The organism is Luteolibacter arcticus (genome assembly GCF_025950235.1).
Lineage (GTDB): Bacteria > Verrucomicrobiota > Verrucomicrobiia > Verrucomicrobiales > Akkermansiaceae > Haloferula > Haloferula arctica.
The window spans coordinates 345,747-394,109 of the sequence record NZ_JAPDDT010000006.1 but is presented as its reverse complement, the minus strand read 5'-3'; the positions used below and the strand labels follow the sequence as shown (position 1 = coordinate 394,109).

The window sequence follows — 48,363 nt, the reverse complement described above, 5'->3', positions numbered from 1 at the left end:
CCGGCGAAGTCGCCGAGCGGGCTCATGACATGGAAAACCTTGCTCATCAACCACTGCCAGCCCGAGAGCTTGGGCAAACCGCCGCCGCGCGGCCCGTGGGTGAGGAAGATCTCCCCGGCGACCTGCGGTGGCAGGAGAGCTTCGAAAAGGTCGGGGAAATCACTCGAAAACGAAGGCGGAGCGGGAATCGGTGCGGACTGCATCCGCCCAATGAAAACATCTCTTAGGAAAGTACCAGTGCAACCTGCATCATCCGCCCATCTCGATCTAACAGGTCCTTAAAGGCATTGGCATGAATTCCGTGCTCCCCAGTCGGCCATCCGATGGCGCGGGCCGGTTTACTTCGAATCAGCCGATGACACCGCGAGCAACAGCTTGTCGCGCAGGGTCCAGAAATTCAGCTCCGGATTCACGCCATTGGCCATCAAGCAGAAGGTCAATTCGCGGCCATCCGCCATCGTGATGAAGCCGACATCCGTCTTCACGCCGGACATCGCACCGAGCTTCGAACGAACGCGGCCATCAAGGTAAGCAGTCAGGCTTTGCCGAAACCGCTCGCCCTGCGGCCCCCGCCGCGCAAGATGGTTCACCTTCGCGAGATCAAGCGGCCGGATCATATTCGCGCGGGCGAGACCGCTGCCATCAATCAGGCGCAAGCCCTTGAATTCCACGCCACGGCTTTCCCAGTGTCGGCGGATGGCATAGGCGGCGGCAGGGTCAGCATCTTTCTGGCGACCGATTGTTAGAAAAAGGCATTGGGCTTCGAGATTGTCGCTAACCTTGTGGAGGTGGTCGATGATCTCCGGCAGGGGCTTGGAGTCATGAAAGGCCAGCGGCGCGATGCCGGATCGCATCGGGATCTTCCGCCCGAGGAACTTCACTCCCGCGGCAGCAAGCTTCGCTTGAAAAAGCTCTTCCACCTTTGCCGGAGGATCGGGCAGCGCACCATTCACCGCGAAATTGCTTTCCCCCAGCGGTACAGAGCCACGCAACGTAATCGCCCGGCCAAATGGGCTGGAGTAGATGACTACCCGGTCGCCGGTGCCATCCGGGCCGGTAACGACCTCGTTGTTCCAACGCGTGTCCTTCGTGGTGATCTCCGGGTTCAGCAAAGTCGCCGCCTGCCCTTCGGCGGCGGCTGGTTGAAAACGAAGCGTGATGCGATTGTGATCGAGATTGATGCCATACGCTCCCGCACCATAGGCATTCCCAATGTCCCCCCAATTCCAGTGGTCGTTGACGGGCGGTTCGTGAAAATCCGCACCATCGATCTCAAGCTTGCCGTTCACTTGCTTCAAGCCGGCCTTGATCACGGCATCCGCAAGGGCTTCGAGGTTAGCTGAAGAGAACGTAGGGTCACCGGTGCTGCTGAGCCTCAGATCACCATCGAGCACCCCTGCCGGAGTGATTTCGACATCCGATACCACCATCGTGGTGAAGCGGAAGTCGGGACCTAACAGCTCCAGCGCGGCTGCGGTGGTCACCGTCTTCAGCGCCGAAGCCGGGCACAGGGCGTTCGACGCGAGCGGCGAGGCGAATTCGGTGCCGCCGTCCTCATCCAGCAGGCAGAAGCCGATGGATGCTCCTGCCAGCGAAGGATCGGCAGCCCAATCGCGATAGATCTCCTCAAGGAGGGAACGGACGCCATCGCCCGGCTGCGTCACTCCCGGCGAAGCCGCGACCGAAGTCGGGGACGGCCCGGCCGAGCCTCGAAGCTCGACCTCCAGCGGAACCAGCCGGCCCGCATTGTCCAACAGGAGCCACGCCGCAACGGCCCAACCAGTTACCGCGAAGATTCCGCCGATGACAGCGGCCGCTTTCACGCCCCCAGATTCTTGATCGTCTGGAAGATGGCCGTGATCATCAGGTAGGCCATCGTGCCGATCAGGCTGGCCATGATGATGAGGATGGTCGGCATGATCAGCGCCATGATCCGGGAAAGACTCTTGTCGAGTTCCTTGTCGTAGCGCTCGGCGGCACGGCGCAACGCCATGTCGAGTTTGCCGGTCTGTTCACCGACCGAGACCATGTCGATCAGCAGCGGCGGGAAAGCACCAGTGCGAATGAGCGCCTTCGAAAACGCCCGGCCGTCGCCGACCTGGTCGATGACCGTATTCAGCTCATTGCGCAGGGAGAGGTTCTGGGTAGCGTCGCGCGACAACTCCAAGGCGCGCAGGAGTGGCAGGCCGTTGCCGGCGAGGTTGGCCATCGTTTCCAGGAACTGGACGTAGAAGCGGCTCGTGACCACTGGCCCCATCAGCGGAGCGCGCAGCTTGAAGCGGTGCCAAGCCATCGTGTTGGCCGGATTATCCTTCCACGCCTTGAAGAACAGCCCCCCGGCGGCGAGCACGATGAGGATGATGTACCAGTAAGACTTGAGGAAATCCGAGCCGGTCACCATGAACTTGATCGGACCCGGCAGCTTGCCGCCCGGCGTGCTCTCGATCAGCGTGGTGAGCTGGGGAATGAGAGTGGTGACGAAAACGATCGACACCCCGATGCCCGCGAGGATCAGGAAGGCCGGATAGATCATCGCGAGGATGAGCCGGCTCTGCAGTTCGGCGAGGGTCTTCAGGTAATGGGCCTGGCGCCGGAGAATTTCGTCCAGCGCGCCGGAAGCCTCACCGGCCGCAGCCAGCGAGCAATAGAGCGGGCCGAAGCTCGGGCTCACCCGCTTGATCGCGGTGGAGAAATTCATGCCATCGCGCACGAGTTGCCGCACGCGGCTGGCGACGTCCTTCAAGCCGCCGAGTTCCTGGCGGCCCTCCATTGACTTGAGCGCCGGCTCGAGCTGCAGGCCCGCGGCGAGCATGTCGGAGAGCTCTTCGGTGAACATGATCACCTCGGCCCGCTTGAGCTTGAGCGGTCCTTCCGGAGCCTTTTCCTCGGTACTCTTCGCCGGGGCCTTCAGGGTCGGCTTGGCAGAGGGCGAGGACTTGGGAGCCGGTGCCGCTTTCGCGGCGGGCGCGGCTTCCTTGGCCTTCTTCTTGGCCGTGGCCGCGGCAGAGGCGCTTTCCTTCAGGCTCACCGGCTGGAGGCCGCGCTTGTCGAGCACGCGCAAGGCTTCCGGGCGATCCGCAGCATCCACCTCCCCGGTCTGGACACCGCCGGAGGAACTGAGGGCTTTATAGGCGAAAAGGGGCACGCTGGGATCGGGATTTGAAATTTGAAAATCGAATTTGAAATCGGGATTTCAGATCACTCGGTGGCGATGTCGGTGGAGGTAACGGAGATGACCTCCTCGATGGTCGTGAGGCCCTGCATCACCTTGATCCAGCCGTAGCCGCGCATCGGGACGAAGCCTTCCTTGATCGATTGCGCGCGGATGTCCGGCGCACTGGCCCCGTGGGCCACCATGTCCTGCATGGCTTGGCTGAGCACCACCACTTCGTAGATCGCGAGACGGCCTTGGAAACCGGTATTGCGGCAGCGGTCGCAGCCCTTGGCCACGTAGGGCTGACCATCGAGGTTCATCGGGATGCCGAGGTCGCGGCGATCGTCCAGGCTCAGCTCGCGCGGCACCTTGCAGTGCGGGCAGAGGCGGCGGACGAGGCGCTGGGCGAGGAAGGCGCGGACGGCGGCGGAAACCAGGAATGGCTCCACGCCCATGTCGATCAGACGGCTGATGCCGCCGAGCGCGTCATTGGTGTGAAGCGTGGAGAACACCAAGTGACCGGTCAACGAGGCGCGGATGGCGATTTCCGCGGTCTCAAGGTCACGAATTTCCCCGATCATCACCACGTTCGGGTCGGCACGCAGGATCGAGCGGAGACCGGCGGCGAAGGTCAGGCCGATGTCCGACTTCACCGCGATCTGCATCACCCCGGAGAGCTTGTTTTCCACCGGGTCCTCGATCGTAACGATGCGGCGGTCCGGGTGGTTGATCTCGCTGAGGAAGGAGTAAAGGCTGGTCGACTTACCCGAACCGGTCGGGCCGGTGATCAGGATGATGCCGTTGGAAATGTTCAGCAGGTTCTCGATCTTCGAGCGGACATGGTGCTCCATGCCCAGCTTCTCCAAGTTGAACTTCTCCTGGTTGAGGAGACGGAGTGCGACGCTCTCGCCCTCGACCGTCGGCACGGTGGCGACGCGGACGTCGATGGTGCGGCCTTCGAACTGGAGGTTGATACGTCCGTCCTGCGGCAGGCGGCGCTCGGCGATGTCGAGGCGCGACATGATCTTCAGACGGGCGATCACCGAGCTTTGCAGCGCCTTGATGTTTTCCGGCACCGTCACCGCCAGCAGCTTGCCGTCGATGCGGTAGCGGATGCGCAGGTTGTCGGCCAGTGGCTCGACGTGAATGTCAGTCGCGCGCTGCTCCAGCGCTTCACGGATGATCTGGTTGACAAATTTGACGACGCTAGCCTCCTCGTCCTCATCGGCGTCGATGACGTTTGCCTCGTCGTGGCTTTCGAGATTGTCGTAGTCGAGGTCGCGACCTTCCAGGATCTGCTCGAAGGTATCGGCACCCACCCCGTAAAGGCGGCGGAGGGACTCGTGGATGCGACGGCGGGAAGCCATGCACCACTCGACCGGCATCTCGATTTCCTGGGCGACGGCCTGCCGGGCGACCAGATTGAAAGGATCGAAGGTGGCCAGCTTCAGGCGCCTGTCCTCCCCTTCCCCGAGCATTTCGACGGGCAAAAGCCGGTGGCGAAGGGCAACCCGGGGGCCGCAGGCTTCGCGGAGCGGCAGCGGGGTTTCCGGATACTGGATGTTTTCCAGCCACTCCATGCCCAGCTCGGCGGCCAATTCCCGCATGTACGGCTCTTCATCGACCACGCCTGCATCCAGCACGTCATCAATGGGCGAGCGCTGGCGGACGCTCGCGCCCTCCAACACTTCCTCAAGCTTTCCCAAATCCGGGCATCCGCTACGGCGGGCGGGGTCGATCAACAATTCGGTCATGCGGCTAGCGGTCTTGTCCCGTAAAACCGCCGGAGGTGCAACTTTGTCTCTGGAAAATACATCCGGTTGCGTCAGCAGGCCCGGACGGTGCCTCCCGAGCTTGCCGCCACGGACCCCTCTCCTTAGAACCGCGCCGTGCCGACAATCCACCCGACCGCCCAGATTTCGCCCGATGCGGAGCTCGCTGGCGACGTCAGTGTGGGCCCCTTCACCGTGATCGAAGGGCCCGTGAAACTGGCTGCCGGGGTGAAAATCGGCGGCCACGCCTGGATTTCCGGCCGCACTAGCATCGGCGAAGGGACCAGCGTCGGCTGGGGAGCCGTGGTTGGGGCGGATCCGCAGGACCTCTCCTTCGACCCCGAGACGGATTCGGGGGTGGAGATCGGGCCGCGCAACACGCTGCGCGAGTATGTGACGATCCACCGCGGCTCGAAGTCCGGCGCCCGCACCGTCATTGGCGAGGGCAACCTCCTGATGACCGGTGCCCACCTGGCCCACGATGTCCGGCTGGGCGACGGCAACATCCTCGCGAACAGCGTCCTGCTGGCGGGGCATGTCCATGTCGGAAACCGCGCCTTCCTCGGCGGTGGCGCGGGTTTTCATCAATTCATCCGGGTCGGCGATCTCGCCATGGTCCAAGGTCTGACCGCGGTCAGCCAAGATGTACCACCGTTTTGCACGGCCTACGGAATCAATCAGCTCGCAGGCCTGAATACCGTGGGCCTGCGCCGGGCCGGCTTCAGCGCCGATGAAAGAGCAGCGGTAAAACGCGCATACAAACTTTTGTTTCAATCGGGACTGAGCCGCGAAATCGCCTTGAAGGAAGCATTTGCGCTGGAATGGCCCGAGCCCGCCGCTCGCTTCTTGGCCGCCATCGCAACTCCCTCGAAAAAGGGCGTGATGAGTCCCTAGAACTGAATCGCTTCGAGATCAATCCAACGATCAATTGGATGGAATGCACCGTAGAAGCACCTTCAAGACTTCCGTAGAAAATGGATTATCCTCTTCTCATTCAACGGATGTTTATCCTCACCCACCAGCGCCCTCTGGGTGCTTGAAGCGTAGGGAAACCCTTTCGGCCTGGTAGTCTTTCACATCAACGAACGATCGATTCAATCGACTGATTGATCAACAGAAGCTGCCACTCAGCCGGAGCTGCCGTTCTGATCTTCATCGTCTTCCCCCTCGCCGTCGCCGCCATCGCTAATGGTCTCCGCCTCGATCTCCCGCTGGACCTTGGGCGGCAAGAACGGCCGCACCACCAAGCCATAGAGCAAGTAGGCGCTGAACAGGACCGCCGGCATCACGTAGTGAAAACGGACGGTGATGATCAGCACCAGCGCCGCCCCCACGATCACCAATGGCGTGCCGCGGGTTCGCCAGCCGACTTTCTTGAAGCTGGGGTAGCGCACGTTGCTGACCATCAGAACCGACAGCCCCAACATCGCGCCCGCCAGGACGTATTTCCAAGCACCCAGATTCCGGTCGGTATCGTTGAAATAGATGACCAGGTAGGTCAGCGAGGAAATGAAGCCGGCAGCCATCGGGATGGGCAGGCCACGGAAATCCGTGCTCGTGCTCTTCCGCTGCGGTAGCGCTGCCAGGCAATTGAAACGCGCCAGCCGGATCGCTCCGCATAGCACGTAAATGCAGGCCAAGCCCCAGCCGACCCCTTCTAGATTGAGGTGCTTGAGGTCCTCATCGAGCGGGAACAAGACCGCCTTGGCCATCAGGATGGACGGGGCCATGCCGAAGGAAATGACGTCGGCCAGCGAATCGAATTCCCGCCCGAACGGCGACTCCTGGCCTCCGAAGCGGGCCAGACGACCGTCGAGCAGGTCGAAAATGCACGAGGCGAAGATCAGCAGGATCGCACGCTCGTAGTAGGGGCGCGCGGACTCGAAAACGTAGCCCTCGGGCGTGGTGGCGAGGAAGATCCCTTTGAAAATTGTGAGCACCGCAAAGAAGCCACAGGCGAGATTGCCGGCGGTCATCAGGTTCGGCAGCAGGTAGATGCGCGGCTCGTCGGGCTCGATAGGACGGAACATGAGGCCGCAAGGTGGCCCAAAACCATGCTTCGAAACAGTGGAAAATCCCCGGGTGCCAGTTAGGGTCCGCGGCGTGGACCCCGCGACGATCACCGCCGACACCCCGATGGGGGAAATCATGAGCGCCCTGCCCGGTGCTCGCCGCGCCTTGTTTTCACGCTATCACCTCGGCGGCTGCCAAAGCTGCGGCTTCGCCGACACGGAGACGCTGGCCGAACTCTGCGCCCGTGCCGGGGAGCTGGACGTCACGGAAGTGCGGGAGCACCTGTTGGAGAGCCACGCCCACGACGAGTCGATGATGATTTCCCCGGCGGAACTCAAAGCCGAATTGGACTCCCCCTCCCCGCCGCTGCTCCTCGACTGCCGGACCCGCGAGGAACACGAGGCCGTCGCCATCCCCGGCGCGGTCTTTCTCACCCAAGAACTCCAGCAGCAGCTCTTCGGCGGCGACCCACAGCGGCGGATCATCCTCCACGATCACGCTGGCAAGCACGTGCTCGACACCTGTTCCTGGTTCCTCGGCCACGGCATGAAGAACACCTTCGCCCTCCGCGGCGGCATCGATGCCTGGAGCCAAGAGATCGATCCGAAGCTGCCGAGATACCGGCTGGAGGTGGATTAGGCAGACCCGCCATTTTCTCGCATGAGCAGCATCAAGAACCCCCTTGAGAAGAAGCGGATCGCCTATCTGCACGATCACTGCTACCGCGGCTGCCCGAGCAACAAAGGCTGGCGCAAATCGAAGCCGCTGAAAAAAGCAAAGGCGCGACGCGCGTTTCGAAAGAAGGCCAACGATCTGGCGCGGGTCTGTTTGTCGGAAGACGCTGCACCCAGTGCATCCATCCGAAAGCAAAACGGAACCCGGCAAGCGAAGGTCTTCGACTGGGGCCCGGTCGCGCTCGCCAAGTTCGTGGCGTGGAAGAAATCGAAGCGCGAGGAAATGATCGGAGCTCGGAAGAAGCGGATGGCGAAGCGCTTGGCAGGTCGTGTAACCTGATCTCCATTCTGGAGATGGATAGCGTCAGAGGCCAATGGGAGCGCGGAATTTATTCCGCCCGACCCGTCCTGCGAACCAACCTTCGAAGAGGAGTAAAATCCGCGCTCCCAGTGGGGCTCTCGGTGACGCTGGCTGCGACGCTCGCAAACAAAACGGGCCCGGCATTGCCGGGCCCGCTCGTTTGAGTGAATCGCGTTTCAGCCGTCAGGCAAACACTTCCGCCACCGGCACGCCCTTGTCGGCGAACTTGAACGGTCGGCCCGAGGGCGACATGACGGTGAGGTCGTGCGGCAGACCGAGGGCGCTGGCGATGGTCGCGTTGAAGTCCTGGACGGCCACCGGCTTGTCCTTGACCCGCTCGCCCTTGGCATCGCTCTCGCCATACTTGAAGCCACCTTTCACACCGCCACCGGCCAGCAGGCAGGTGAATGCGGCCGGGTGGTGATCGCGGCCGTTCTGGTGCTCGGTCTTGATGGTCGGCGTGCGGCCGAACTCGGTGGCCACAACGACCAGCGTGTCCTTGAGCAGGCCCTTCTTTTCGAGGTCGTTGAGCAGGCCGGCGTAGGCTTGGTCGAACTCCTTGCAGCGGCCTTCCACGGCGGCGAAATTATCGAAGTGAGTGTCCCAGCCACCGAGTTGGACTTCCACGAAGCGAACGCCGTGCTCGACCAGGCGACGGGCCAGCATGCAGCCCTGCGCGAAGCGACCTTCGCCATACATCGAGCGAACGGAAGCGGACTCGTCGTTGATGTTGAAGGCCTTCAAATCCTTGCTGTTCATCAGCTTGATCGCTTCCAGATAGAGTTCCTCGTAAGCCTTCACGTCGGCGTTCTGATACTTGCCGTGGAACTGCTTGTTGAGGCGGTCGGCGAGTGACAAGCGGCTTTCAAAGTCCTTCTTGGAAACGTCGCCCGGCTTTTTGGAATCCTGCAGGCCCTCATTCGGGCTGCCGATCGGGGCGGCGGCGTATTTCGCGCCGAAGAAGCCGCCGCCGGAATACTCCTGCGACGAGTCGATCGCCACGTAGCCCGGGATCTCCGGATTGTGGCGGCCGCCCAGTTTCATGACCCAAGCACCGAGCGACGGGTGCTTCACCGTGCCACGCATGTCGTAGCTGGTGTGCATGATGTAGGTGCCCTGCTCGTGCGCTCCCTGGCGGGAGGTCATCGAGTTGATCACGCAGACCTTGTCCATGACCTCGGCGGTCTTGGGCAGATTCTTGCCGACGAAAATGTCGGTGGCCTTGGTCGGGATCGCTTCAGTCGGCCCCATCACTTCCTTCTTCTTCGGCTTGGGGTCGAAGGTATCCAGGTGGCTCATGCCCCCGGACATGTAGAGGTAGATCACACTCTTGGCCTTCGCCTTCACGGCTTCCTTCGCGGCGGCAGGAGCTGCGGTGGCAGCGCCGTTGAAGAAGGGCATCAGCTGCACCCCGAGGTACATCTTCGCGGCGTTCGTGATGAACCGACGGCGGGTCGGCTCGTCAAAGCGGTTGAAATCACTGGCGTTCATGGTTTTTCCAAGGGTGGGGTTTTATTGCAAGAAGAGGAACTCGGAGGACATCACGAGTGCGGAAACGATGTTGCGGAAGCCGTTTTGGCCGGAGTTCTTCACCTCCTCGAGCATCCAGCCCATTTCCTCGCCGCTCGGCGGCCGGTTGAGAATGGTGATGTAAAGGCGGCGGATCTTCTCCTCGTCGCTGCCCGCTCCTTCGAGGCTCTTGTAGAGGTGGGCACCGGAGTTGTTGACCAGTTGCTCCTGCACGTAGCCGTTCATGAGCGAGAGCACCTGGCCTACGTTCGGATCACGGCTGGCACCTTCCACAACGATGCGATCGGACTGGCCGAAGAGGTATAGCAGGTGATTCCGCGGCGCGGGGCTCGGCAGTTCGGAAGCGCGGACATGGGACTTGCTGTCGTAGCGCTGGATCTTGGCCATGCCCATCATGCTATCACCGCCACCACCGCCGCCATCTTTCTTCACTTCTTCCAGCAGCTTGTCGAAATAGGAGCGCACGGCGGCTTCCGACTCCAGGGCCAGAACTTCTTTCGAGACCTGCACCATGTTCTTCTTCCCGACCAGCACTGGCTTGCGGTTGAGATAGATGCGGTCGTCGAGCCCGCGGCGCGGCTTCTTGTCTGGATCGCCGGCAGCCAGCGTGATCAGCGAGTCCCAGAGCTGCTCCGCAGACAGGCGGGAAAGCTGGCGGCCATGGAAGTCGTCGCCGGTGACCACCTTCGACGGCTCAGGGTTCGGGACGAACTGGAAGGTCTTCGTGTTAAGCAGAACCTTCTGGAAGGCTTGCAGGTCGTAGTTGAGCTCGACCATCAGCGAGATCAGCGTGTTCATCAGCTCCGGATGGTGGAGCTCCTTGGTCGGCTTGTATTCGTCGACCGGCTCATAGACCCCGCGGCCCATGACGCGCTTCCACATGCGGTTGGCAGCGACGGACGCGAACTGCTCCCCGGTCTTGGTGGTGACCCAGTCGGCCAGTTCCTTGCGACCGCCGCCCTTGTCGTTCTTTTCCGAAATGCGGACACCTTTGCCAAAGGGGGTCTTGGCTCCGATCAACTGGCCCGGCTCGCCGTCGCGATACTGGTAGTCCTCGGGCAACTTGATCTTGCCCTCGCCGCTGCCGCCAAGGCTGAGCCCGTAAACCCGGTCCCACATGACCTGCGCCACCTCATAATCCACCGAGCGACGCTTCTCGCCGTCATTGATCTCGTCCCACAGGCCGCGCATCAGGTTCTGGCGCATCCCGCCCTGGCCTTCGGTGAAGGCGGCCAGCTCGTAGAAATCGTGGCGCTCGGTTTCGCCGAAGGGATCGTCGTGGCACTGGGCACACTCCATCCGGGAGCCGAGGAAAACGCGCATTGAGTTCGCCAGATTGTCCAGCGGCATGCCGCGGTCGCGGGTGTAGTAGCCGACGGCCGCCGTCTTGGGATCCCAGCCGTCCCCATTCGCGGAAAGCAGCGAGTGACTAAACTCGTCCCACCGCATGTTACTCTCCATCGCGGTGCGCACCCAGTGGCGGTAGGGCTCGAAGCTGCCATTGAAGCCGGGCTTGTCGTCGGTCACGCGCAACAGGTCGAAGACCCAATTGCTCATGTGGCTGGAGTAGCCGGGCGACTGCACGAGGTAGTCGATGAGCTGGACGCGCTTGTTCGCCTCGTCGATCTCCAGGAAAAAGCGGGCCTCTTCCGCGGTCGGAATCCGGCCGATTGCGACCAGGAAGGCCCGGCGCAGGAATGTGGCATCATCCGTCACCGCCGGCACCGGCAGCTTCTCCTTGCGATACCAGGAGGCGACATTGGCATCGATCGACCGTGAGGCCTTGGCGATGAAAGCGGGATCGTTCGCGGGGGACGGCTTTTCCGCCGCGTGGGCAGAAGGCAGAACCACCAGCCAGCAGGCGAGGAAGCCAAAGGTGCGGGGTTTCATGGGTTTCGAGGTTTTGGTAAAACTAGGCGTTCAACTCGACGCCGTCAATCCGCCGCCAAGGCATGAGGATTGGGGGATCGCCCGCCTACGAAGCGAAGTGGTGGCTTCTTTCCAGGAAATAAAACGAAGTTGAAACCCAGAACGCAGACAAAGGTTCCTGTCATTATTCCGCAATTTTCGCCGCAGGCCCGCGGCGGCACGAATCATGCCTCGTTTTTCCCTGCCCTGCCCCACGCGATCACGTAGGCGGGGCGGAGTTGTCCCGCCGGATTCATTCCGCTAGCGTCACTTGGCTGTCGCGGTTCGCTGCACGGTGCCCCCCCCAAAAGATGACCACCAGCGCACTTTCCCTGGACCGTCCCCTCGTCGGACCGCTCACCGCGGTGCTCGACCAGCGGGCCACGGCCGAAGCGGAGCGACTGGCCTTCCGTTTTCTGGCGGACGGCGAGGATCAGGAGCATCTACTACACTACGGCGAACTGCTGCGTCAGGCACGCATCCGGGCCGGCAGCTTGGTTGAGGCAGGCGCGACCGGAAAACCGGTGTTGCTGATGGAATCGCCGGGGCTGGATTTCATCGTCGGCCTGTTCGCCTGTTGGTTCGCCGGGGCAATTGCGGTACCCGCCTACCCACCGCGCGGGAATCGCCACCGGCAACGGCTGGAAGCGATTCTGCGGGATTCCGGAGCGACCCTGGCGATCGGCGAATCCCCCGCCAAGCCGATCCCCGGCGTGACCGTCCTGACCATGGAGGACCTCGCCACCGGCAGCCCTTTCGAGCGGGACACGCCGCACGCCGACGGCCCCTGCCTGCTTCAATACACCTCCGGTTCGACCGCCAAACCGAAAGGCGTGGTGCTTCATCACCATCACCTGAGGCACCATCTCGCCGCGCTTGGCAGCACCCTCCGGGGCCTCGGCATCCGCTCGATGCTCAGTTGGCTGCCGCCCTATCACGACATGGGGCTGATCCTGAAGATCCTGTTCTCATTCGACTCCGGGCAGCCGCTGACCTTCTTCTCACCCGATCATTTCGTCCAGCGTCCGGTCCGCTGGCTGCGGGCAATCAGCCGCTACCGCGCCGATTTCAGCGGCGGCCCGAATTTCGCCTTCGACCTCTGCCTGCGCTCGATCCGCGACGAGGAACTCGCCGGCTTGGATCTCTCTTGCTGGAACGCCGCCCCGACCGGAGCCGAGCGGATCCGTATCGACACGCTCCAGCGCTTCACCCGGCGCTTTGCCCCTTACGGCTTCCGGCCGGAAACGTTTCTGCCCGGCTACGGACTGGCCGAAGCCACCCTCACCGTGACGGCCTGCCGCTCCGGCCGGTTCCAGAGAATATCCCATCACCCGGAGGCCGGTCAGCACGTCTCATGCGGACCGGTGGTGGATGGCTCCTCACTGCGCATCGTCGACGCCGTGAGCGGACGCACCCTGCCCGCCGGAGAGATTGGCGAGATCCGGGTGAAGGGAGCCGGCATCGCTGCGGGATACTGGAACCGTCCGGATGAAAGCGCCAAGGTCTTCGGAGCCGACGGGGAACTTCGCACCGGCGACCGGGGATATCTCGAAAACGGGGAACTTCACGTGGTCGGCCGGATCAAGGACCTGATCATCCTCGGTGGCACGAATGTGGCGCCGGAAGATGTCGAGGAAGACTTGGCTGGCAGCTTTCCCCAATTCACGACGGCCGCCGCTTTCGCCGGCGAAACCGCGGCCGGCGAAGGATTGGTGCTCGCGATCGAATCGCAGCGCCTGCCGGAAAAGGAATTGGCAGATCTTGCGGTCGCGATTCGCAAGAGCATCGCCGATTCACTCGAATTACCGATCCACCGCATCGTCTTCGTCCGGGCCGGCACCCTGCCCCGCACCACCAGTGGCAAGCTCCAGCGCTCCGCCGCCCGCGACGCCTTCGGGGCCGGCAAACTCGTCGTGATCTTCGACGAGGCCGCCCATGCCCCGGCTCTCCCTCCGGGTGGCAAGTGGCTCGATGCGGTCCTCGATGCCGTCCGGGAAGTGTCCGGCCGCGACGGCGGGCGCGCGGAAGACGACCTGATCGCCTTCGGACTCAGCTCGATCGAGGCCACCCGCCTGTCCGCCCTCCTGCGGGCCACCACCGGTGTCGAGGTCTCGCTGGCCGACCTTTTCTCAGCGCCTTCCTTTGGGCATCTCGCCGCCACCTTCGAGGGAAAGACCGCCACTCCCCCGCCGGAAATCGCGCCCGGCTCGGGACGTGACAGCGGGTTGCTCACGCATTCGCAGGAGCGCATGGGCTTTCTCCACCAGTTGGAGCCGGAAAGCGCCGCTTATCACGTCTTCGGCGCGCTGGAGCTGGAGGGTCCGCTCGATATCGCCGCGCTCGACCGCGCCTTTGCCGCGCTGGTTGCCCGCCACACCATCTTGCGCAGCCGTCACGCCATGCAGGACGGTCGCATCGTCGTGCGACTCGACGACAGCCCGCCGCTGGCGATCGAGCGCAGCAACGGTCCGCGCGAACCGGCGCTCAAGGCATTCTCCCTGCGTCCGTTCGATCTTGCGAATGACTCGCCGATCCGGGCGCTGCTGGTCGCCTGCGGAAAGAAGCACCACATCCTCGCCCTGTGCGCCCACCACATCGTGGCCGATGGCTGGTCGGTGCGCGTGCTGATACGCGACCTGGCCGCCTACTACGCCACCTTCGCCGGTGGCAAGCAGGCCCCGCCGCCGTTGGCAGGCGCCGACTATCTCGACTACGCCGCTTGGCATCGCCGCTGGATCGAAAGCGGTGCCGCCGACGCCGCGACCTTCTATTGGAAAAGGCGTCTCGCCGGTCACGCCGGCGTCATGGAACTTGCCACCGATTTCTCCCGCCCGGCCAAGCCGTCGTCTCTGGGTGGAGCCGTGGAACGCATCATGCCCACCGGACTCGTCGAGCGGGTCACGGCCTTTGCGAAGGCCCGCCGGGTCACCCCGTTCATGGTGCAACTCGCGGCCTTCCTGCTGCTGCTGCGCCGCCATGGCGGGGACGATGACCCGGTGATCGCGGTGCCGATCGCCAATCGCAACCACGCCGCCGCCGCCGACCTCGTCGGCACGCTGGTCAATACCCTGCCCTTCCGCCTGACGCTCGATCCGTCGGAAACCTTCCTAACCCTGCTGGACCGGGTGCGCGACGCCGCCTTCGAAATGCAGGCCGCCCAGGACGCGCCCTTCGAGCGCATCATCGAGGCCGTCAGACCCGAGCGCGCGCGCGACCGCTCGCCGCTCGCGCAGGTGATGTTCGATCATCAGGAGATCCCGATTGCCGAAGTCTGGCACGGCGGCCTGCGCTGCCGGCCTTACCTCGCCCATCGGGGCGCGGTGCAGTTCGATCTCAGCCTGCTCTACTTCGTCCTCTCCGACCGCCAGCAGGTCGTGCTCGAGTATCGCGACGACCTCTTCAAGGAGGCAACCGCCGCGGCCATGCTCGACCGCTATCTCGCCACGCTGGAAGCCGTCTGCCGCGAGGCCGAGCGGCCGATCTGCGCCATCGATGGGCTGTCGGAACGCGATCTCCTCCACCTGCTTGCAGTGGGCCAAGGAGTCGAGCGCCCCGAGTTCCCGAAGCAAACCGCTCCCGCGCTCATCGCCGGAACCTGCCAACGCCTTGCGGCACGAACCGCCCTCATCTGCGGCGAGGAGTCGCTCGACTACGCCGCGCTCGACTCGCGTTCCTCGGCATTGGCCGCCTCGCTGCAAGCCAAAGGCGTCAAACCCGGTGACCGCATCGCGCTTTTGTTAGAGCGCAACCTGCTGCTGCCGGTTGCCCTGCTCGCCGCGTGGAAATGCGGTGCCGCCTACGTCCCGCTCGACGCCGCCAACCCGCCGGAACGCCTCGCGCTGGTGCTGGAAGATCAGGCACCCCTGCACGTCCTCGTTTCACCGGCTCTCGTCGATCGCCTGCCGCCAACTACGACATCCATCGTACTTGACCCGGAGATGGCCGCAGGTTCCGCCCCGCCCGAACCCGTTTCCACACGGCCGGAGAATACCGCCTACATCCTCTACACGTCCGGCTCGACCGGGAAGCCCAAGGGCGTCGTCGTCTCCCACGGGGCCCTCGCAAATTTCCTGCTCTCGATGCAGGAGGAGCCGGGCTTCGCCGAGGGCCAGCGCCTGCTAGCCGTGACCACCGTGTCCTTCGACATCTCGGCGCTGGAGATCTTCCTGCCACTCATTTCCGGAGGCACGGTGGACCTCATACCAAGCGGCGTTTCGCGCGATCCTGCGGCGCTCCTTTCACGACTGGAGGCGACCAAGCCGGACGTCATGCAAGCGACTCCCGCGACCTGGCGCATGCTGATCGATGCGGGCTGGCAGGGATCACCTGCCACGAAGATCCTCTGCGGCGGCGAGGCGATGGATCTGCCGCTCGCCCGCAAGCTGCTGCCGCTCGGCCGCGAGCTCTGGAATCTCTACGGCCCCACCGAGACCACGGTCTGGTCCACGATCTGGCGGGTGCCGGACAATCCGGCACGCATCCTGATCGGCCACCCGATTGCCAACACCGGCATCCACATCGCCGGCAGCGATGGCTCGCCCTTGCCACCCGGAGTGCCCGGCGAGCTGCTCATTTCCGGCGCGGGTCTGGCCGACGGCTACTGGCAACGCCCCGAGCTTACCGCCGAGCGCTTCGTCCCAACCGCCTCCACAGAGATGCCACGCGTCTACCGCACCGGCGACCTCGCGCGCTGGCTGGGGGATGGCTCGCTCGAATGTCTTGGCCGCTCGGATGGCCAGGTGAAAGTCCGCGGCTTCCGTGTGGAGCTTGGCGAAATCGATGCCGCCCTGCTTTCCCATCTTGGCATCGCCGAGGCCGCCACCGTGCTCACCGATGATCGGCTCATCGCATGGTATCGCCCGACGGTGCCCGGCCTGCAGGCTTCCGAGATCTCCGCTTATCTTCGCGAGCGCCTGCCGGACTACATGGTCCCGGCACCGCTGATTTCCATCGACCGCATGCCGCTCACCGCGAGCGGCAAGATCGACCGCAAGGCGCTGGCCGCGCGACCGCTGCCCGAAACCGAAAAGCCGGCAGCGACGAACGCAAACGACCCGCTGGAGATGGAGCTTTGCCAAATCTGGGCCGACGCGCTCGGGTGCCGCAATGTGGGTCCCCACGATGACTTCTTCGCACTGGGCGGTCACTCGCTCGTCGCCGCCCGCCTCGTCACCGACGCAACGCAACGCACCGGGATCGCGGTCTCGCTCGACTGGCTGTTCGACCGTCCGACGCCCGCCGGCATGGCCGCGCAGATCCGCGAGAAGGCCGCGCCCGACTTGGCCGAGCCGCGTGTGCTCCCCCTGTCCCGCGGGCAAGGCGGCACCCCGCTTTTCTGGTGCCACACGCTGGTCGATGGCGGCATGGGGCTCTTGCCCTATCGTGAGACGGCACGGCTGTTAGGCGACGTCATCGACTCGCACGGGATCGCCGAAGGCACCCATGGCTTTGAAACATTGGCCGCCATGGCGGCCGCGCACGTCGGCAAAATCCGCGCCGTCCAACCGCGTGGACCGTACCGGATCGCCGGCTTTTGCTTCGGCGGAAACCTCGCCGCGGAGATCGCCGCACAGCTCGCGGACGCGGGCGAAGAGATCGAGCTGCTGTGCTTGCTTGAATCCTCACCGCCCCGCGCCACGCGGAGCTACAACCCTTGGTTCCGCCTTGCCACTTGGCGGCGAATCCTCTCGAGGCTCCCCGGCCGCGTGAAGAGCCTGATGATGCGCGATACCGAGGTGGCCCTGCGGCGCTTGAAGATGAAGCAACGCGCCGCCGCCTCCGGCATGAACCGCCTTTCCGGCAAGGACGGCATTCCAGATATCCGCGGCATTCTCGATCTCGACGTGCTCGATCCCGAGTCGCAGGAACGCGCGATGCTTCACTGGGATGCCCTGCACCTCCACGAGCCTCGCTTGCCGCGAGCCAAGCGCATTGTACTAATCCGCGCCGATGACGATGGCTGGCTGCCCCGCGCCCCGACGCTCGGCTGGTCAGCCCCCAGCGAGATCGAAGTCCACACCGTTCCCGGCCGCCACGAGGAATTCCTGCGCCACCGCTCCGCCAAGGAAGTGGCGGACGTGATGAGGCGGGTGCTCTTCAAGTGAACTCGCCCATTGGAAATCGCGAGCTAGAGTTGCAGCCGTTCAACGGGTGGTCGATCCGGTAATCTCGTCCGGAATGTCTTGCAGGGTCAACCAACCCTCGAGATCCCCATCTTGGCGAGCGTTGGCGAAGCGCAAGGGCTTCCCATTCTCCAGGGGATTGACGAGCCTCAGCAATAGCCGTCGACCTCTGGTGCTCTCAGTCAGGGTACAAGAGAACTCCCTTTGGTACTCTCGGCCATCGGGCAGAATGTCAGGCACGTTCCAGTTTGTGGACCGACCCAGCACCCGCTTCATCTTTGTTGCGGGATCAAAGCTGGCAAACTCGGCTGGCCATTCATAATAAAAGGGTGCCACCCCGGCATTTCTGATCTTTAACCTCACGTGGAGATTATTCTTCTCATCCCTGTCGATGGAAGAACCCGCGACATGAAGCTCGTAACCCAGGAGGCGTTGGGCACGGAGGGCGTTCTTGCGTTGGATATCCGTAAGCGAGCCTGCGAAAAGACGTTCGTTCAGCATCCAGCTTGCGTGCGTGGCATTGATGCATTCGGAGAGATCCTCGCTGGCCTTGCTTCCCACGATCACGGGGAGGTTCGGCCAGGCATCGAAGATCGTGGCCTGCAATTCCGGCCGGATCTCGCCTCCGATGGGCTTTTGCTTCCAGATTTCAACCAATCCGTTCTGATGTAGTCGGGGGAAGAATGCCCATTCCGGCCGCAAGGTTTCGTAACCAAAGGAATCGTCATGATACCCGAAACTGGTCTTCAGTCCCGGATTCGTTGTTCCCATTGGATTGCGTAGCAGCACGTGGGTCTTGGCGAACGCTTGCCGGTAGGCGTTCAGCAACCGGTCCCGGCCCTCGGCTCTCATCTCCCATCCCGGGTCGTGGGGATGATTATGCCACTCTCCCCAGAAGCCGTAGAGACCGGCCGTTAGAAAGCCGATCCGTGGATCCCCATCATACTTCTTCCCGAGATGAAGTATGAAACTCTCAAGGGCTCCGATCAGACGGGGGTCGTTCCAGTCCGGCGACTTGCTGGCGGAGTGATGATTTCCCGCATCGGTGTAACCGCGCATTGGCACACCGGCATCGATCAGATACTGGGGCGTACCAATCGGCTTGCCCGGATAGTCGAGGTAAATCCTGAAAACGGAGTGGTTGCCTCTCCCCGCTATCTTTTCAAGCCGCCTCTCAATCGGTTCCCAATCAAACTCCGAGTCTCCTTTCTGAAGATCCCTGAGGGGCAGGTAGAACCACTCCATGCTGTGCGGGAAGGATCGCCGCGTACCGCTTTCAAAGGGAATCATTCCCTTGAGAGGATTTGCTTCGATTCCAGCGATCTCAGGTGCGTGGGCATCGCTTTTCCACGCTCCTCCCTCTCCTGGATCCCCGCGAGCGGATGCAATGAATCCCAAGGAACTCGCCGCCAGCAGCGGAACCACGCATCGCCGCAGCGAAGTCGCCGGAAATGTTTGTGCGAACTGCTGCATGCTGGAAACCGGATGGGGTGCCCGCGCGGTGAAATTAGCCGATGGCTCCCTAGCTTCTCCACATGATGGCGAATGCTTTGACTGGGTCGATGCAGAATCCGGATAATTCGTGCCGAAGTTGATCTGGACCGCAAGGCAAAGCGTTCCGCCTCTGCGACTCGCGGGCTCCACCAGAAGGATGTCCATGGCAGTTTCGTGGATCGCCTACCGTTCGGGAGTCCAACCAGGTGGAATCGATTCCGCGCTCCCAGTGGACCGTGACGATCCGCTAGCAGGCCCTGCTCTAACAGCGCTTCGCTTCGTGGATCCACGGACGAAGCTTCGCGAGCTCCGCTTCCGCCACACTCTCCAGCGACTCGGGCAGGCGGAAGCTCCAGTTGCGCGGTCCCACGGTGCCAGGCGAATTGATGCGGTCAGTGAGGTCGCAGAGATCCGTGATCATGATCGCCGCATAGCGCGAGCGGGAATCTAACAACGCTTTGAACAATGCCTCCTTCACCGACGCGTCATAAGGTTGGTCCGGCTCGATGCCGGCAAACTCCGCCATCAGCCGCAGGTTGTTCGTCGCGCCATGGCGCTCGCCATCATCCGCCTCCTCGTCCGCCGCGAGTGCGCGGAAGTTCTCCCACATCGCCGGCAGCGAGTCGTGATCGTGCGTCGCGTAAGTCGCGAACGAACACTCGGGCAGATCCTCTGGCATGATCACGTGGCCCTCACCATCGGCATCCCAGTGCGGTACGCGGAAGCCCGCCACATCCAGCGAAGCAAGGTGCGGCCTCACATACTCCGGCACGCAGCCGAGGTCCTCGCCCACCACCGCGGCTCCATGCGAAGCCTCGATGACCATTCGCAGCCGCACATCGCCATCGAAGCGATTCGCTGCCTGATGCTCTGGCGTATCATCCGGTCGCGGATTCCAACCGGGCAAGGGTCCGCCGGTCAGCTCGATGGCCTGATCCTCGGTTAGATCCAGAAACTCGGCATTCCGCTGTGGCAGCCATGGGAACGAATAAATCCGGTAGAAGCCGAGCACATGATCGATGCGGAAGATGTGGAAGATGTCGGCTAGCATCGAGATTCGCTGACGCCACCACGGGAAATCCTCGGCTTCCATTCGATCCCACCGGTAAAGCGGGATGCCCCAGTTCTGCCCCCACTGCTGGATGAAGCGATCGTATTTGAACATCCTCTCCGGCGGTGCGCCGCCGCACCAGTCGAGGTCGAAGTCCTCGCGATTGAAGAACACGTCGGCCGAGTAGCGGCTCACGCCGATAGGGATGTCGCCCATCAGTTTCACGCCCTTGTGGTCGGCATGTTCGCGTACCGAACACCATTGGAGAAAACACAACCACTGGACCCACGCATAGTAATCCAGCCGTTCATCCACCCCCGCGCCATCGGCTGCCTTTCGGGCTGTCAGGTGAGCCAGCGCGCCCTCGACCGATTGCATCGGCTCCGGCCAGTAGTCCCATGCCTCCGAGCCACCGGCCTCATCCATCAACCAACGATAGATGCAGTAATTCTCCAGCCATGCCTTCTCCTCCCTCTGGAAGCGGAAGAAAGCCACATCGCCCGGGCCGGCATGGAAGCGCTTCCATGCCTTCTCTAGCAGCGTGCGCTTGGCCTTCCGCACGGCCGGGTAGTTCACACTGTCCGCATGGAGAATCTCGCCGAGTTCCTCACGCGCGGCCTCGATGTCCGCCACTTCGAGGCCGGGAATCTCCCCCAGCTCCATCGTGAGAAACAGCGGCTCGAGCGCTACCGAGGAGATCGCGTTGTAAGGGCTGTCGTCCCCGCCGGTTTCATTCAGCGGCAGCAACTGCAGGAAGCCGATCCCGTTCGCCGCGCAGCGGTCGATCCACTGCTTCAAGGCACGGGTATCACCGATACCGAGGTCCCCGTCGCGGCGGGGCGTGAAGGCGGGCAGGAGGAGGCCGGCGAGGCGAACGGACATGCCGGGGAGGCTGGCAGGCATCGTGCCACGTTCCAGCGCGAAGCGTGTCCCCGCTGGGTGCGCGGGCCGATGACCCGCTGAACTACCGGAAGAGCCTGCTGCCTGTTCAAGTCCGCATCGCCAAGTCAGCCGTGCCAGTGCTTCGGCGGGCCAGCGGCCCGCGCACCCAGGAATCAAGCAATCAGCTCCTGAATCGGATCCGCCCCTTCCACCCCGACGAGCTTCTGATCCAGCCCACCGTAGAAATACGTCAGGTGGTTCGGATCCAGCCCCATCTGCTGGAGCACCGTGGCGTGGAGGTTCTTCACCTGCACGCGGTCCTTCACCGCCTCGCCGCCTAGCTCGTCGGTCTCGCCGAAGCTGGTGCCACCCTTGATCCCGCCACCGGCCATCCAGGTGGTGAAGCCGTAGGCATTGTGGTCGCGGCCGGTGCCTTCGGCATACTCCGCGGTCGGCTGACGGCCAAATTCGCCACCCCAGATGACCAGCGTTTCATCCAGCAAGCCGCGCTGCTTCAGATCCTGCAGCAGACCGGCGATCGGCTTGTCGGTGTTGCCAGCGTGGTACTCGTGATTCTTCACCAGGTCGCCGTGGGCATCCCAGTTGTCGTCATTGTGCGCGCCACCGGAATAGATCTGGATGAAACGGGTACCGCGCTCGACGAGGCGGCGTGCGAGGATGCACTTCCGCGCGAAGTCATCCGTGCGACCGCCGTCCATGCCGTAGAGCTTCTTGATATGCTCCGGCTCGCTTTCGACATCGATGGCTTCCGGCGCGGTCGCCTGCATGCGGTAGGCGAGTTCGTAGGAGGCGATGCGCGCGGCGAGGTCGCTGTTATGCTCGCGGCCCTTGAGGTGGGACTGGTTGATGTCACCCAGGAAATCGAGCATCGAGCGCTGCTGGACGCGATCCATGCCCGGGCGATTCTGCAGGTTGAGAATCGGATTCCCCTGCGAACGGAAGACCACGCCCTGGTAGCTCGCGGGCATGTAGCCGCTGCTCCAGTTCTTGGCGCCGGAGATTGGGCCGCCGGTCTTGTCCAGCATCACCACATACCCGGGCAGGTTCTCATTGAGCGAGCCGAGGCCGTAGTTGATCCACGATCCAAGCGACGGCTTGCCGGTGAGCAGCGAGCCGCTGTTCATCATCAGCATCGCCGAGCCGTGGATCGGCGAGTCCGCCGTCATCGAGTGGATGAAGGCGATGTCATCGACACAGCCGCCGATGTTCGGAAAGAGCTCCGACACCCATTTGCCGGACTCGCCGTATTGGCGGAACTTCCACTTCGGACCAACCACCCGGCCCTCGTTCTTCTTGCCACCGCGGCCGAAGGTCTTGACCGGGATGGTCTTGCCATCGAGCGGATACATCTTCGGCTTGTAGTCGAAGGTATCCATGTGGCTCGGGCCGCCATACATGAAGAGGAAGATCACCGACTTCGCCTTGGCCGGAAGCTGCGGCTGCTTCGGCGCGAGCGGGTTGTCGTAGCCCGCCTCAGCCGCGAAAGCCCCGTCGCGCGACAGCATGCCGGCAAGCGCCAGCGAGGTGAATCCGCCACCGATCTGGTGGATGAACTCACGGCGATGGACGCGACCGCAGAAGTTGCCAGTGGGTGGGCGCAGGATCATGGCTAGTCGAGATAGAAGAATTCGTTGAAGCTGAAGACGGCGACGGCGAAGCGCTGCAACGCCATCTCCGGCGCGAGCTTGCTGTCGGTCTTGAGCTTGTTGATGAAGGCGAGCGAGCGGATGACTTCGCCCTCATCCGGCTGGCGCGAGACCACGAGCTCGAAGGCGCGCTTCACCTGGGCCTGGAGGTCGCCGGGATGCTCGCTATCGAGGCGCTTGGCCAAGGCGGTTGCCTTGTCGTGGATGAACTCGCTGTTCATCATCGCCAGCGCCTGCGTCGGCACGGTCGTGGTGAATCGCACCGGACAGGTTGTATCGGTGTCGGCGAGGTCGAAGTCGGTAAACATCGGCGGCTGCAGCGAGCGCTTGATCTTCACGTAAACGCTGCGGCGGTTCGCCTGGTCCGGCGGACTGTTGCCCCACTTGCCACCCTTGGTCGAAGAGGTCGCGAGCACTTCCTCCGGCATCGGGATGAAGATGCTGGGACCTTTCATTTCCAAGTTCAGCTCGCCGGTGCTCAGTAGGATGGAGTCGCGCAATTCCTCCGCCCCGAGGCGGCGCGGATTGAAGCGCCAGAACAGATCATTGGCAGGATCGGCCGCGGCTTCCTTGGTGTCGGATGCGATTGAAAGCCGATAGACCTTGGAGTTCAGCAGCAGGCGATGCATTGCCTTCACGCTCCAGCCCCTCGCGACGAACTCGGTGGCGAGCCAATCCAGCAGTTCGGGATGCGTCGGCGCGGTGCCGAGATAGCCGAAGTCATTCGGCGTCGGGCTCAGGCCGCGACCGAAATGGTGCTGCCAGATGCGGTTCACCATCACCCGCGAGGTCCGCGGATTGTCGGGACGGGTCATCCACTTCGCCAGCGCGAGACGCCGGCCACTGGTCTTGGCGTCGGCGGCGGGCGGTGTCACCGCGGCCACCTCGCCACCCCAGATCGCGGGAAAGCCGGGCTGAACTTCATCGCCCTCGGCATGGGCACTGCCGCGCAGATGGATGTGCGTCGGCGGCGGCACCGGGCCGCCTTCCGTGACCACCATCGCCTCGATACCCGGCGACCTTTTCAAGTTCTCGATCTCTTCCAACCGGGCCTGGCCACGGCGGTAGGTTTCGCGATCCTTGCGGCTGACCGAGCGATACTGACGATTGAGCACCAGGTCGGACGGGGTGACAGCATCGATCTCCAAGCCGAGGTCAAAGAACTGTCCGCCCGCGGTCTGGTGGACATGCACGGACAGCACGTTGCGACCGGTCTGGAGTGCCGACATGAACTCGCGCGATGCGGTGATGCGCTCGTAGTCGGCCACGTGATGCTCGCGACGGAGCACCGGCTGGCCGTTGAGATAAATCTCGATGTTCTCGTCGTGGTAGAGATGCAGCAGCACCGACTTCGGAATCGTTTCGAGGCCGAAGGTGGTTTGCAGCCAGATGTCCTGGCCGGTCCACACGGTGCGGGCCTGCACTCCGGGAGCGGCGGTGCCAAAGCCGGCGGGACCCTGCTGCCAATTCGCACGCTCGGCGCGGAACCCGACCGCCGACCAGTCTTCCTCCGGCGGCTTGGTCGTGTAGAACCAATTCGTCGGGCGCAACCGGGCATCGGTGACGAGCCAGCGGTCCGTCGCGGTCAGGTTGCTCACCCGCGCGGCAACTTCCGGATTGGTGCGCTGGACATTCGTGAGGGCGCCTTCCTCGCACTTCGCCATCCACTCGCGGATCCGCTTTTCCTCAGCACCGAGTTCGGTAAGCTGCAGGTCGCGGTTTTCCGCAAGTTCGGGAGAGTGGATGAATTGCGTCTGCTTGCCCCCCTGCCCCATCGGCTCGATGCCGCGGAAGAAGGACGTGAACTTGAAGTAGTCCGATTGCGGGATCGGGTCGCCCTTGTGATCGTGGCAACGGGCGCAACCCGCGGTCATCGCGAGGAAGCCCTCGGTGACGGTGCGGACATTGTCATCGAGCACATCAAAGAAGTGCTGCTTGCGATCAGCCGGCTCGTCGTCCCACGCCATCAGGCGCAGCATCCCGGTGGCGATCTGCGAGTCGGCGGTCTTGTCGGGCAATTCGTCGCCGGCGATCTGCTCGGCCACGAAACGGTCGTAAGGCTTGTCGTCGTTGAAGCTGCGGATGACGTAGTCGCGGTAGCGCCAGACGAAGGGCTTCTCGTTGTCCCGCTCGAAGCCATTCGACTCGGCGTAGCGGACGATATCCAGCCAGTGGCGCGCCCACTTCTCGCCATACTGCGGGGTGGCGAGCAAGCGGTCCACTTGCTTGCTCCACGCATCGGGCGAGGCATCCGCCTCGAACGACTTGATCTCCTCCAGCGATGGCGGCAGTCCGGTCAAGTCATACGACAAACGTCGTAGCAACGCCGCCTTCGACGCTTCGCCGACCGGTTTCAGCCCCTTCTCATCCAGCTTGGCGAGGACGAAGGCATCCACCGGGTTCACTGCCCATGCCGGGTCGGAGACCTTCGGCGGCTCGGGCCGCTCCATCGGCTTGTAGGACCAGTGCGCCTTGGTCTTCTCGTTGACCTCGGTCACCCCGGCGAGCGGGTCGTGGATTTCCACCAGGACGTCGGCATCTTCCGGCGTCCACGGCGCTCCCATTTCCAGCCAGCGGGTGATCTTTTCCTGATCCTCATCTGGCAATTTGCCGCGTGGCGGCATCTGCAGGTCCTCATTCTGGTACGAGAGAGCTTCCAGAATGATGCTCTTCGCCGGGTCGGTCTCGTTGAATGCCGCGCCATGCGCGCCCCCTTTCATCAGGCCCTTGCGGCTGATGAGCTGGAGTCCGCCGCGGACCTTGGGGTGGCCCTTTTCATCGAGGCCGCCGTGGCACTTGAAGCAGTTCTGCTCCAGGATCGGCTTCACCTCGTTGCGAAAGAACTCCACGCCCTCGGTCTCCACCGCTCCCAGAGGGGACGCGGCGAGGGTCAATGCGCCGAGACCGATGACCAGCGAGTACCTCATGCAATCTGGGACAGAACGGCCCCGAAGCGGCTGGAAATTTCATCCGCGTGGGCTTTTACCACGGCTCCGAAGGAATCGAGCTGGGTATCCGGAATCCGCGAAGACGGCGCGGTGATCCACAGCGCCGCGATCACGCCGCCGGTGGCACCACGGATCGCAGCCCCGATGCAGGTCTGGCCTTCCATTTCTTCCGCAAGGTCGAACCCGTATCCCCGTACCGCAACTTCTTTGAGGTGGTTCAGGAATTCCTCGTGGGTGGTGATCGTGTTCGGGGTGAAGCGAGGCAGCTTCATCCGCATCACGCGCTGGATGCGCTCTTCCTCCGGCAGGCCCGCCAGCATCGCCTTGCCCGGCGCGGCGGTGTGCAGGCAGAAGCGCGTGCCGGCATCGACCGCGAACTTGAAGTGGTGGGTGCCGAGCGCTTGGTCGAGCACCACGCCTTCGGTATCGATCATCGTGCCGAGCAGCGCGGTCTCGCCGGTCGCGTCGCGCAGGCGGCGCATCACGTCGATCGACTTCTCGAAAAGGTTCGCGTCGGTCACCGACATCGCACCGAGCACCAGCAGGCGCGGCGTCAGGCGGTAGCGCTTGGTGCCTTCGACTTTCTCCAAGAAGCCGCGGTTCTCGAGCGTCACCGCGATGCGGAATGCGCTGTTCTTCGGGATCTTGAGTTCGACGCCCAAGTCACTCACGTTGATCCCCTCGGGACGGGAGCTCAGCAGCTCCAGCATCACGAGTGCACGGTCGAGGTTTGGTACAATATATCGCGCGCGAGGGTTGTCGGCGCTGTTCTCCCAGTCAGATTCGTTTGTCATATCGAACGCGGTGCGTGCCCCATTACAAAGGGGATGCTCCGTGTCTTTCAGAATCCCGCCGACAAATCCATCACAAACCCGCCCACTGCCGGCCCCAAATAATCACGAAGGGCAAGGTGAATAGGCTGACCACCGTGGTTGCAATGACGATCTGCACCGCCACCCCCGGCCGGCCGCCGTAAACTTTCGCTAACATGATGGGCGTCATGGCCGACGGCATGGCCGCCTGGACCACCAAGACCTGCTTGAGCGCCAACGGGGCGGGGAGGAATTTCGCCGCCGCCAGCAGCAACATCGGCAACACCGCCAGCCGCACGACCACCCCGCTAAGCACGATCTTCGGCGAAGGCCGCTCCGCCCCGATCAGGTCGCTGACCAGCGCCCCGGTGATGAGGAGCGCCACCGGGAAGGCCCCGGCCCCGATCCACGCCATGGCCCTGCGCATCGGCTCGCCGACCGGGTGCCCGCCAGCCGTTTCCAAATAGCGGTCCAGCCCGCTGCCCACCAGCACCAGCCCGAGCAGCACGGAAATCACAGGCCCGTTCACCAGCTTCTTCCACGGGATGGTCTTCTCCCCCGACAAAATCATCACCCCCACCGACCAAATCGCCAGCTCCACCCCTAGATTGTGGACGAACAGCATCGCGATCGCCCCGGTACCGGCCCACATCAGCTCGACCACCGGAATCGCCGTGTAGCCGAAATTCTGCACTCCCGTGGCCAGCGTGAAGGTCCGCTTTCCCGAGCCTTTCTGAAATTGCAGCAGACCCGCCAATAACCACGCCCCCGCAAACCCGAGCACCGTGAGCCCGAAGCCGAGCCCAATCCCCCAGATCACGTCCCCGCCATTCCGGACGCTCTCGCTGCCGAGGATCTTGTCGAGAATGAAGCAGGGATACAGGACACTGAACACCAGCCGAAACACCGGCTCGTCCTGATCCACCTTCAGAACCCGCAATTTCCGCAAAAGGGCACCCGCCAGAATGATCAAATAAACCGGCAGCACCGCCGCGAGAACCGCCTTGGAAGTATCCACGGCACGGAGCATTTCCGGCCCCTCCCCTCCCCACAAGCCGGATTCCTGAAGGAAAAAACACGATTTCACCGCCAAGACGCCAAGGACGCGACTCTTTGCAGTGAGGAGAACAACGAAACGAGCGAAACGAGCGAAATTGAAGAAGCAAGGCCACGAGTCCTTGGCGGAGCTTTACCGCAAAGACGCCGAGCCCGCAGAGTGACGCCGAGTGACGATCCGCAATCGCCCGTGATCCACATCCTCTCAAAAAAATCTCCGCGTTCCTCCGCGACCTCTGCGGCTCGGCGGTTCCATCCAATGTTAGGGAGACCGTCCCAATCCCCGCCATCCCCCCGAATCCTCTTCACTTGGCGACCTTGGCGTCTTGGCGGTGAAATCCTCCACCACCAGCAGCCACAAAGCCCCCACTTCCCCTGCTCTTAAGATTTCGTCAATTTCGCCCCTTTCGTTGTTTCCCCTCTCCGCTGCCCCGTCTCCCGCGCACCCACTTCCCGCTTGGCAGTTCGCTTTCCCCCGGTAACGTCGCCGTCACACGACAGGAGAGTTCCCCGATCGCGGAACTGAGAATGGCCGGCGCACGCGGCGAAAATCCTCCGAACCTGAAGCGGGTCGCTCCGCCCTAGGAAGCTCGTCATTACCCGAACTTTTCCTTCCGGCCGCGCTCCACCCAGCGCGGCCTTTTTCTTTCCCACTTCTTCACTCTCAACTCTCAACCACCCACTCTCAACTCGACCATGATCGCCCCTGAAGAATCCACCGGCGCCGCCACGGCAGAATCCCACGACGCCTCCCGCGCTCCCCTGCCCGCCTCGACCCGCGTTTACGTCCAGGGAGAGCTCTTCCCGGAAGTCCGCGTGCCAATGCGTGAGATCGCGCTCTCCGATACCAAATCCTTCAACGGCCGCATCGAGAAGAACGAGGCCGTCCGCGTCTATGACTGCTCCGGCCCGTGGGGCGATCCCGCTTTCACCGGCACCTCCGACGAAGGCCTGCCGCCGCTCCGACGCGACTGGATCCTCGCCCGCGGCGACGTCGCCGAATACGAGGGCCGCAAGGTCCAACCGCAGGACAATGGCTACCTCACCGAGAAGCACGTCGAGTTCGCCTCCAAGTCCGAGCGCGCGAACAAGTTCGTCGAGTTCCCCGGCCTCACCTCCGACCGCCGCATGCCGCTGCGCGCCACCGGCAAGCCCGTCACGCAGAAGTGGTATGCCGACAATGGCATCATCACGCCCGAGATGGAATTCATCGCCATCCGCGAGAACATGCGCCGCGCCAAGATCGCGGACATGAAGGAGGACATCGTCCGCAATCACCTCGACAAGCAGCACGCCGGCTCCAATCAGCTCCCGGACAGCCCGTACACGCCGAACATCTTCCGCCGCTTCCCGCAGCGCATCCCGGCCGAGATCACGCCGGAGTTCGTCCGCAGCGAAGTCGCCGCCGGCCGCGCGATCATCCCGCTCAATGTAAACCACCCGGAGTGCGAGCCGATGATCATCGGCCGGAACTTCCTCGTGAAGATCAATGCCAACATCGGCAACTCCGCCGTCGCCTCCTCCATCGAGGAGGAAGTGGAGAAGATGCGCTGGGCCACCAAGTGGGGCGCGGACACGGTGATGGACCTTTCCACCGGCAAGAACATCCACGCCACCCGCGAGTGGATCCTTCGCAATTCCCCCGTGCCCATCGGCACCGTGCCTATCTATCAGGCGCTGGAGAAAGTGAACGGCAAGGCCGAGGACCTCACCTGGGAACTCTACCGGGACACCCTCATCGAGCAGGCCGAGCAAGGCGTCGACTATTTCACCATCCACGCCGGCGTGCTGCTGCGCTTCGTGCCCATGACCGCCAGCCGCATGACCGGCATCGTCTCACGCGGTGGATCCATCATGGCAAAGTGGTGCCTCGCCCATCACAAGGAGAACTTCCTCTACACCCATTGGGACGAGATCTGCGACATCTGCGCCGCCTACGATGTCTCCTTCTCCATCGGCGATGGCCTCCGCCCCGGCTCGATCGCGGACGCGAATGACAAGGCCCAGTTCGGCGAACTCGAAGTGCAGGGCGAGCTCACCACCCGCGCCTGGGCGAAGGGCTGCCAGGTCATGAACGAAGGCCCCGGCCACGTCCCCATGCACATGATCGAGGAGAACATGGCCAAGCAACTCGAGTGGTGCCACGAGGCCCCCTTCTACACCCTCGGGCCATTGACCACCGACATCGCCCCCGGCTACGACCACATCACCAGCGGCATCGGCGCCGCCATGATCGGCTGGTACGGCTGCGCCATGCTCTGCTACGTCACGCCAAAGGAACACCTCGGCCTGCCTAACAAAAAGGACGTCAAGGACGGCGTCATCACCTACAAGCTCGCCGCCCACGCCGCCGACATCGCCAAGGGCCACCCCGGTGCCCAGTACCGCGACAACGCCCTCAGCAAGGCCCGCTTCGAGTTCCGCTGGGAAGACCAGTTCAACCTCGGCCTCGACCCCGTCACCGCCCGCGAATTCCACGACGAAACCCTCCCGCAGGACGGTGCCAAAACCGCCCACTTCTGCTCCATGTGCGGCCCCCACTTCTGCTCGATGAAGATCAGCGAAGACGTCCGCCAATACGCCGCCGAACAAGGCATCGCCGAAGAAGAAGCCATCGCCAAGGGCATGGAAGAAAAGAGCAAGGAGTTCACCGAGGCTGGGGCGGAAGTCTACGTGCCTGCATGATGAGCGCCGCCACTCCTGTTGCCCCTTCCTCCAGCGTTTACAAAATCCTCCGATCGCCTATCTTGCAGCCATGAAAACGAAAATGCCGGAACCGGAAATCATCACCCGCAAGGGCAAGCCGGTCTCCGTCATCCTTCCCATCGAGATTTATCAGGAAATGCTCGAGCGCCTCGAAGACGCCGACGACATCGAATGGCTAAAAAAGGCGCGGAAGAAGCCCCAATCTTTCCGGAATTTGGATGAGGCGCTGGCAGATCTCGGAGCGTAGGTCATGTATCAGCTACTGATCGAGCGTTCGGCAGAGAAAGATCTCAAGAAAATTGCCGCGGAAGAACGCCCGAAGTTGGCAGCTGCCATGCGTGATCTCGCCAATGAACCGCGTCCCATCGGATGCCGCAAACTCGCTGGCTCCGACAACGACTGGCGGATCCGCGTCGGAAACTACCGCGTCATCTACGAAATCGCGGATGAAGTCCGCATCGTGAGAATCGTTCGCGTCCGCCATCGCAAGGACTCCTATCGCTTAACCCTCCATGAACGACACCTCACCGGAAATCGCTGCCATGGTCCACGCCCGCCTGATGGCCAAGACCGGTGAGGAACGGTTCCTCATGGGCGTCCGCATGCACGAAGCCGCCCGCCGCATGGTGATGGCTTCGTTTCCTCCGGGCATTTCTGACCAGCAGCAGAAGCGCATTCTTTTCGAACGCTTCTACGGAAACGAGATCCGCTCAACCCGGACGGGCATCTCCGTACTCCGAAGCCTCGGCGAAGGGGGATGCTCCATGAAGATCAGCGAAGACGTCCGCCAATACGCCGCCGAACAAGGCCTCGCCGAAGAAGAAGCCATCGCCAGGGGCATGGAGGAGAAGAGCAAGGAGTTCGTCGAGAAGGGCGCGGAGGTTTACACACCGGCTTGAGGCTACTAGGTTTTCGCCATGGTCGATCCCGAAGACCTTGTCGGTAGCGAATGGGCGGAGTGGTATCGACTCACTCCCGCCCAGCGCTGGGCCGAATCCGAAAAGCTCTGGCAAACCTACATCGCCTTGGGAGGAAGCCTTGATCCCGAACCCGATACTCAAAGTCCTTTCTTCGATGCGCAGGCACCACGTCCAGTGTCTGCTCATGGGCGGACAAGCGTGCGTGTTCTACGGCGCGGCGGAGTTTAGCCGGAACACCGATCTCGCGATCCTCGCCAGCGATGAGAACCTCGATCATCTCAGGGCAGCCTTGGCTGAACTCCAGGCTGAAGTAATCGCCGTCCCGGGCTTCGAAATTGAGCATCTCCACCGCGGGCATGCCATTCACTTCCGCTGCCGTCATCCCGATGCCGCGGGCATGAGGGTCGATGTCATGTCGTCCATGCGCGGCGTGGCCCCCTTTCCCGAGCTCTGGGAACGGCGCACCACCCTCGAAACCCCGGATGGCACCGTCTGCGATCTGCTGTCCCTGCCCGATCTCGTCCAAGCCACGAAAACCCAGCGCGACAAGGACTGGCCAATGATCCGCCGCTTGGTGGAAGCTCACTACTTCGAACGCCCGGCCGATCCCACTCCGCCACAGATCCTTTTCTGGCTCCGTGAACTCCGCACCGCCTCCCTCCTGATCGAGTGCGCCGCGAGATGGCCTGAAGATTGTCGCCAGCAAGCCCCCATCCGGGAATCCCTTCGACACGCGTGGGCCCAAAACGAATCCGCCCTCGAAAGCGCCCTCGCAGCCGAGGAGCAAGCAGAACGACTCCGCGACAAGGAGTATTGGCTACCGCTCAAAAAGGAACTGGAAGCCATGCGCAGAGCCCGCTAGGCCTAACATGACAGCCGCAAACCCTGCCGCCCCATGATTTCCCTCCTCCTCCCCGCCGACATCGCCAAGGGCCACCCCGGTGCCCAGTCCCGCGACAACGCCCTCAGCAAGGCTCGCTTCGAATTCCGCTGGGAAGACCAGTTCAACCTCGGCCTCGACCCCGAAACCGCCCGCGAATTCCACGACGAGACCCTCCCGCAAGACGGCGCCAAAACCGCCCACTTCAGCTCCATGTGCGGCCCCCACTTCTGCTCCATGAAGATCAGCGAGGACGTCCGCCAATACGCCGCCGAGCATGGCATCTCCGAGGAAGCAGCCATTGAGAAAGGCATGGAGGAGAAGAGCCAGGAGTTTGTCGAGAAGGGCGCGGAGGTTTCAGCAGGCTTAGCAAAAAGAGATAAGTTTCGATTAATCTGCACTAGCGAAACTGGAAGCTCAAGCATATCCAGATAACCCATAGAAGTGCTTACCGCTGCCGTCCTGCCGCACGAATGTTCATCCACAAGCCCTGACCCATTCATGGAAACTTCGGATGACGAAACCGTGGAACCTACAAGTGCTCACACCGCACTGGAGGGATATTTTTACCAGCTCAAGGTTTCCGTCCTATTCGCCCTCGATCTACTTGCTAACAAACAGCTCACTAATCAAATCATCTTGGAGCCTGTCAGCGAAGAGGATCTCGAAGCAGAATTCGAAAACGAACCAAGTGCTTTGACCCAAGGAATGACGGTCAGCACAAAACGTCTGGTAGTGCAATGCAAGCTACGCAGCACCGGTCCTTGGAAGATTGAAGATCTTACGAGACTCCTGGCTCACGGAAAAATCCGAAAACCTGCAAGAGATCGTCTGAAAGAGCCCAATATCAGCTACCTTCTTGTGACATCAGCGGACCTTGTCGGTGTTGCGCGAAACTTGGCAGTCGCAGGCCCGTGGCAGTGGAATCACCTGAAGGAAATGCCCGCAACAATAACGAAGGCGCTACCTGCGGCGTCTGACGGGCGAGTCGCCGTCTGGAGTCGTTTGGACATGGAGAAAGTTGAGCATCAAATTGACAAACTATTGACCAATCGGTTCCGCGTTCCGACCAGCAAAATAGCGAATTGTAACGCGAAACTTGAACAAGAAGCTCTCGCCCGCATTAAGGGTGCTGGAGGTGGCATCTGGACCCGCGCCGACGTCATCAACATCGTCAGCAATCACGACGGATACGACGGGGTGTCGAGAGATCTCCAGGCATTCGTGCCGCCGACAAACTGGGAAGAACTCAAACAGCTCATGGGAGCTAAAAATGCCGTTGTGATCACTGGTCCATCTGGCACTGGAAAAACAACGACGGCAAAAGCGTTGATTGCGACACTCCGAGATGCCAGTCCGCATCTGACACATGTTCAGGTCAGCGGAGGCCCAGAGCAAATTCGGAATGACATCACGCCAGGCTCGATTGTCTACGAAATTGAAGATCCTTGGGGGAAATATAGAGCGGAGCCAACGGCATTGCCCTGGAACGACGCGATCAATGCGTTTCTTCACTCCGCATCAGCAGATCGAAAGTTCGTCATCACAAGTCGGTCTGATGTCTTGAAGGCTGCGGACCTTAAGTCCCTCGACAAAAGATACACCATTGAGCTGTCGGAGGGGCACTACCGGAAGGCTGATCGAAGCAATCTCTTTGACAATCGCCTAAAAGCCATGCCACGCGGTGAGCAGATCTCTGCGCTGAAGTATAAGGCCGATGTGACAAAGAATCTTTTGCTACCGCTTGAAATCGAGCGGTTTTTCGGCAGCGCGGCACTGGGAGCGAAAGTGGATGAAACCGAAGCCACGTTCATGCACCGCTGTATCGACCAGGCCAAACAAGAACTCATTGAGACAACCCTTATTCTAGGCATCAAGGAACGCAACGATTGGGAGCAAGCTGCAGTAATCTGGGCGCTTATGAAGGCCCGCAAGCGTATCACATTTGGTGCACTCGAGGAGTTGGAACCCGACCTCTACGGGAAATTACCAACCCTTGAAGACAAGCTCCTGCCTTTTGTTAGCTTTCTCGTTGCTGGTGGCAACCTCAAGCAAAACGCAGCCGAGATCAGCTACGCGCACCCGCGGGTTGAAGCCGGGCTGGAAGAAGCAGCGTTGAAGAACGCGAATAAGACGTCGCGCGTCATTGGCCAGCTTGTTGATTCCCTAATCGAACTCGATCAAGTGACGGGCACCGACTGGGGAACGGAGACAGCTGCTCTGATCCGCGCCGCGATATTTCCGATAAAGAAACTGAAAGTTCGAGTTCCTTCCACAAGACAAGCGAAAATAGACAATTGGTTGATATCGCTCTTGGGTCGCAATGAGCCCACATTTCGAGATGATCTGGCTCTCGCCGCTAAGTCTGGATCGCCGACATGTGCTGTAGCCGAGCTCGCAAGGTGGCTGAATGAGAGCCCGATCGATAAGAACTGGTTCAATATGAGGTCTTGGAAGGAACCGGAAAAACCTCAGGATTGGTACGATTGGCTTTCAAATGAACCGCACACTCATGCCATATGTACAACCTTCATACAAAGCGTTCTTGGCTTCGCGCACAACTCATTTCCTAGCAGCTTTTATCAATCGGTTGCAAAACTCTCACCAAATCTCGTCTCGGCATTTAGAACCGGCATCAGCGAAATAATCCGGCACGGATACAATTTAAATTCTGAATCATTGATCAATGGCGCACTGGTGGACCTAGAGGGCTTTGAGTGTGTCATACCAGAGGCGGCAGATGAATGGGACAGAGTCATCAGCTCTCATGACCGAAAATTTGAACTCGCCATCCACAATGAGGATCTAGACTCTTACGCAGCCGATCACTACTCGGAAAGCGCAGCCGAAGACGGTTACACAGCAGGCGAGGTGCTGAAATCCTACGTTGTAGCACGACGAGACGCAGGTGAGTGGCAGAAATTAGCGAATCATCAACGCCGTGATTCCTTTATCTGGGATTGGATCAATTGCGTTAATGGAACCGATGATTTTGATGAGGCTGAGTTGATTGCCATCGGAACTATCGCCAGCAATCATCGGCATGAAAATTTGTTTTGGGATGCAGCGAAAAAGCACTTTACGCAGTCGCTGGCAGAACTTCTAGAAGTGCGACTAAGAGAGGGATCTGACGACCGGTCAATACGTGCCAGCGCTGCGTCAACGGCACTCGTTCACGCACCCGCTCTTGTTAGCAAGTTGTTTTCAGAATCTGGGGGACTCTCTGTGGAGCGAAAACTTGAGCTGGCGACGGATATGAAAGAGTCCCTGCAAGCCGACGAACAGACGACCGCAGCCCAACTTGCCGTCATCGAAAAACACACTGCTGAAGCGGGGGATGATTTGGCTCAAGCGATCCACCTGATCTTGGATTTCCCCAATGCGGAAGCTTCTCCACGCTCGGCCAACATACTCCGATCCATTCCTGACTCAGCGCGACCGGAACTTAATCTCGGCGTTGCTAGGGTGCTTGCTCGATGCGGCGACAACGTTTCGAACCGGATTGATCGGATTCTGACAACTACTCATAACGTCTCAAAAGAGAACATCGAACTCGTGAATCGAGCCATGGAGCTCGGTGTCGCTCAGGACAACCAACGCCTGATAACGGTAGGATTGAGCCACGAATTTGCTCGTTGCCGAGTAACGGCGATGAACGCATTTTTCTCCAAATCATCGACACCATTGCCGCCAGAATTACGAGACATGAGGAGAGATAGCAGCAGCCTTGTCCGCAAGCGCCTTGTAGCCATGCTGGAAGAAAGACCTCACGACAGCCATACGGACGCACTAATAGACCTAACCTTCGACACATGGACTCCCGACCACCATGGCCAAGATGACGTGGAGTACCCAATCGCGGAAAAAGCGGCCAAACTCTTGCTCGCTCAAGCGACTCTCAGTAATGACGCTTATAAGCGAATTATCAAGTCGCTTAAGAAGAGCGACAACAACAGCGTCAGAATGACGCTGTTGCAATCAATGGTCAAGCACGGCTCCCCTGCTCGTCGCGACAAGATCGTGGAGATTGCGATTGGCGAGGGAAACCCAATATTTCAACGACTCTCAGCAAAAGCCCTTTATTTTCAGAGTGAATTTTTAGAAGAACGGCAACTGGATCTTATCGCCGACGAAAACGTCGGGTCAGTGAGTTCAGAAGTCGCATGCTGGCTTGTGTTGACTTTGGTTGCGAGGTCATCCGATGCACGCATTTTAAAACTTACCGAATCTCTCGCCATCAACGCGGATCGTTCCGTTCTCAATGCGTTGATCTATCTGGCCACCTTCGATAACGTCCGCGACAAGCTTAATTCGGCAATCGCCAATCTTCTCCCTGCCAGTAAAATATCAGCCCTAAACGACACCTTATCATCTGGTGATACTTCGGACCTCGACTACCTCGACTACCTCGACGATCTCGGAGAAGTGCGGATGGTGGAAGAAGTGAAAGACTTCATTCGCGCATTCGCTTAATGCGCCCCGGGAGGCAGTCCTTGAAATTTGAATCTGTCAGGCTCAAACCTGCCGTGCGACCACCCATCCTGATGCTCTGGTTTGTGGCTAAAGGTCCGGCAAAATGCCTGTTCCTTTATAAAGAAATTCAATCGACGGGATCTCGATGGGATGCGGCCCCGACTCTCAAGCGTTGAAGCCTAACAAGGCGCAACACTCTCACGGATTCCCATCGTCGGATCGCGGTGCATGGCCGGCTTTGAGCTCTGCGATCTCGGCCTCGAGGCTGGCGAGTCGCGCCTCGATGGCGGCACGCCAATCGTTCTCCGCAGGAGTGTCGGCGGCGGCGGAAGGGGTGACGGTGCCGGAGGAGCCGTCTGCGGCGGCGGGTGAAAGGAGGTGGACGAAGGTCTCGACCCGGCGGCCTTCGCCGACGGGGATACGGCGGACAAGCGGACCGTGCGGGTAGTCGATGAACCACGTGAGCGTCTCTTCCACATCCTCCAGGGAGGAGAAGGTGTGCAGCCGATCGGTGCGCTGGCGGATTTCCCCGGCGCTCTGGGGACCGCGAAGCAGCAGGACGGTCAGGACGGCGCGCTCGCTCCGCTGCATGCTCAGCACGTCCTGGATGCAGTGTTCGAACTTCGGGGTACGGCCGCCAAGGTTCTTTTCGACGAGGTATTTCCCCGAAAGTCCGCGCAGGGCCTCCGCCACTTCGTCTCCGGTGAAGCAGGTGACGGGGTCCCGGCTGGTGGTCTGATTGCAGGCCAGCAGCAGGGAGTTGGGCGTGAGCGGGTAGCTGTCGGGCGTGAGGATTTCCTTTTCCAACAAGCAGCCGAGGACTCTGGCTTCTTGAAAGGTGAGCTGGATTTCAGGGAAGTGCTGCATGGTCGCGCCGAAGTGTGAGGACAGTGGACCCTGAGGCACCACGAGAAAGCACACGGACGCAATGCCTGTCTCTTCATGACGGAAATAGATGAGGTCAGTCCCCGGCTCGAAACATTTCCCATAATTCCTAGCCGCGGGGTGGGTTGTTCAGGTGGCGGGACTGTGTCGGAAATCGTCTTGAATGCGGCGGGGGATCTGCTGCGTTGGCCTGGTCTCCACCGGGTCACCTGGGTCAGTCCTTGAATCTTGAATTTTCCCACCGTGGCGGGCTTACCGTCCCCGATGACGAAGACTTTGAAAACTTGCGGAAGTTCCCTCTTGTCCCCTACTCATCCGCATGCTCCCCATCAACGGCCCGGATTCCGTCTATGACTTCATCCGCCGGACCGCGGAGCGTGACAGCGGCTCGTGCCGGTGGCGGACGGTGGATTACGAGAACAAGCCGCAGTATGACGCCAGCTTGTTCAATGGAGTCGGTGGGATTCCCCTGTTTCTCGCGGCCTACGGGCGGCGGCGCGGGAATGCGGAGGCGTTGGAGCTGGCGCAGGCGGCGCTCGAGTGGTGCGCGGATCCGGAGCGGAAGGGGCCGGTGCGGGGACTCTGCATCGGCAAGGCGGGCGCTGCCTTTGCCGCGTGGCGGACCGGCCTGCAGGATGCCTCGCCGCGGATCGCAGCGCTGTGCGAGCGGGTGACCTCGGCCATCCTGCAGGAGGATCCGGGCCCGTTCACCGACATGCTGGGCGGCGCCGCCTCGAATGGCTGGTATCTCCTCACGGTCTGGCAACGCACCGCCGAACTGCATCTGCTGGCGGGAGCGGAACATTGTGGCGACTGGCTGCTGGCCCAGATGACCCGCGAAGGGTCCGGATGCCACTGCCTCCCGCGGCCGGACGGCGGGTTCGGCGCGGTGCCTTACACGGGCTTTGCCCACGGCATCTCCGGGGTCGCGTTTTTCCTCGCCGCCCTGTTCGAGGCATCGCGCGACGAGCGGTGGAAACAAGCGTCGCTGGAACTCTTCGACACCCTGATCGCCGACGCGCGGCCTGCGCATGGAGGCTGGAATTGGACGCCCCTGCTCGGCACCGGGGAACTCTCGCGCTGCCAGTGGAGCCACGGCGCCGCCGGCATCGGCCCGGCATTCCTGCGGGCTTGGGAAATGCTCGATGAACCCCGCCTGCTCCACGCCGCCCGGATGGCCGGTGAAGCCACCTATCACTACGGCGATCACCGGCAGAACCCCACCATCTGCACCGGCCTGGCAAGCGGCGGCGAGTTGCTGCTGGAGCTATTCCGCGTCACCGGAGAGGACGCGTGGAAGCTCCGTGCCCGCGAGTTCGGCGAAAAGATCCTCACCTACCGCGCCGCCCTTTCCGAAGGCGACGCCTGGCCCACGGACGAACCCGGCCTGTTCTCGCCGGACTTCCTGTTTGGTGCCTCAGGCACCGGCTACTTCCTGCTGCGATGCGAGAGCGCAGGAGAAGTGCCCTCCGCGCTCATGGGCCCGTGGCGGGATCGGGCGTCCTAACGTCACGCCGCAGTCGCCGCCATCCCTACTCACGGAATATCGCATGCAGCCCCGACGGCTCCATCAACTCACCGTTAGCAGGGTGACGATTTCGCATTGAGTTCCGCCCGGATCCCTCCAGTAGCTTTCCTCCCATGCCGGAATGCTCAGTGGAAGAAGTGCGGGAACGTCTGGATGCCGTGTATCGCGCGGAGTCCGGGCGCATCCTCGCCACGCTGATCCGGCTGCTCGGTGATTTCGATCTGGCCGAGGACGCGATGCACGACGCCTTCGCCGCCGCGCTGGAGCAGTGGCCGCAGGGCGGCGTGCCTGAGCAGCCGCGCGCGTGGCTGGTTTCCACGGGGCGCTTCAAGGCCATCGATACGCTGCGCCGTCGCGCACGGTTCGATGCCTCGCAGGAAAAGATCGCGGAGCAACTCGAGACCGGCAGCCACGATGCCACGGTCGGGTCCGACGAAAGCGTGGAGGACGACCGCTTGCGGCTGATCTTCACCTGTTGCCATCCCGCCTTGGCACCGGAGGGCCGCGTGGCGCTGACCTTGCGCGAAGTCTGCGGCCTGACGACGGAAGAGATCGCTCGCGCTTTCCTAACAACCCCGCCGACCCTCGCCCAAAGGATCGTGCGGGCGAAGGCGAAGATCCGCGACGAAAGACTCCCCTATCAGGTGCCGCCGCCGGAGGAATTGCCGGGCCGCCTGGGTCCGGTGCTGCAGGTGGTCTATCTGGTGTTCAACGAGGGTTACTACGCTTCCTCCGGGGAGTCGCTGATGCGGACGGACCTATCCGGCGAGGCGATCCGGCTGGGGCGCGTGCTGGTGGAGCTGCTGCCGGAGCCGGAGGTGATGGGCCTGCTTGCGTTGATGCTCTTGCAGGAATCGCGGCGCGCGGCCCGGACCTCGTCCACGGGTGAACTGATCCTGTTAGAGCAACAGGATCGCGAGCTGTGGAACCGCGAGCAGATCGCCGAAGGGATCGCGCTGGTGGAGCGGGCATCGCGCTCGCAGCGATTCGGCCCCTACACGTTGCAGGCAGCGATTGCTGCGGTGCATGCCGAAGCCTCCGATGCCGCCGCCACCGATTGGCCGCAGATCGTCGCGCTCTACACGGTGCTGGCAGGCAGCGAGGTCTCGCCCGTGGTGGAGTTGAATCGCGCCGTGGCGGTGGCAATGCGCGATGGACCGGAGGCGGGCTTAACGCTGATCGATGCCATTCTCGCCCGCGGCGAATTGGCGGACTATCATCTCGCGCATTCGGCCCGCGCGGATTTGCATCGCCGGCTGGGAAACTTGGTGGAGGCACGTGCCGCCTATCAAAAGGCCTTGGCGCTCAGCCAACAGGAACCGGAGCGGCGCTTCCTTGAAAAACGGCTCCAGGAGCTGGGCGAAAAAAAATGAAGATCGCTGTCGAATTCCGCCGCCGCCAATCGACCAGTGGATGAGAGGGCACGATTCACGCCCTCAAAATCACCAACCAACCTACCGAAAATGAGATTCTTGATGATGATGATTCCCCACGTCTATCAGCCATCGACCCCGGATTCAGAGCGGGCCGGCGATGACTTTGCGCCGCCGCTGGAGGATATGTCCCCGATGATCAAGTTCAACGAGGAGCTGGGCAAAGCCGGAGCGCTGATCGCGCTCGACGGCCTGCATCCCTTGTCGAAGGGAGCACGCGTCGCCTTCAGCAAAGGCCAGCCCGTCGTCACCGATGGCCCCTTCATCGAGGCCAAGGAAGTGCTCGGTGGCTATTGGATCCTCCAGTTGAATTCGAAAGAGGAAGCCGTGGAGTGGGCCCGGCGCTGCCCCGCCAAGGAGGGCGACGTGATCGAGATCCGCGAGATCTTCGATTTCGCTGAGTTCGGCGAAGACGTGCAGGAGGCCATCCAGTCAGCCCGCACGCGAGTCGCGGAGAAGCAGCAAGGCGAGTGAGACCGTCCTAACCGAAAGGAACAACGACCATGAAATACATCTGCCTCGGCTACATCGAGCCGAACAAATTCGAGAACTTCTCTGAAACCGAGCGCAACGCGATGGTGGACGAGTGCTTCACCTATGACGACGAGTTGCGGGAGAAGGGCCACTTCGCCGGCGGCGAGGCATTGCAGCCGCCGCAGATGGCCGCGACCTTGCGTTGGAAAGACGGCAAGGTGTCCATCACCGATGGACCCTACGCCGAGACGAAGGAACAGATCGGCGGCATCTTGATCCTCGAAGCCCGCGATTTGAATCACGCCATCCAGATCATGTCGAAGCACCCGGGCGTGAAGGCCGGGCCGTTCGAGATTCGCCCTGCCGCAGATCTCAGCGAAATGATCCGCGAGAGCGAACAGAGACGCGCTGAAACCAAGGCGGAATAGAAGCAAGCTGAAGACACCTACCACCAAGGAACACCACCATGTCCAAGCTACGCGTTAATTGCTTCGGATTGTCTCTCGACGGATTCGGAGCCGGCCCGAGCCAAAGCATCGATCACCCCATGGGAATCGGCGGCATGAATCTTCACGAGTGGTTCATTCCCACACGCGTTTTCCAACGGATGCAAGGCGAAGAGGACGGCACCACCGGCGTGGACAATGACTTCGCCGAACGCGGCATGGACCGCCTCGGCGCGTGGATCCTCGGCCGCAACATGTTCGGGCCCATCCGCGGCGAGTGGCCGGATGACCAATGGAAGGGCTGGTGGGGTGACGATCCGCCGTATCACACGCCGGTCTTCGTGCTCACCCACCATCCGCGCCCACCGATCCAGATGGAGGGCGGCACGACCTTTCATTTCGTCACGGACGGCATCCACGCCGCTCTGGAGCGAGCCAAGGCCGCGGCCGGGGGGCTGGACATACGCATCGGTGGCGGGGCGGCGACGATCCGGCAATACCTTCAGGCTGGACTGGTAGACGAGCTCCACGTCGCCGTGACACCGGTTATTCTCGGCAGCGGTGAAAGCCTCTTCGCCGGAATCGATCTCTTGAAGCTCGGTTACAAATGCACGGAACACGTGACGAGCCCTGGCGCCATGCACTTGGTAATAGCGAGGGGGTGAGGAGGTGCCTGGCAACCGTAGGCGCGTTCGTGAGAACGCGGAAGCCACGAGGACGGCGGGCTACATCCCCGTCCGGCCCAATCCGCACATTTTTTCCAAAAGCCTGTCCTCGCCGGTCCCTCGCGTTCGTCGTTGTCTTGAAATCAGTCAATCAACCTCCATCTTCACGCCATGAGCCTCGAAATGACGACCCCGCCTCAAGTGACCGGCCACCTGCTGCTTTTCCGCAAGACTAACTGGGCGGAAGGCGGCTATTCGGAAGACGAGCTGCGCCAGGTAATGAGCCGGGTCAACGAGTGGTTCGACCGCTTGACCGCCGCCGGCAAGATCCTCGGGGCGCAGCCGCTGATGGAGCAGAGCGTGGTGATCACCGGCGAGGGCGGCAATACCGTGACCGACGGGCCCTTCATCGAGGCCAAGGAAGCGGTCGGCGGCTACGTGCTGCTCGCGGTGGAGAGCTTGGAGGAAGCGGTGGCGATCGCCCGTTCCAATCCGATGCTCGACTACGGCCTGACCACCGAGGTGCGGCCGACCGCGAGCACCTGCCCGCATCTCTACCGCATGCTCGGCCGCGCGGCGGAGGCGAAAGCGGAGGCCCAAGCGGAAGCCATTGGAATTTGATTGGCGTCGCGACCGGGATGCCAAAGCTCGTGAGCGATGGCATCCCGTCCGAACCTGCTGCTGCTCCTGTTCATCCTGCCATGGATCGCGTGGTCCGCGTGGCGGCCCCACGACCGGGTGACGTGGTGGCTGGAGGTGACGCCGGTCTTCATCGGCTTCATCGCGCTGGCCATTGCTGCACGGAAAGGTTGGCGGTTTTCCAGCTTCGTGCTCGTATGGATCGCCCTGCACATGGTGCTGCTCCTCGTAGGGGGCCACTACACCTATGCGCTGACGCCACTCGGTGACTGGATGAAGGAGTGGTGCGGCTTCACGCGGAATCACTACGACCGCATCGGCCACCTGTTCCAAGGGATCGTGCCCGCGCTGGTGACCAGCGAGATCCTGATCCGGAATGATGTGTTCGCACGGCGCGGCTGGCTGCACTTCACGGTGATCTCCTTCTGCCTCGCCTTCAGCGCTTGCTACGAGCTGGTGGAATGGGCCGCCGCCCTCATCTCGGCGGAGGCAGCGGAGTCCTTCCTCGGTACCCAGGGCGACCCTTGGGACACCCAGATGGATATGTTCCTTGCGGGAATCGGTTCGCTGATCTCCTTGTTCCTTTTCAAGCCCCTCCACGACCGATCCATCGCGAAACTCCATGGCCACTGAAACCGAGCGCAAGTTCCTGGTCACCTCCGACGCCTGGCGCGAAGGCCCTCCCGGCATGCGGATTTGCCAAGGCTACCTGAGCCTCGATCCCGGCCGCACGGTGCGCGTGCGGATCGCCGGGGAGAAAGCCTTCCTCACGATCAAGGGCGCCACCTCCGGCGTATCGCGGCAGGAATTCGAATACGCCATCCCGCTGGATGACGCGCGGGCATTGCTCGACCTCTGCGTGCCGTCGCCGGTGGACAAGATTCGCCACGAACGCCAGCACGGGGCGCACCTGTGGGAGGTCGACGAGTTTCTCGGAGCCAACGCAGGCCTCGTGGTCGCGGAGATCGAACTGGAGGATGCAGACGAGGAATTCGATCACCCGGAGTGGCTCGGTGGCGAGGTCTCCGACGACCCTCGGTATTACAATGCCAGCCTCGCCCGGCAGCCATGGTCGGAGTGGGGAGCGTGAAGCGATGAGGGGATCACCCTCCCGCCGCCAGCTCCTGCTTCATGAACTCGACCGCGAAGTCTACGAAGGCCCTTGCGCGGGTCGGTAGCAGGCGGTGGCCGGCATAGACGACGTGCACGGGCAGATCCTTCGGCCGCCACGACAGCAGCACGCGAACAAGGCGTCCCGCCTCGAGGTCTTCGAGGATGGCCAATGCGGCTGGACCGCGATGCCGAGCCCGGTGCGCGCAGCTTCAAGTCGTCGCAAGCCAGCTAGGACCTTGCCGGAAACGACGGAAGGGATTAGCTCATGGCAATCCCTCATGAAGACCTTCTCCGGCTATCAGCTCATCACTCCGGACGACCTCCATTGGCGACCGTCGAACCTGATGAAAATTCCCAACGCCGATTTCCTCGAGCGGACGGGAAGCGAAAACATGGGCGCACGGCTGTGGCGGATGCCCCCGCAGAGCGCGAACACCCTGCACAAGCACATCCGAGCGGAGGAGTTCTACTTCGTGCTCGAAGGCACCGGCCGCATCCGGATCGGTGGGGACACCGTGACCGTGCCGAAACACGGCGGCGTGCTGGTCGGGCCGGACCAATTGCGCCAGGTCTTCAATGATCGCGATGAAGAGGTGCTGTGGTTGATCATCGGCGCGCCGGAGGAGATGGAGTTTCTCAAGGGCTCGCTCTCGGACATGGATCTCTCGCTGATCTATCCACAGGATCCGACCCAGTTGCCTGAGGAATTGGACGGTGTGGTGTGGCCGCCCAAGGAATGACCGCATAGCACGGGCGATTGTCGGGTGCGTCCCGTCTTCATGTCCTTGACGCCACTGCTGCCCGGGAGCATGGAAATGAAATGCTGATCACGTTCGAGGATCGCCCATCCGACTCTCCTTTCATCGAGAGGATCTGGCGGAGCCACAGTGATCGCCCGGGGGTCTTCCACTCCATTGCGACGTGCGACTGGGATTTGGTTTTCTTCCGGATGAATGGCGAAACCACGGTCGTCGTCCATGGACCAGAAACTATGGCCACCATGGCAGACCTGCCTGCGAATGGCGAGTGATTCGGAGTGCGCTTCAAGGTGGGCACATTCATGCCGCAGATCCGCTGCGACGAACTTCGGGACCGCAACGACGTCATCCTGCCGAATGCCACCGGGAAATCGTTCTGGCTGGACGGATCGTCATGGGAAATTCCGACCTTCGAAAACGTTGAGACGTTCGTGGAGCGCCTAGTGCGGCGAGGAGTGGTCCAGGAAGATCGCATTGTGAAGGCTGCCATCCGCGGAGAGCTCCAGGATATCACCACTCGGACCGAACAGCGGCGCGTTCTCCGGATCACCGGGCTGACTTGCGGCGCGATCCACCAGATCGAACGGGCGCGACAGGCGACGTTGAGCTTGAAGCAAGGAGCGCCCATCCTCGATGTGGTTCACGAAGCCGGCTACTACGACCAAGCGCATCTCACCCGCTCGTTGAAGAGGTTCGTGGGACTGAGCCCGGCCCGGATCGCGCGGGAGCAGGAACAACTGTCGCTTTTATACAATAGGGATCGTGCCTAGTCCGCTATAGGGGTGGTGGTGATCATGAATCAGGACTCAATTCCCCAACTCTCGGGCCAAGGTGCCCCGGCATTCAAGGCGATGCCGAGAACCGCCACTGTCATCAAATCCCTTGTCGTGCTGTTCCTAGCCTTCGACGGGATCACCAAGGTGCTGCGGGTAAAGCCGGTAATGGAGGCCTGCCAGAAAATGGGAATCAGTCCGGAGATGGCCAACGGCATCGGCCTGCTGCTGCTCGTTTGCACGGCCTTCTACGTGGTCCCGAGAACCTCCATCCTGGGCGCCGTTCTTTTGACGGGCTATCTCGGCGGGGCGGCGGCGACGCACGTTCTCCAGCGGACCGGTTCATTCCCCGTCGTTTTTGCCGTGGGATTCGGCGTGCTGGCTTGGCTGGGACTGTTGCTTCGGTATCCGAGCATTGCCGGCTGGATGTTAAAGCGGCCGTGAGCACACTCACTCTGACAAACCATCATCCATGTCCTACCAATCCTACCTTCGGAACATCGAGGTCAACACCGGCAAATCCCCTGCCGACTTCCGGGCGCTCGCGGAAGAAAAAGGATTCACCCACAACGGGCAGCTAGCTGCCGGCGTCAAAGCGGGCGATATCGTCCTGTGGTTGAAAGAGGATTTCCAGATGGGACACGGCCATGCGATGGCCATCCATGCTCTCCTGAAGGGCACGAAGAGCGAAGACAGCGCCTGAGCAAATCTCAGTGTCCACCGTGAGCGATGCCATCGGAGAAACCGAAGCCACGCCGCACTGCCGCCATCGAGGCTGTTAGACGGCCGCTTTCCTCGCGCACGATAAGCGGCTCTTCGACGAGCATCGGCTTATCGACTTCATCGCGATGCCGGCAGGCGAACAGCGTGAACAAGGCTGGCAAGGTTTCCCGCGGGATCACATCGCGCAGCTTCACCACGGCAAGCCCGGCGGCCGCGATGCCATCGAGCGCGCGCTGCTTCTGCGGCGAGGGAAAGCACAGGACAAACCAGCCACCGGGCGCGAGATGCTTCACGGCGGCCTTGGCATAGTCCGAGACATCGCCGCGCAACTCAAAGCGGGCATGGGCCTTCTGCGAGTCCTGTGGCACCACGCCGGCACTCGTCGGGAAATACGGCGGACTGCCGGTGATCAATGGAAACTTCTTCTCCAGCACCAGGTCCCGCAGGTCGCCGTGGGAACAGTCCACGCGATGGCGAAGGCCATTGGCATCGAGGTTCGACTGGAGTAGCCGGTAGCTGATCTCCTGCGCTTCGACACAGGTCAGCCGCGCCTCTGGCCCCATGCCCCACAGCGTCAGCAGGCCGACGGTACCGATACCGGTGCCGAGATCAAGATGCTCGCTTACCTTCGGCGAGACCTGCAGCGCATACCACGCGGTGAGCACGTCATCGGCGGAATGCCGGTGGCCCTTTTTCCGCTGGGCGATCAACCAGCCCGCCTCACCGCCGGCATCGTCCCGCCACGGTTCGCGGTCGAGGCCATTCGGCCCGGTGAGCGCATCGAGCGTGATGCGCTCGCCGAGTTCCTGCTCCAAGCGCTGCCGTTCTTCCAGCCAGTAATCCATGATTGCGTGAAGGAAAAACTAATCCACCACCTTCTTCACATACATCGCCTTCAGCGCGATCGACATGCCGTCCATGCGGCAGGCGATCTCATGGTCGCCATCGACCAGCCGGATCGGCTTCGACTTGGTGCCGGTCTTCAGCACCTGCGAGGTGCCACCGAGCTTGAGGTCCTTGATCATGGCGACCACATCTCCATCGGCGAGGACATTGCCATACGCATCCTTGACCACACGGGTCGCAGCCGTTTCTTCCGCCGGGGCATCGTCCCACTCGTGGCCACAGGTCAGGCATTCGTGATGGAGATCCGTGGTGAGGATCTCGGTCATCTCGCAGAGCGGGCAGGTCGTCGTGTCGGCCATGGCGGCCGAACAAGACCTGTCCACGGGGGCGGCACAAGCGCGGATTGACGCCCCCTTGGCGGCAGGAGCATTCTGAGGATGATGAAAACGCTCCGCCTCCTGCTCGCCGCCATCGTTTCGCTGTTCACGATGCTTCCCTCCTCCGCCGCGGAGGCCGCCGCCGATGGCCCCGGCCAAGTGGCGGAAAAGTTCTACGCCGGCTACGTCGCCGAGGTCGAAGCGAACAAAGACACCAAGGTGTGGGTGGCGAAGTCGAAGCTGGTCACGCCGAAGTTCAAGAAAGCCTACGACAAGGCCATGAACGCCGAGGAGGTCGACGCCGATCCGGTGCTCAATGCCCAGGACGTGCCGACCAAGCCCTTCAAGGCGGAGAAACCCGAGATCAGGGACGCAGCCGCCTCAGTCGTGCTCACCACCACTTTCGGAAGCGAAAAGCACAAGGTGACGGCCAAGCTCGTGAAAGTCGACGGAGTCTGGTTGCTCGACGCCGTGGAGTGACTGCCTTCTTCGCGGCTCCTTACATCTGATCAGGAATCTCCGGCTCGACCAGCAGGGCCAGCAGCGCGAGCGACTCCTGCCAACCCATGTAACAGGCCTCGGCTGGGATCATGGCGGGAATGCCTTCCTGGACGATGTTGATCTCCGTGCCGCAGAAGACCTCGCGCAGATCGACGGTGGTGATCATGGTGCCGGGCAGCTTCGGATCCTCGAACTGGTCATCATAGCGGATTCGCTCGTTCGGCTTGAGTTCGAGATACTTCCCGCCGAAGGCGTGGCTACTTCCCGTGCCGAAATTGGTGAAGGACATCCGGTAGACGCCGCCCACAGTGGCATCCATGGAATGGACCTTGCCGGTGAAGCCGTGCGGCGGCAGCCACTTCGCCATCGCATCCGGATCGATGAAGGCGCGATAAACCCGCTCGGGCTTGGCACGGAGCACACGATGGAAACGAACGGTATTGGTGGTGGTGGTGTCGGTGGACATGGTTGGTTCGTGGGTTGGTAGGTATTCATCTCTACGACGAACGGGCGCGGAGCATCAGGACAATTCTCGTGCCGATGATGCCAATCTCTACCTCGGGAAATCCCGATCACGGAGATAAGGTAATACTTGGCTCGGCTCGCCGAATTCCGCAAGGATCGGCGGCATGAACGGGTGGTATTACGGCGAGGCGGGAGAACAGCGCGGACCGATTTCCAAGGAAGACCTGCAGACCAAGTTTGCCGCCGGCACCCTGGACCCCGGTGCCTTGGTGTGGTGCGAGGGCATGACCGATTGGAAGCCGGCGAACTCGGTG

At 62.0% G+C, this 48,363-nt stretch carries 41 protein-coding genes and 2 pseudogenes (1 of these 43 cut by a window edge); 25 read left to right on the top strand and 18 right to left on the bottom strand.

Annotation, left to right across the window (positions count from 1 at the left end):
- The 4 genes from OKA05_RS15955 to OKA05_RS15940 form a co-directional block, all read right to left on the bottom strand.
- Nucleotides 1-203, bottom strand: a 203-nt coding sequence (locus OKA05_RS15955) for a hypothetical protein (protein WP_264488165.1), incomplete at its 3' end; no start/stop codon positions are given.
- Between the two features lie 135 nt (nucleotides 204-338).
- Nucleotides 339-1,823 carry a D-alanyl-D-alanine carboxypeptidase/D-alanyl-D-alanine endopeptidase gene (gene dacB / locus OKA05_RS15950; RefSeq protein WP_264488164.1) on the bottom strand — a complete coding sequence of 495 codons (1,485 nt, stop codon included), beginning with the start codon at nucleotides 1,821-1,823 and terminating at the stop codon, nucleotides 339-341.
- Nucleotides 1,820-3,145, bottom strand: a complete 1,326-nt coding sequence (locus OKA05_RS15945; RefSeq protein WP_264488163.1) for a type II secretion system F family protein — start codon at nucleotides 3,143-3,145, stop codon at nucleotides 1,820-1,822. Before OKA05_RS15945 ends, dacB begins: the two co-directional genes overlap by 4 nt.
- Before the next feature lie 53 nt (nucleotides 3,146-3,198).
- Nucleotides 3,199-4,908, bottom strand: coding sequence for a GspE/PulE family protein (locus OKA05_RS15940; protein WP_264488162.1), 1,710 nt, complete (start codon nucleotides 4,906-4,908; stop codon nucleotides 3,199-3,201).
- A gap of 135 nt (nucleotides 4,909-5,043) precedes the next feature.
- Between OKA05_RS15940 and lpxA the strand changes: the two genes are divergently transcribed.
- Nucleotides 5,044-5,820: an acyl-ACP--UDP-N-acetylglucosamine O-acyltransferase gene (gene lpxA, locus OKA05_RS15935; RefSeq protein WP_264488161.1), complete on the top strand. Its 777-nt coding sequence runs from the start codon at nucleotides 5,044-5,046 to the stop codon at nucleotides 5,818-5,820.
- A 233-nt stretch (nucleotides 5,821-6,053) separates the two neighbouring features.
- Here lpxA and pssA read toward each other — a convergent pair whose 3' ends face one another.
- Nucleotides 6,054-6,956, bottom strand: coding sequence for a CDP-diacylglycerol--serine O-phosphatidyltransferase (pssA, locus tag OKA05_RS15930; protein WP_264488160.1), 903 nt, complete (start codon nucleotides 6,954-6,956; stop codon nucleotides 6,054-6,056).
- Nucleotides 6,957-7,029: 73 nt separating this feature from the next.
- Between pssA and OKA05_RS15925 the strand changes: the two genes are divergently transcribed.
- Together OKA05_RS15925 and OKA05_RS15920 are read left to right on the top strand one after the other, a co-directional pair.
- Nucleotides 7,030-7,578, top strand: a complete 549-nt coding sequence (locus OKA05_RS15925; protein ID WP_264488159.1) for a rhodanese-like domain-containing protein — start codon at nucleotides 7,030-7,032, stop codon at nucleotides 7,576-7,578.
- A gap of 21 nt (nucleotides 7,579-7,599) precedes the next feature.
- Entirely contained in the window at nucleotides 7,600-7,953 is a 354-nt protein-coding gene (locus tag OKA05_RS15920) for a hypothetical protein (protein ID WP_264488158.1), read from the top strand.
- Between the two features lie 204 nt (nucleotides 7,954-8,157).
- On the opposite strand, the gene OKA05_RS15915 is transcribed toward OKA05_RS15920, so the two are convergent.
- Both OKA05_RS15915 and OKA05_RS15910 read right to left on the bottom strand, forming a co-directional pair.
- Nucleotides 8,158-9,465, bottom strand: a complete 1,308-nt coding sequence (locus tag OKA05_RS15915; protein ID WP_264488157.1) for a DUF1501 domain-containing protein — start codon at nucleotides 9,463-9,465, stop codon at nucleotides 8,158-8,160.
- A 21-nt stretch (nucleotides 9,466-9,486) separates the two neighbouring features.
- On the bottom strand, nucleotides 9,487-11,394 hold the full coding sequence (locus OKA05_RS15910) for a DUF1549 domain-containing protein (RefSeq protein WP_264488156.1): 1,908 nt from the start codon (nucleotides 11,392-11,394) through the stop codon (nucleotides 9,487-9,489).
- Between the two features lie 329 nt (nucleotides 11,395-11,723).
- Here OKA05_RS15910 and OKA05_RS15905 point away from each other — a divergent pair, with 329 nt between their 5' ends.
- Complete coding sequence (locus OKA05_RS15905; protein WP_264488155.1) at nucleotides 11,724-17,516, top strand: non-ribosomal peptide synthetase; 5,793 nt, start codon at nucleotides 11,724-11,726, stop codon at nucleotides 17,514-17,516.
- 39 nt (nucleotides 17,517-17,555) lie between these two features.
- Here the strand turns inward: OKA05_RS15905 and OKA05_RS15900 are convergent, their stop codons facing one another.
- From OKA05_RS15900 to OKA05_RS15875, 6 genes are all read right to left on the bottom strand, one after another.
- Entirely contained in the window at nucleotides 17,556-19,193 is a 1,638-nt protein-coding gene (locus OKA05_RS15900) for a DUF4832 domain-containing protein (RefSeq protein ID WP_264488154.1), read from the bottom strand.
- A 97-nt stretch (nucleotides 19,194-19,290) separates the two neighbouring features.
- Nucleotides 19,291-20,982 carry a 4-alpha-glucanotransferase gene (locus tag OKA05_RS15895; protein WP_264488153.1) on the bottom strand — a complete coding sequence of 564 codons (1,692 nt, stop codon included), beginning with the start codon at nucleotides 20,980-20,982 and terminating at the stop codon, nucleotides 19,291-19,293.
- Nucleotides 20,983-21,134: 152 nt separating this feature from the next.
- On the bottom strand, nucleotides 21,135-22,589 hold the full coding sequence (locus OKA05_RS15890) for a DUF1501 domain-containing protein (protein ID WP_264488152.1): 1,455 nt from the start codon (nucleotides 22,587-22,589) through the stop codon (nucleotides 21,135-21,137).
- 2 nt (nucleotides 22,590-22,591) lie between these two features.
- Complete coding sequence (locus OKA05_RS15885) at nucleotides 22,592-25,555, bottom strand: DUF1553 domain-containing protein (RefSeq protein WP_264488151.1); 2,964 nt, start codon at nucleotides 25,553-25,555, stop codon at nucleotides 22,592-22,594.
- Nucleotides 25,552-26,370, bottom strand: a complete 819-nt coding sequence (locus OKA05_RS15880; RefSeq protein ID WP_264488150.1) for an IclR family transcriptional regulator — start codon at nucleotides 26,368-26,370, stop codon at nucleotides 25,552-25,554. The genes OKA05_RS15885 and OKA05_RS15880 overlap by 4 nt, the downstream gene beginning before the upstream one ends.
- Before the next feature lie 70 nt (nucleotides 26,371-26,440).
- Nucleotides 26,441-27,418 carry an AEC family transporter gene (locus OKA05_RS15875; protein ID WP_264488169.1) on the bottom strand — a complete coding sequence of 326 codons (978 nt, stop codon included), beginning with the start codon at nucleotides 27,416-27,418 and terminating at the stop codon, nucleotides 26,441-26,443.
- A gap of 722 nt (nucleotides 27,419-28,140) precedes the next feature.
- Here OKA05_RS15875 and thiC point away from each other — a divergent pair.
- The 7 genes and pseudogenes from thiC to OKA05_RS15840 all read left to right on the top strand — a co-directional run bounded on the left by thiC (nucleotide 28,141) and on the right by OKA05_RS15840 (nucleotide 36,423).
- Nucleotides 28,141-30,129 carry a phosphomethylpyrimidine synthase ThiC gene (thiC, locus tag OKA05_RS15870; protein WP_264488149.1) on the top strand — a complete coding sequence of 663 codons (1,989 nt, stop codon included), beginning with the start codon at nucleotides 28,141-28,143 and terminating at the stop codon, nucleotides 30,127-30,129.
- Between the two features lie 70 nt (nucleotides 30,130-30,199).
- A complete protein-coding gene (locus tag OKA05_RS15865) occupies nucleotides 30,200-30,397 on the top strand; it encodes a type II toxin-antitoxin system Phd/YefM family antitoxin (protein WP_264488148.1) in 198 nt (65 codons plus the stop codon).
- A gap of 3 nt (nucleotides 30,398-30,400) precedes the next feature.
- Nucleotides 30,401-30,727, top strand: a complete 327-nt coding sequence (locus tag OKA05_RS15860) for a type II toxin-antitoxin system RelE family toxin (protein WP_264488147.1) — start codon at nucleotides 30,401-30,403, stop codon at nucleotides 30,725-30,727.
- 181 nt (nucleotides 30,728-30,908) lie between these two features.
- A pseudogene (locus tag OKA05_RS29350) lies at nucleotides 30,909-31,049 on the top strand (phosphomethylpyrimidine synthase ThiC); the annotation flags it as partial.
- 175 nt (nucleotides 31,050-31,224) lie between these two features.
- Nucleotides 31,225-31,932, top strand: a complete 708-nt coding sequence (locus OKA05_RS15850; RefSeq protein WP_264488145.1) for a hypothetical protein — start codon at nucleotides 31,225-31,227, stop codon at nucleotides 31,930-31,932.
- Between the two features lie 54 nt (nucleotides 31,933-31,986).
- Nucleotides 31,987-32,307 (top strand): annotated as a pseudogene (locus tag OKA05_RS15845) (phosphomethylpyrimidine synthase ThiC); the annotation flags it as partial.
- A 144-nt stretch (nucleotides 32,308-32,451) separates the two neighbouring features.
- On the top strand, nucleotides 32,452-36,423 hold the full coding sequence (locus OKA05_RS15840; protein WP_264488144.1) for an ATP-binding protein: 3,972 nt from the start codon (nucleotides 32,452-32,454) through the stop codon (nucleotides 36,421-36,423).
- 198 nt (nucleotides 36,424-36,621) lie between these two features.
- On the opposite strand, the gene OKA05_RS15835 is transcribed toward OKA05_RS15840, so the two are convergent.
- Nucleotides 36,622-37,290, bottom strand: coding sequence for a YceH family protein (locus OKA05_RS15835; RefSeq protein WP_264488143.1), 669 nt, complete (start codon nucleotides 37,288-37,290; stop codon nucleotides 36,622-36,624).
- Between the two features lie 337 nt (nucleotides 37,291-37,627).
- On the opposite strand from OKA05_RS15835, the gene OKA05_RS15830 reads away from it, so the two are divergent.
- The 8 genes from OKA05_RS15830 (at nucleotide 37,628) to OKA05_RS15795 (ending at nucleotide 43,583) form a co-directional block, all read left to right on the top strand.
- Nucleotides 37,628-38,815: a lanthionine synthetase LanC family protein gene (locus OKA05_RS15830; RefSeq protein ID WP_264488142.1), complete on the top strand. Its 1,188-nt coding sequence runs from the start codon at nucleotides 37,628-37,630 to the stop codon at nucleotides 38,813-38,815.
- A 134-nt stretch (nucleotides 38,816-38,949) separates the two neighbouring features.
- Complete coding sequence (locus tag OKA05_RS15825; RefSeq protein ID WP_264488141.1) at nucleotides 38,950-40,209, top strand: RNA polymerase sigma factor; 1,260 nt, start codon at nucleotides 38,950-38,952, stop codon at nucleotides 40,207-40,209.
- 90 nt (nucleotides 40,210-40,299) lie between these two features.
- Complete coding sequence (locus OKA05_RS15820) at nucleotides 40,300-40,743, top strand: YciI family protein (RefSeq protein WP_264488140.1); 444 nt, start codon at nucleotides 40,300-40,302, stop codon at nucleotides 40,741-40,743.
- 29 nt (nucleotides 40,744-40,772) lie between these two features.
- Nucleotides 40,773-41,171: a YciI family protein gene (locus OKA05_RS15815; RefSeq protein WP_264488139.1), complete on the top strand. Its 399-nt coding sequence runs from the start codon at nucleotides 40,773-40,775 to the stop codon at nucleotides 41,169-41,171.
- A gap of 38 nt (nucleotides 41,172-41,209) precedes the next feature.
- The gene (locus OKA05_RS15810) at nucleotides 41,210-41,854 is read left to right on the top strand and encodes a dihydrofolate reductase family protein (protein ID WP_264488138.1); all 645 of its coding nucleotides are present in this window, start codon (nucleotides 41,210-41,212) and stop codon (nucleotides 41,852-41,854) included.
- 171 nt (nucleotides 41,855-42,025) lie between these two features.
- A complete protein-coding gene (locus tag OKA05_RS15805) occupies nucleotides 42,026-42,475 on the top strand; it encodes a YciI family protein (RefSeq protein WP_264488137.1) in 450 nt (149 codons plus the stop codon).
- A 36-nt stretch (nucleotides 42,476-42,511) separates the two neighbouring features.
- Nucleotides 42,512-43,126, top strand: a complete 615-nt coding sequence (locus OKA05_RS15800; protein WP_264488136.1) for a DUF2238 domain-containing protein — start codon at nucleotides 42,512-42,514, stop codon at nucleotides 43,124-43,126.
- Nucleotides 43,116-43,583: a CYTH domain-containing protein gene (locus tag OKA05_RS15795; RefSeq protein ID WP_264488135.1), complete on the top strand. Its 468-nt coding sequence runs from the start codon at nucleotides 43,116-43,118 to the stop codon at nucleotides 43,581-43,583. The genes OKA05_RS15800 and OKA05_RS15795 overlap by 11 nt, the downstream gene beginning before the upstream one ends.
- Before the next feature lie 13 nt (nucleotides 43,584-43,596).
- Here the strand turns inward: OKA05_RS15795 and OKA05_RS15790 are convergent, their stop codons facing one another.
- The gene (locus OKA05_RS15790) at nucleotides 43,597-43,776 is read right to left on the bottom strand and encodes a type 2 periplasmic-binding domain-containing protein (RefSeq protein ID WP_264488134.1); all 180 of its coding nucleotides are present in this window, start codon (nucleotides 43,774-43,776) and stop codon (nucleotides 43,597-43,599) included.
- Between the two features lie 108 nt (nucleotides 43,777-43,884).
- Between OKA05_RS15790 and OKA05_RS15785 the strand changes: the two genes are divergently transcribed.
- From OKA05_RS15785 to OKA05_RS15770, 4 genes are all read left to right on the top strand, one after another.
- Nucleotides 43,885-44,346, top strand: coding sequence for a cupin domain-containing protein (locus tag OKA05_RS15785; RefSeq protein WP_264488133.1), 462 nt, complete (start codon nucleotides 43,885-43,887; stop codon nucleotides 44,344-44,346).
- 320 nt (nucleotides 44,347-44,666) lie between these two features.
- A complete protein-coding gene (locus tag OKA05_RS15780) occupies nucleotides 44,667-45,134 on the top strand; it encodes a helix-turn-helix domain-containing protein (RefSeq protein WP_264488132.1) in 468 nt (155 codons plus the stop codon).
- A gap of 12 nt (nucleotides 45,135-45,146) precedes the next feature.
- Nucleotides 45,147-45,581 (top strand): DoxX family protein, encoded by a 435-nt coding sequence (locus OKA05_RS15775; protein WP_264488131.1) that lies wholly within the window; start codon nucleotides 45,147-45,149, stop codon nucleotides 45,579-45,581.
- 28 nt (nucleotides 45,582-45,609) lie between these two features.
- Nucleotides 45,610-45,840: a DUF4287 domain-containing protein gene (locus OKA05_RS15770; RefSeq protein WP_264488130.1), complete on the top strand. Its 231-nt coding sequence runs from the start codon at nucleotides 45,610-45,612 to the stop codon at nucleotides 45,838-45,840.
- A gap of 7 nt (nucleotides 45,841-45,847) precedes the next feature.
- Here the strand turns inward: OKA05_RS15770 and OKA05_RS15765 are convergent, their stop codons facing one another.
- Together OKA05_RS15765 and OKA05_RS15760 are read right to left on the bottom strand one after the other, a co-directional pair.
- Nucleotides 45,848-46,705, bottom strand: coding sequence for a tRNA1(Val) (adenine(37)-N6)-methyltransferase (locus tag OKA05_RS15765; RefSeq protein WP_264488129.1), 858 nt, complete (start codon nucleotides 46,703-46,705; stop codon nucleotides 45,848-45,850).
- Between the two features lie 18 nt (nucleotides 46,706-46,723).
- Entirely contained in the window at nucleotides 46,724-47,065 is a 342-nt protein-coding gene (locus OKA05_RS15760) for a zinc ribbon domain-containing protein YjdM (RefSeq protein WP_264488128.1), read from the bottom strand.
- A gap of 81 nt (nucleotides 47,066-47,146) precedes the next feature.
- Here OKA05_RS15760 and OKA05_RS15755 point away from each other — a divergent pair, with 81 nt between their 5' ends.
- Nucleotides 47,147-47,563, top strand: coding sequence for a hypothetical protein (locus OKA05_RS15755; protein ID WP_264488127.1), 417 nt, complete (start codon nucleotides 47,147-47,149; stop codon nucleotides 47,561-47,563).
- Between the two features lie 19 nt (nucleotides 47,564-47,582).
- Here the strand turns inward: OKA05_RS15755 and OKA05_RS15750 are convergent, their stop codons facing one another.
- Nucleotides 47,583-48,050, bottom strand: coding sequence for an SRPBCC family protein (locus OKA05_RS15750; protein WP_264488126.1), 468 nt, complete (start codon nucleotides 48,048-48,050; stop codon nucleotides 47,583-47,585).
- 163 nt (nucleotides 48,051-48,213) lie between these two features.
- Between OKA05_RS15750 and OKA05_RS15745 the strand changes: the two genes are divergently transcribed.
- On the top strand, nucleotides 48,214-48,363 hold the 5' end (the start) of the coding sequence (locus tag OKA05_RS15745) for an RDD family protein (protein WP_264488125.1). 642 nt of this gene lie beyond the right edge of the window; only the first 150 of its 792 coding nucleotides appear in the window; the start codon lies at nucleotides 48,214-48,216; its stop codon lies off the right edge, out of view.

Coding starts and splice junctions, on each gene's coding strand:
- OKA05_RS15940 (WP_264488162.1), bottom strand. CDS start 4,908: ATGACCGAATTGTTGATCGACCCCGCCCGCCGTAGCGGATGCCCGGAT.
- pssA (WP_264488160.1), bottom strand. CDS start 6,956: ATGTTCCGTCCTATCGAGCCCGACGAGCCGCGCATCTACCTGCTGCCG.
- OKA05_RS15920 (WP_264488158.1), top strand. CDS start 7,600: ATGAGCAGCATCAAGAACCCCCTTGAGAAGAAGCGGATCGCCTATCTG.
- OKA05_RS15915 (WP_264488157.1), bottom strand. CDS start 9,465: ATGAACGCCAGTGATTTCAACCGCTTTGACGAGCCGACCCGCCGTCGG.
- OKA05_RS15910 (WP_264488156.1), bottom strand. CDS start 11,394: ATGAAACCCCGCACCTTTGGCTTCCTCGCCTGCTGGCTGGTGGTTCTG.
- OKA05_RS15905 (WP_264488155.1), top strand. CDS start 11,724: ATGACCACCAGCGCACTTTCCCTGGACCGTCCCCTCGTCGGACCGCTC.
- OKA05_RS15900 (WP_264488154.1), bottom strand. CDS start 19,193: ATGGACATCCTTCTGGTGGAGCCCGCGAGTCGCAGAGGCGGAACGCTT.
- OKA05_RS15895 (WP_264488153.1), bottom strand. CDS start 20,982: ATGCCTGCCAGCCTCCCCGGCATGTCCGTTCGCCTCGCCGGCCTCCTC.
- OKA05_RS15890 (WP_264488152.1), bottom strand. CDS start 22,589: ATGATCCTGCGCCCACCCACTGGCAACTTCTGCGGTCGCGTCCATCGC.
- OKA05_RS15885 (WP_264488151.1), bottom strand. CDS start 25,555: ATGAGGTACTCGCTGGTCATCGGTCTCGGCGCATTGACCCTCGCCGCG.
- OKA05_RS15880 (WP_264488150.1), bottom strand. CDS start 26,370: ATGACAAACGAATCTGACTGGGAGAACAGCGCCGACAACCCTCGCGCG.
- OKA05_RS15875 (WP_264488169.1), bottom strand. CDS start 27,418: ATGCTCCGTGCCGTGGATACTTCCAAGGCGGTTCTCGCGGCGGTGCTG.
- thiC (WP_264488149.1), top strand. CDS start 28,141: ATGATCGCCCCTGAAGAATCCACCGGCGCCGCCACGGCAGAATCCCAC.
- OKA05_RS15865 (WP_264488148.1), top strand. CDS start 30,200: ATGAAAACGAAAATGCCGGAACCGGAAATCATCACCCGCAAGGGCAAG.
- OKA05_RS15860 (WP_264488147.1), top strand. CDS start 30,401: ATGTATCAGCTACTGATCGAGCGTTCGGCAGAGAAAGATCTCAAGAAA.
- OKA05_RS15850 (WP_264488145.1), top strand. CDS start 31,225: ATGCGCAGGCACCACGTCCAGTGTCTGCTCATGGGCGGACAAGCGTGC.
- OKA05_RS15840 (WP_264488144.1), top strand. CDS start 32,452: ATGGAAACTTCGGATGACGAAACCGTGGAACCTACAAGTGCTCACACC.
- OKA05_RS15835 (WP_264488143.1), bottom strand. CDS start 37,290: ATGCAGCACTTCCCTGAAATCCAGCTCACCTTTCAAGAAGCCAGAGTC.
- OKA05_RS15830 (WP_264488142.1), top strand. CDS start 37,628: ATGCTCCCCATCAACGGCCCGGATTCCGTCTATGACTTCATCCGCCGG.
- OKA05_RS15825 (WP_264488141.1), top strand. CDS start 38,950: ATGCCGGAATGCTCAGTGGAAGAAGTGCGGGAACGTCTGGATGCCGTG.
- OKA05_RS15820 (WP_264488140.1), top strand. CDS start 40,300: ATGAGATTCTTGATGATGATGATTCCCCACGTCTATCAGCCATCGACC.
- OKA05_RS15815 (WP_264488139.1), top strand. CDS start 40,773: ATGAAATACATCTGCCTCGGCTACATCGAGCCGAACAAATTCGAGAAC.
- OKA05_RS15810 (WP_264488138.1), top strand. CDS start 41,210: ATGTCCAAGCTACGCGTTAATTGCTTCGGATTGTCTCTCGACGGATTC.
- OKA05_RS15805 (WP_264488137.1), top strand. CDS start 42,026: ATGAGCCTCGAAATGACGACCCCGCCTCAAGTGACCGGCCACCTGCTG.
- OKA05_RS15800 (WP_264488136.1), top strand. CDS start 42,512: ATGGCATCCCGTCCGAACCTGCTGCTGCTCCTGTTCATCCTGCCATGG.
- OKA05_RS15795 (WP_264488135.1), top strand. CDS start 43,116: ATGGCCACTGAAACCGAGCGCAAGTTCCTGGTCACCTCCGACGCCTGG.
- OKA05_RS15785 (WP_264488133.1), top strand. CDS start 43,885: ATGAAGACCTTCTCCGGCTATCAGCTCATCACTCCGGACGACCTCCAT.
- OKA05_RS15780 (WP_264488132.1), top strand. CDS start 44,667: ATGCCGCAGATCCGCTGCGACGAACTTCGGGACCGCAACGACGTCATC.
- OKA05_RS15770 (WP_264488130.1), top strand. CDS start 45,610: ATGTCCTACCAATCCTACCTTCGGAACATCGAGGTCAACACCGGCAAA.
- OKA05_RS15765 (WP_264488129.1), bottom strand. CDS start 46,705: ATGGATTACTGGCTGGAAGAACGGCAGCGCTTGGAGCAGGAACTCGGC.
- OKA05_RS15760 (WP_264488128.1), bottom strand. CDS start 47,065: ATGGCCGACACGACGACCTGCCCGCTCTGCGAGATGACCGAGATCCTC.
- OKA05_RS15755 (WP_264488127.1), top strand. CDS start 47,147: ATGAAAACGCTCCGCCTCCTGCTCGCCGCCATCGTTTCGCTGTTCACG.
- OKA05_RS15750 (WP_264488126.1), bottom strand. CDS start 48,050: ATGTCCACCGACACCACCACCACCAATACCGTTCGTTTCCATCGTGTG.